The organism is Hydrogenophaga palleronii NBRC 102513, assembly GCF_001571225.1.
Lineage (GTDB): Bacteria > Pseudomonadota > Gammaproteobacteria > Burkholderiales > Burkholderiaceae_C > Hydrogenophaga > Hydrogenophaga palleronii.
The window spans coordinates 1-57,671 of record NZ_BCTJ01000004.1 but is presented as its reverse complement, the minus strand read 5'-3'; the positions used below and the strand labels follow the sequence as shown (position 1 = coordinate 57,671).

Sequence of the window (57,671 nt, the reverse complement as noted above, 5' to 3'; positions counted from 1 at the left end):
TATCGCGAGGACCGCGAGTACCGTCTGCACAGTGCCGCGACAGGCTTGCTCTACCGCCAAGTGCTTGCCCCCCATGTCCTGGACTGGCTCAGTGGCTATCCGGCGCTCTGGGCACCGCTGCTCTACGTCCTGGCTGGCCAGTACGAGCACGCCGGAGTGTTGGGCGAACTGGTCGTGCAGGCTGACCGCGCTTCGGTCGCGCAGGAACTGGGCGGTGATCCGGCCCGCGCCATGGCCGCGCCCAAGCATGCGCTGCAACGCAAGCTGCTCGATGGGTTGCGCTATCTGCTCAAGGAAGAACTGAAGTTGAACCAGCCCGAGGCCTCCGATGGCTGGCTCACCGAGGATGCGCTGTGGCTGGTGAGCAAGACCGTCTCCGACAAGCTGCGCGCCCATCTGCTGTCCCAGGGCATCGACGGCATCCCGGCGAACAACACCGCCGTGTTCAACGTGCTGCAGGATCACGGCATGCTGCAGCCCACGTCAGAGGGCAAAGCAGTCTGGCGCGCGACCGTAACCAGCGCTACCGGCTGGTCGCACCCGTTCACCCTTTTACGTCTCGCTCCCGCGCTAATCTGGGAATCAGGCGAACGGCCAACCCCTTTCGCTGGGATGGTGGCGATCGACGCCGCACTGACCGATGCGTTGGTCTCCCAGCCGGCAGTCATCGCGGAGCCGACCCCGGAAGGCCATGAGGCACTGCCATGGGAAAGCAGGAGCGCCCTGGTCCCGTCGCCCACGACTCAGGTGGTGCCCGATGTCCTGGAGGACATGCTGGCGATGGTCGGTATGAGCGATTCGTCCGGCATGCAGCAGGATGCGGAGGCCGTTTCGCATGAGGCCGACGCCGCACCATCCGAAGCGCCGACCCCAGCGACGGCCACATCATCGCCATCGGCTGCGCCAACTCCCACTACGGAGCAGCCATCCGGCGAGCACTTCATGGCGTGGGTAAAGCACGCAATCCGGACGCGCAAGCTCGTCATCAACGACGCTCGTGCACTAGTGCATACGGTGGGTGATACGGCTTACCTCGTCAGCCCTGGGGTATTCCAGCGCTACGCGCAGGAACACCCACAAGTCGGTGCGCTGGCCAAGACAGACCAGCAACAGGACTGGCAATGGGTTCAAAAGCGGTTTGAGAGGCTTCAGCGACACCGGAAACAGCCCAACGGCCTCAACATCTGGAACTGTGAGGTGACGGGGCCGCGCAAATCAAGGCGGCTGCACGGCTATTTACTATTGCATCCTGAGCAGGTGTTCGACGAGATCCCGCCCAACAATCCTTATCTTGCCATCTGCCCACCTTGATGATCCGACTCCGTTGCTCCATTCGATCACGGGATCTCTAGGGCCGCCCAAGGATCCGTGGTCCTGATTCCTCTTGCCCCAGCATGGGCTGCGGATTGTGCAGCAGGCACTCTGGCCTAAGCGCCCCTGCCGTTCTGGGCAGCCAAGGGCTTGCCCACGCATCCGCTGTCGAGCTCTTTGGCTTACAAATTATCGTCAGCTCCGGAGCGCTCCGGGTCGATTCAGGAACGATGGAAACGCTAGCAGGGCGTTGAATCAGGCAATAAAGGAGGCAGATCAAGCAACCGAAAGGTCGGTGGGCCTCACATACTTTGAGATTGGACAGATCTGCCGATTCAAAAATCGGCATTCGGTGCCTTTACTGAAGAGGACGAGACAGAATCATGAAAGCCTACCGCCTGGATGACTTCACAAGCGTCGACGATCTGCACCTGCACGACGAGCTTCCGCCCGAGCCACAGCGTGGCGAGGTGCTGGTACGCATTCATGCCGTGTCCCTCAATTTCCGGGACATCGCCATGGTTCGCAATCAGTATCCCGTGCCACATGCCAAGGGACTGATCCCCACCAGCGATGGCGCCGGCGAGGTGCTGGCGATCGGTGAGGGGGTAGACAGTTTCAAAGTAGGCGATCGGGTCATGAGCACGTTCCATCCACGTTGGTACGCCGGGCGCAGGCCGATCAATCTGTTCCAGTACGGCTATGGTGCCGCCATCGATGGCTGGCTGGTCGAACAGAAGGTCGTCAGCCAAGAGGCACTCGTGCGAGTGCCAGACTCCCTGTCCTACGAAGAGGCCGCCACGCTGCCTTGCGCGGCAGTGACCGCCTGGAGTGCCTTGAACGAAGGCGCACCGGTGCGCGCCGGCGGCACCGTGCTCGTCCAGGGCAGCGGTGGCGTCTCCATCTTCGCTCTGCAGTTGGCCAAGGCCGTGGGCGCGACCGTGATCGCCACCACCTCCAGCGCACAGAAGGCCGAACGGCTGCGGGAGCTCGGCGCCGACGCGGTGGTGAACTACCGGGAGGAGCCGCAGTGGGGCGATCGCGTGCGCGCTTTGGCCCAGGACCTGGGTGTGGAGCGGATCGTGGAGGTCGGCGGGCCTGGAACACTGGCGCAGAGCCTGCGCGCCGTGCGACCGGGCGGCGAGATCGCACTCATCGGGTTTGTGAGTCCGGAGGGCGGCCACATCAACTACCTCGATCTGTTCATGAGCGGCGCGACCTTCCGGCACATCACGGTCGGCAGCCGCGAGTCGCTCATGGACGTCGCCCAGGCGATCGACGTCGCCGGCATCAAACCCGTGATCGACCGCGTCTTCGACTTCGCTGACGCGCGAGCGGCGTTCGCCCATCTCGACAGCGGCGCGCACTTCGGCAAGGTGGTCATCCGCTGTGCTTAAGGCCGGGAGCCACGATGGCGGCCGCAGCAACAGCTTGGTCGGAACAGATCATCGGCTGAGTTCACTGCTTACTAGGTGGGCATGGTGACCTGGAAAAGGCGCCTGCTCTTTGGTGCCGCTGCGGCAGTCGCCGTCGGGATCGCAGCCTTCACGCTCATGGTCGTGAAGGACCGGACCTATGTGACTAGCCCCGCCTACACGCTGACGGCCGAGCCTAACGGGGCTGTGGCCGTCGTCTACTATTCCCGCTCGGGGCATTCCGAGGCCGTCGCGCGCGAGGCGGCCCGACTGTTCAATGCTCCCATCGCCAGGATCGAGGCGGACTATCCGCGTGACATGACCGGACAACGCCGGGCGGCCTCCGATGCGAAGGCGGAGAAGCTACCCCACATCACGGTCGAACCAGTCGATCTCAGCCCCGTCCGCCGCCTCTACCTGGTCTCCCCCACCTGGATGTTCCGCCCCGCTACGCCGCTGTGGGCCTATGTGGCGCAAACCGATCTGACGGGCAAGGAAGTCGTGCTCGTCACCACGGGCAACAGTCGATTCGAGCAATCGGAGACGGACGCGTTCGCCAGAGCGGTCGAGGCCCGCGGTGGTCACCTTGTCCAGCACGTGTTCCTGCGTCGTGGCCGCATTTTTTGGCAGAAAAGCCGCGAAGCACTCCTGCAGGAAGCCAGGATACACCTGAGCGAGCGCGCACCAGCCCTCAAACCATAAGGCACTGAACGCCGTCGCAGCCGCTGTGGCCCGCCGACGCCGGTCGGCGGTCTCATCTGCTCCCTGTTCAGCGATTTGCGGATACAAGAAAAACGACGATCCGTCATTTCAGGCAAGAAATGCGCCAGTCCGTGCAGCCTGTTTTTTGGTTGGGCGCGCACAATTTGCAGACATTGAAGAAGGAACATCATCATGTCTGACAAACAAGTTTGGCTCATCACCGGCGCAGGTCGCGGACTCGGCGTGGACATTGCCAAGGCTGCCTTGGCCGCCGGCCACGCGGTCGTTGCCACAGGCCGCGACGCAGCGAAGGTGGCGGCCGCGCTCGGAGTGCACGACGATCTTCTGGCGATCAACCTCGATGTGACCCGCCCCGATGAAGCGAAAGCTGCGGTCGAGGTTGCTGTTACCCGGTTTGGGCGTATCGACGTGCTGGTCAACAACGCCGGCAACTTCTACGCCGGCTTCTTCGAGGAGCTGAGCGCCGAGCAGGTCCGCAGCCAGATCGAAACGTTGCTGTTCGGCCCGATGAATGTCGCCCGTGCCGTGCTGCCCGTGATGCGCAGGCAGCGCTCGGGCCTGCTGCTCACCATCTCCTCAACCGCGGGTATCGCAGGTGGCATGTTCTGCACCGCCTATGCCGCCGCCAAGTTCGGCGTAGAAGGTTGGATCGAATCGCTAGCGCCGGAGATCGAGCCTTTCGGCATCCGCACGATGCTGGTCGAGCCCGGCTTCTTCCGCACCGAGTTGCTCACCGCCGAGTCGACCACCTACGCGAAGCCAGCGATCGACGACTATGCCGAGCGCACCCGCCAAACCGTCGAGGCCTGGAGCGGCATGGACGGCAAACAGGGTGGCGACCCGGGCAAGCTCGCCGACGCCATCGTGCAGCTCGCCGGTCTTGATGCGCCGCCCGCACGTTTCGCCGCCGGCGCCGATGCCGTGCAGACCTTCGAGACGAAAGCCAACACCCTGCTCGCACAGGCCGATGCCCATCGTGAACTGTCGTCCTCGCTTGCCCGAGACGATGCGTGACCCTGCCAGACCCCAATACCAACAGGACACTGCCATGACACTCCCTCTCAGCGGCACCGTTGCGCTGGTAACTGGCACCAGCAGCGGCATCGGCCACGCCACCGCGCGTGCGCTGGCGGCACGGGGCGCTTCCGTCGCCCTGGTCGCCCGCCGCCAGGACCGCCTGGACGCACTCGCCGCGCAGATCCATGAGGCCGACGGCACCGCCTTTGCCATACCCGCAGACATTACCGATCGCACCCAGGCCGAAGCCGCCGTCCAGGCCACCGTCGAGCGCTTCGGGAGGCTGGACATTCTGGTCAACAACGCCGGCCTGATGCTGCTCGGCCCCATCGTGGGCGGTGACCCCGACGAATGGAATCGGATGATCGCCATCAACCAGCAAGGCCTGCTCTACATGACGCACGCCGCGCTGCCCCATCTGCTCGCCGCTGCGGAGGACGATCCGCGCCGGGTGGCCGACATCGTCAACATTTCGTCGATCGCCGGCCGTGTGGCCTGGGCGAACTATGGCGCCTACAACATGACGAAGTTCGGGGTGAATGGGTTCACCGAATCGCTGCGGCAGGAAATCACCAAGAAGCACGTGCGCGTCGGTGTGCTCGAGCCCGGTGGTGTCGCGACGGAGCTGGGCTCGCACAACGCCGGTGTGATGCGCGAAGGCATCGATGCTTTCTACGACACGACCGAGGTACTGCAGGCCGAAGACATCGCCGATGGCGTGGCCTACATGGTCACCCGCCCGCGCCACGCCTCCATCAGCGAGCTGTGGATCATGCCCACCGACCAGGCCTAGTCGTCTTTGGACCAGCCGATTTCTCAAGGAGTTTCCGCATGAACATGCCCCCCATCCACGACATCGACACCGACGACTCCGCCGCCGCGCGCGAGCGCAGGGATTTCATCAAGGCCGGGCTGGTCGTCACGGCGGCCGCCATGATGCCGGGCATCGCCTCTGCGGCATCCGCTGCCGCGGGTACTCGCAATGCGGGCGTCGAGAAAAAGGTGCTGATCATCAACGCGCACCAGAACTATCCGGGCATCAGCGAAGGCCGGCTCAACCGCACCCTGGTCGCGTTGATGAAGGATGAACTGGAAAAGAAGGGCCATCAGGTTCGGCTGACTGCCATCGAGCAGGGATACACCGTCGACGAGGAAGTCCAGAAGCATCTCTGGGCCGACATCATCATCACCCAGTCGCCGGTGTTCTGGTTCGGCGCGCCCTGGATCTACAAGAAGTACATCGATGAGGTCTTCACGGCCGGCATGGTCCAGCAGAGCTTCATCTCAGGCGACGGCCGAACGGCGGATGACCCGGCGCGGCAGTACGGTACCGGCGGCAAGCTGCAGGGCAAGCAGTTTCTGCTCTCGCTGACCATGAATGCCCCCCAAGGAGTGTTCGACGACCGCAGCCAGAAGCTGCACGAGGGCCGGTCATTGGACGACCTGTTCTGGGCCACGACCTCGGTCTACAAATTCTGCGGCATCGCGATCTTGCCGACCTTCGGCGCCTTCGACGTCATGCGCGCGCCTCAGATCCAACGCGACACCGACCGCCTCAAGCAACGTTTGGCGAGTCTTTGAAGGTTGGCGTTCACGGCCTGTCTCTGCGGGCTTCTCTTCAAATCATGCACAAGGAATGAACAGTATGAAAAAGCAAATGATGGGCGTGCTCGCCGCGATCGCGTTGACCCTCTCGTCAGGCGTGTACGCCCAGGAGACGAAAGCGCCTGGCTACATGATCGCCAACTACACGATCACCGATCAGGCCGGCTTCCAGCGCTACATGGACGCGGCAGGCTCGCTCGCAGCCCAGTACGGCGGCAAGATCATCGTCTTCAACTTGAATGCGACCGCCGTGGAGGGCAAACCGGAGTCCGTCATGGCCATCGCCGAGTTCCCCAGCCTGGCCGATGCCCAGCGCTTCTATGGCTCCCCGGAATACACCGCTGCTCGCAAATTCCGAGTGGCGTCGACCAAGGGATCGGTCGTGATCACCGAAGGGTTCGTGCCGCCCAAGCAATGACATCCGGCCGGCTGACGGCGATTCACCACGTCATCAAGGGGAGCGCACCATGACGAAGATTCTTCACATCGATGCCAGCGCCCGGCCCGGCCTGGGCGGCATTGATGCGCACGGATCGTACAGCCGCCGGTTGAGCGGCACCTTCGTCAGCGCCATTGGCTGTCCCAACAACCCGACGCCCAAGTCCGCTACCGCGACGTGGGTAGGCAGCCTCCCGCCCATATCGACCATCGCTGGATCGAGGCGGCATTCGGTACTGAACGCGATGCGCCGTGGGCAGCGGAAGTTCTGGCACATAGCAACGAACTGTCGGACGAACTGCTCTGGGCAGACGTCCTGGTGCTGGGTGTGTCCATGTACAACTTCGGCATGCCGTCGAGCCTCAAGGCATGGATCGATCATATCGTTCGATTGGGACGCACGCTGCACTACACGCCTGAGGTCAAGGATCACCCCTTCACCGGTGCCTTCGCCGATCGGAATGTCCCGGTCGTGGTGCTCTCCTCACGCGGCGACCACGGCATGGACCCTGGCGGCATATATGCGCACATGAACCATCTCGATCCCGCCATCGCGACAGCGCTGGGTTTCATCGGCTTGCACGACATCCGCAGCATCGCTGTCGAGCACCAGTCCCAAGGCGGCGAGCCCCTGGCCCAGTCCGTGCGCAGCTCACTGTCCGCCACGACCAGGCTGGTCGACGATCTCCTTCGTACACACGCTTCAACCGACTCCAGGAGTTTCGCATGAGCAATGACATCGACGGCCTCGCCTCAGGCGACGGCGCAAGTTCACACAGCCGCCGCCAAGTGCTGAAGGCAAGTGCATCACTGGCTGCACTGCCCCTGATGGCGATGGCCGCATCCGGCGCCAGAGCCGCTGGCATCGGACAGACCGCTGCAGTCAACGCCCCCGTGGCAGCGGATGCGAAGTCGGAGGCCTTCATCAACGGCATGGCTGACCTCATGGCCCATTCGACGCGCACGCCCATCCTGCGCTGGCCACATGAGTACGGCCTTGAGTTTGAGGAGATCTTTTTCCCGGCCATGGATGGCGTGCCGATCGAGGGCTGGTTCATTCCCGCCAATTCGGACAAGCTGCTGATCTTCAACCATCCAATGCCGTGCAACCGCTACGGCTATCCGGGGCATCTGGCTCCGTGGCAGGACTTCGGTGGCTTTGAAGTGAACTTTCTGCCGGAGTACAAGATCCTGCACGACGCCGGCTACAACATCCTCACCTACGACATGCGTAATCACGGACGCAGCGGCACGGGCAGCGGCGGTATCAACGGCCATGGCGTGCTGGAGTACCGGGATGTGATCGGTTCCATGCGCTATGCAAAGTCGCGAACCGACACCCGCAACATGCGCACCGCGCTCTACAGCCGCTGCCTGGGGGCCAACGCTAGCATTGTGGGCATGCACAAGCACCCGGAGGAGTTCGCACACATCAAGGCCATGATCGCGCTGCAGCCGGTATCGCCGGCCGTATTCGTGGCAACGGCCGTCGAGAACCAGAAGATCGCCAATGGTGTGGCGCTGTTCGACGCGGCGCTTCACCGACGCACGGGCTACCACCTGGCCGACGTGTGGCCCATGGAGTACGCGAAAGCCGTAAAGCTACCGACCCTGGTTGCCCAGGTGCGCGAGGACTTCCTGACCAAACCTTCGAACGTGCAGGAGATCTATGACACGATCTCGGCCAAGGACAAGACGCTGTTCTGGATCGAAGGAACGGACAAGCGCTTCGAGGGGTACAACTACTTTGGAAAGAATCCGAAGCTCGTGCTGGACTGGCTCGCGGCGCGCGTCTGATGCGGCCGGCTCTGCCGTCGCGGATGGCAGAGCTTCTTTATCGCGTGGACGCCGGACCACCAACTCTCTTGGCCCAGGTCACGCAGTGGCACTATCTAAACGCCCTTGCTGTCGCATTGGGTGAAGCGACGTCCCACCCTCAAGGTCTCGAAAGAGGTCAGGCGCTTCGCCCGTGCGATCACTTCGCGCCGTCGAGCAACCACTGTGCGATCGTCTTCAGGTCCGCTTCGGACACCTGCAGCTGAGGCGGCATAGGCATCGCTCCCCACTTGCCAGAACTACCTCCCTTGATGTTCGCGGCAAGTTGCTCGGCGGTGATTTTGCCGTCGCTGTACTTTTCAGTGATCTCTTTCCAAGAGGGGCCAACGACCCGCGTCGCGGGCTGGTGACAGGCAATGCAGGCGTTCTTCTGCACCAGGGCCTGGTTCGCTATGGCATGACCCGGCCACAGGGCACCCGCCGTCAAGACCATGGCGAATGAGGCGATTGCTGCGCGGCACGTGAATGGCGTAAGCCATGTGGCTTTGCACGAGCTTGTGGGGATCTTCATTGTTTTTCTCTTTAAGACAGGTTGAGATAGAGAATCGGAGGCATCACTGGTGTGGTTTCGCTGATAGCAGCTCTTGGTGGACGAGCCACACTCTGCGCTTTGTCCTTCGCCGTTTGCACGGATTCACCGAGCTCCACGCCATTCTTGGCGGCCACGATCTCGGCCATGATGGACAGCGCGATTTCGGCTGGGGTTTTGCTTCCGATGTAGAGGCCGGCCGGGCCGCGTAGCTTGCTGAGTGCCGCGTCCGAAAACCCAAAGTGTTCCTTGAGCCGGGATCGACGGCTCTGCGTGTTGCGGCGCGAGCCGATCGCTCCGATATAGAACGCGCTCGAATCGAGGGCTTCGAGCAGGGCGAGATCATCCATCTTTGGGTCATGGGTCAAGGTGACCACCGCCGTGCGCGAATCAGGCTGCAGGCGACGCACCAGGTCATCCGGCATCTCCCGGCTCATGGTCACACCGTCCAGGTCCCAGGTCTCGTGCTGCTCGCGTGGATCGCAGACGATCACCTCGAACCCCAGGCTCAAGGCGATCTGGCAGACATATCTGGGAAGATCGCCAGCACCAATGATGATCAGTCGGATCTGCGGCCCGAGAAAGGTCGTCAAAGAATGCGCGTCGAGGCTGGGCACGCCATCGCGATCTCCATCGTCGAGCGTGACCTCGCCCGTCTGCAGGTCGAGCACGCGTCGCGTCGAGCGTCTACGCCGGCAGGCAACCAGAAGATCGTCGATGCGACTGAGCGTAGAGACCGCCTCCAGCACCAGCTCGATGGTTCCGCCACAGGGCAGACCAAAGCGGTGGGCCTCGTCAGCCGAAATGCCATAGCGCAGGACGGATGGTCGAGAGGCTGCGCACAGGGCCTGGATGCCGTCCTGCCTCACCTTGTCGATCAGATCGTCCTCGATGCAACCGCCTGACACCGATCCGACGGTCACTCCCTGATCGTTGATCGCCATGAGCGATCCCGGCGGTCGTGGGGAAGAGCCCCAGGTGCGTGCCACGGTCACGAGCACCACGGGAATACCGCCAAGTTGCCAGTCCTGCACCATGCGTAGCACCAGGGTGTCGAGGTCCTCCATCGCCTCACCCATCAGGTCAACTTGAAGGGCAGCGTGCGCAGTGGCTTGCCTGTCAGTTGGGCGATGGCGTTCGCGAAGGCTGGCGCCAACGGCGGCAGACCCGGCTCACCCATCCCGGTTGGTGGCTCGGCGCTCGGCACGATATGCACGGCGAATTCCGGCATGTCGGTGATGCGCGGAACGCTGAAGTCGCCGAAGTTGCTTTGCTGCACCTCGCCGTCCTTCAGGGTGATGGCGCCTCCCGGCAAGCACATCGACAGCCCCATTACGGCGGCGCCTTGGACCTGGGCTTCCACACTGCGTGGATTCACCGCCAGATTGCAGTGCACGCCGGCCGTGACGCGGTTCAGCACGGGCTGGCCGTCCCGGACCGAAGCTTCGACTACGTAGGCCACCACCGAACTGAAAGACTCGTGCACTGCCACGCCCCAGGCACGGCCCTCAGGCAGTTTGGTTTTGCCATAGCCGCTTTGGTCGACGGCCAATTGCAGCGCAGCGCGGTGACGCGGGTTCTGATCACCGAACAGCGCCATGCGGTAGGCGACCGGATCTTGTTTGGTCGTCCGCGCGATGTCGTCGAGCAGCGTTTCCATGACAAAAGCCGTGTGCGTGGAGCCCACGCTGCGCCACCACAGCACCGGTACGTTAACTTTGGGGTGGTGCACCGTCAGGCGCATCGGCAGCGGATAGGGACTGCGCATGCCTTCCACCGCCGTGCGGTCGATGCCGTTCTTCACGCCAGACGCGAACATGGTGCCTGTGATGATGGACTGCCCGACAAGCACGTGATCCCACGCCAGCACCTTGCCTTTGTCGTCAAAGCCGATGCGTGCGCGGTGCAGGTGCATGGGTCGGTAGTAGCCGCCCTTGATGTCATCCTCGCGGCTCCACAGGGTGCGCACCGGAACGTTGAGCCCGGCCGACCGTGCGGCCTTGGCGACTTCGCACGCGAGAACCACGATGTCGCTGCTGCCTTGGCCCCGCCGGCCGAAACCGCCACCCGCCGTCTGCACCTTGACCTGCACCTGTTCCGGTTTGAGTCCGAGGACGCGCGCCGCAGCAGCAGCGTCAACGCCTGCGAATTGTGTGCCTACCCAGAGATCGGCGCGTCCTTCCGACAGCTGGACCGTGCAGTTCAGCGGTTCCATGGGAGCATGCGCAAGGTACGGGAACACGAACTCGGCTTCGATTTGATGCGGAGCTGTCGCCAATGGCGCCATGTCGGCGTCGAAGTGCCGAGGACCCGGACGTTCTGCCAGCTCGCGGTACTGCACCAGCTGCTTGTCGCTGTCCACCTTCTCAACGCTGTCGGTGTCCCACTCCAGCTTGAGCGCGTCGCGCCCCTGTTTGGCCGGCCAGTAACCGTCGGCTATGACGGCAACGCCCTCTGTGCCACCATCGAAGGGCACGCGCAGCACTGCCTTGACGCCTTTGAGAGCGCGGGCCGCGCTGTCGTCGATCGACACCAGCTTCGCACCGAACACCGGCGGTCGGGCCACCACGGCTGTGACTTGGCCTGGCAAGCGCATGTCGATGCCGAAATCTTGCTGCCCGCTGCTCTTGGCCTTGGCATCGATGCGGGTAGTGGCCTTGCCGATGATGCGAAACGCCTTGGGGTCCTTGAGCGTCACCTTCTCGGGAACTGGCAGCGCCATCGCAGCCTCGGCCAGGTCGCCATAGCTCGCTTGGCGGCCATCCGGGCCCATCACCATGCCGGCCTGCGTGCGAAGGCTAGACACGTCCACGTTCCAGCGAGTGGCGGCAGCCGCTAGCAGCATGGCACGTGCGCGAGCGCCGAGCTCGCGGTACTGCGTGTAGCTGTTCTTGATCGAGTTGGAGCCGCCCGTGAGATGCATGCCGGCACGCGGGTCGTGGTAGGCGGCCGACTCAGTGCCGTTGCGGCTGCGCACGAGGCTCCAGTCGGCATCAAGCTCTTCGGCCAGAATCATTGGCAGGCCGGTTTGGACGCCCTGGCCGAACTCCAGCCGGTTGATGGTCACCGTGACCTCGCCGTTGGGCGCGATCTGTACGAACGCGCTGGGCTGCTCTTGCGGCTTGAGCGCCGTGGCGACGACATCGCCGGTCGCTTGCGCCATGGCCAGGTGGGGAAATGCACCTAGTGCCAACCCACCGACGCCGAGCATCTTCAGAAAGCTGCGGCGTGGGTAAGTGGCAGACCCCGCAGGCTCGTCACGCTCCAGCAGGTGCTGCAATGCGCGCGGGAGTTCGCTTGGAAAGCATTCGTTCAACATGATGGCGCTCCGATCAGACCAGGGTTTGGGCTGCATCGGCCACTGCGGTGCGGATGCGGGCGTAGGTGCCGCAGCGACAGATGTTGCCCGCCATGGCCGAATCGATTTCGGAGGCCGTGGGAGCTTTACCTTTGGGTTGCGCCTTGAGAAAGGCCGTCGCACTCATGATCTGGCCGCTCTGGCAGTAACCGCACTGCGCCACGTCGTGCTTGACCCACGCCGCATGCACGGCGGCGCCGACCGGATCGCTGCCATCAGTCGCTGCCTCGATCGTCGTGATGGCCTTGCCCTCTGCCGCCGACAGGGGCGTGATGCAGGAGCGGATAGCCTGCCCATCCAGGTGCACGGTACAGGCGCCGCAAAGCGCTGCGCCACAGCCGAACTTGGTGCCGGTTAGCCCCAGCGTGTCGCGCAGCGCCCAAAGGATCGGCGTGCTGGGATCGACGTCGACCGTTTGTGAACGGCCATTGATGTTCAGAGTGCTCATGGTGGGTTAGTTCTCCGCAATAAGGTTGCGCCTGCATTTCGCGACGATGTCCGTCGAAGCCCAATGAAAAGCCACGAGAAATCCCGTGGCACCTTCCAATGACCAGCGATTTCTGCTGTATTCAGCGATTGACCAGCCGCTGACGATCCTCAGAGTAGCGGGCTCCCTGAATCGTGAGCGTGGCCAAGGCCTGCTCGATCTGGCCCAGGTCCTCCGGTGTCAGCACGACCTCCACGGCGCCGACGTTTTCCTGCAGGCGGTGCAGCTTGGTCGTGCCGGGGATCGGCACGATCCAGGGCTTCTGCGCCAGCAGCCATGCCAGGGCGATCTGTGCCGCTGTGGCCTGCTTCTGCGCAGCAATGCGTCCGATCAGTTCGACCAGTACCTGGTTCGCCTTGCGGGCATCGGGATTGAAACGTGGCACGGTGTTGCGGTAGTCGTCGCTGGCAAAGATGGTCTGCTCGGTGATCGCGCCAGTGAGGAAGCCCTTGCCGAGCGGGCTGAACGGCACGAAGCCGATTCCCAGCTCTTCCAGCGTCGGCAGGATCTCGGCCTCGGGCTCCCGCCACCACAACGAGTACTCACTCTGCAGGGCGGTGACAGGCTGGACGGCATGTGCGCGGCGAATGACATCTGCTCCGGCCTCGGACAGCCCGAAGTGCTTGACCTTGCCCTGCTGGATCAACTCTTTGACGGTACCGGCAACGTCCTCGATCGGAACGGCCGGATCGACACGGTGCTGATAGAACAGGTCGATGCGATCGGTCTTCAAGCGTTTCAACGCAGCATCGGCGACCGCCTTGATGCTGTCAGGGTGGCTGTCCAGCCCCTTGGCAGAATCGCCCGCCCGGAAGCCGAACTTGGTGGCGATCACCACCTTGTCCCGGATCGGCGCCAAAGCCTCACCGACGACTTCCTCGTTGGTGAAGGGGCCATAGGCTTCAGCGGTATCAAAGAGGGTCACGCCCAGATCGACGGCCGACCGTATTAAGGCGATGGCTTCAGCCTTGTCCGTTGCCGGCCCATAGGCGAAGCTCAGCCCCATGCAACCCAAGCCAATCGCCGAAACTTCCAGGCCGCTAGTTCCAAGTGCGCGCGTTTTCATGGGAATCCTTAACTAAATTGCAGAGGTGTTCAAATTTAAACCTCCTTCGTCCTGATGAATAGACTGCTAAATCGGGATAAACTCATAATCCAATCTAATCAATCAGGACGACGAATCCATGGCGAGATTTGATGAACTGGCGGCCTTCGCGACAGTTGTACGCGAGCGCAGCTTCACCCGCGCTGCGGCGCAGATGGGCGTATCGCAATCCGCGCTCAGCCAGACCATCCGCGCCCTGGAAACCCGCCTGGAGCTCAAACTGCTGAATCGCACGACGCGTAGCGTCTCACCAACCGAAGCGGGTGAACGGCTGTATCAGACAGTCGCTCCCCGCTTCGCGGACATCGAGGCTGAGCTGGCCGTGCTCGGGGACCTGCGCGGCAAGCCCGCCGGCACAGTGCGTATCAGCGCCACCGAAAGTGCCGTGCAGACATTGGTCTGGCCACGTCTTCAGCCCTGGCTGCCAAGCCATCCCGACATCAAGGTCGAAATCAGCAGCGACAACCGCTTTATCGATATCGTGGCGGAACGCTTCGACATCGGGGTCCGTCTCGGAAACGACGTCGCCAAGGACATGATCGCGGTGCGCATGGCACCCGAACTTCGCATGGCTGTTGTTGCAAGCCCTGAGTATCTGACGTCCCGGAGCACGCCTCGGACACCAGAAGACCTCACAAAACATGACTGCATCGCATTGCGCCTTCCCACACATGGAGGCGTGTTAGCCTGGGAATTCCAGCGTCGCGGCAAGACCATCAATGTTCACCCCAGTGGTCAACTCGTGTTCAACACGACGGCGCTTGCCGTCATGGCCGCCGTGGGCGGCCAAGGACTGGCTTGGGCCTCTGTCAACTTTGTCAAAGATCACCTTGCCAGGGGCGAGTTGGTCACCGTTCTCGACACCTGGGCCATGGTCTATCCCGGCCACCATCTCTACTACGCAAGCCGTAGCGCCTCGCCAGCACTGATGCTTGTCGTCCAGGCGCTGAAGGAACAGTGATCGATGGTCACTTTCGATCCTTAAGATCAAAGGTAGTTTGCGAGAGGCTCATGCGCCAGGCGGCAAACTCAGCAGCTTGCGCAGGGCTGCGGCATCGGTATTGGCCCTGAATCCGGCACCACCTCGCTGGAAGGTACGCGCAGTGGGCAGGTCGCCGGTAATCACGGGTTCGCTGCCAGCATCGCGTACCAGCTGCGCAGCAACTTTAAGGGCCTGTGCATCGTTACTGGCAATGGGCACGCCCAGCTTCTCGCCCTCGCGACGTGAAGACGCACTGATTGACGTCGCATCGGTTGCGCTGAAGGCACGCACCAAGCGTGTACCCGGCAAGTACTTGGCGGACGTCTCGCCAACACCGTTGGCGTAGGCTTCGCGGGACAACGGATTGCCCTCGTCCGGTGGCGGATTGGTCGCATCCAGTACGATTTTTCCACGCAGGGCGGGCGCCAAATCACGCCCTAACTCGGGCAATGCGTTGTAAGGCGTAGCGAATAGCACGACGGTGCCGAACTCCGCAGCCTGCTTTGAAGTGCCTACGGAAGCACGTGGACCCAGTTCAGTCGCCATCGCTTGCAGTTCGGAGGGATTACGCGTGGAGAACATGACCTCGTGGCCCGCTTGCACCCACAAACGCCCAATGGTTCCTCCATGGGATCCCGCCCCAATGATGCCAATGCGCATTTTTTCTGCTGCACTACCGATGCTGGGCATGAGCGCGAAAGCGGACAGTGCTCCTAGGGCGAGCAAGACAGAACGACGAGTTGTTGACATGACTGCAGTCCTTTCGTAATGGTCAATCGTTTGAGATTTAACACGAACTGCGATTGGAAAATAACGACCAAATCCCGCATGCCTTCATTAGCGAATCTAATGAGTTATCGTCCGCAATTACCTGTACATTCTTAATGATATACGGAGAGGATCGACGTCCCCGAGGTGCACATCAAAGGCATCGCGGTGGTCACGTTGCTGACGTTTCGTGCTCCTCTCCTTGAACCATTTCTGCGTTGCGGGCGCCATTTCGACCGGCTTGTTTCGGTTTAGCGAGCCCCGCCGACTGCAGCGTCTGCTCGGATCTTCGTTCGTGGTACGTGCCGCTCGGAACGTCACCCTGCAAGCAAAACCGTAAAAGACACTGCAGGTGTGGCGCATATCCTAGGCACCTGAGTACCATGACCCAGTTCGATCCCCGCCCGCTTTTCCTTCGTGGCTTACAACGCATGGGCGATGTCCGCGCATCGGAGGCGAAGGCCCTCGCATGGGCGTGCTTGTACGTCTTTGTTCTCTTCCTCGCCTACTATGTGCTGCGCCCCATTCGCGATGAACTCGGGGTCGCTGGCGGCGTGCGCAACTTGCCTTGGTTGTTCACCGGCACGCTTGTGGCGATGCTCGCCATCAATCCGCTCTTTGCCTACGTCGTACGGAACTGGCCGCGGGAGCGCTTCATCGCCATCACGTACCGCTTTTTCATGGCGAATCTGGTGGTCTTCCTCCTTCTTCTGAAGCTTGCGGAGCCGTCCCACCAGGTCTGGGTAGGTCGCGCGTTTTTCATCTGGGTATCCGTCTTCAACCTCTTCGTCGTCTCTGTCTTCTGGTCGTTGATGGTGGATGTCTTCAATGCTGAACAAGGCAAGCGGTTGTTTGGTTTTCTGGCCGCAGGCGCGACCATTGGCGGAATCGCCGGCTCCAGCCTGACTTCCGGCCTGGTGGCGACGTTGGGACAGGCGTGGCTAATGGTGGTGGCCATCCTGCTGCTCGAGGTGGCGGTCTTCGCATCTCGTCGTCTGGTGCGCATGGGCCAGGACTTCGAGCGTACCGAGGAAGACAGGGAAACCCAAAACGCGATGGGGGGCGGCGTATTCGCTGGAATGAGCCACACGCTGCGCTCCCCGTACCTGCTCGGCATCGCATCGTTCATCCTGCTGTACTCGATCACTTCAACAGTGCTGTACTTTCAGCAAGCGGCCATCGCAGAAGCCAATTTCTCCGACCGCGCTGCCCGAACGGCCTTCTTCGCAGACATCGACTTCTGGGTGAACGTCCTGACGCTGGTCTTTCAGTTGTTCCTCACCGGCAGACTGCTAAAACGGCTGGGAGTCACCGTCATACTCTGCGCGCTGCCTCTGTGCAGCGTGATCGGGTTTTCATCCTTGTCCCTGTCTTCGACGGTGGCCGTTTTCGTCGCTGTGCAAGTCGCTCGGCGCGTCAGTAACTTTGCACTGGCCCGGCCTACCCGAGAAGTACTCTTCACGTCGGTGACGAGGGAAGATCGGTACAAGGCCAAAAACTTCATCGACACCGTGGTTTACCGCGCAGGCGACCAGGTAGGAAGTTGGTCGTATGCCGCCATGCTGGGCCTTGGACTAAGCTTAAGCGGCATCGCCATCGTGGCCATACCGTTGTCGGTGGGATGGCTGCTGCTAAGCGTCTGGCTGGGGCTGCGACACGAGAAGCAGATGGCCACAAGCAGTGACGGCACGCCTCCAAGTCGCTTGGCACCTGCTATGCACAACCAATAGCCACGCGAAGAGGCCGTCTGCGATCCGCGCGAGACTGGCGATTGACCTAAAACAATCGTGTCCCTGCAAACTATTGAAGTGGGCCTCCGGTACGCCGCCTAACGTTCGAAAAGCTGATGAAGCTGTGTCAGCAGTGCCTGTTCTGGATACAGAAGCGTGTACGCCGACCCAACAGCAAACGCTCAATAACGCCTATCGAGCACGGGCGAGGACCGCAAAGCTGCCAGATAGCTTGTCGCAGCAAGTCGCAATTGCTGGCGCACGTCGCCCTTATCGAAGCTCTCTTCACCAGACAGTGCGGTATGCGCAAGCGCTCCATACACCATCATGGAAAGCGTCAGGGCGGGTCCATGGGCGTCTTGGCCGACCGGCCAATCTGAGGAAGCCTCCAGTAACAGCTTCCACCGAAGAGTAAACCGTGCATAGTCAGCGCGGTACTGCGGCAATGGGCTGTGGAGGCGTTCAAGCAGAAAGTGCTGCCCCCAACGCGCATGGTCATCCATGACCATGTCCAGCAGTGTCAGTACCGTTCTCTCAGCACTCTGCGCCATCGGCTGTCCGACCGCCTCAGCTCGACACTTCTCCAACGTTTTCAGTATTCGTTTCGAGCGAAAGTGAACGCAGGTTCGCGCAAGCTCCTCCTTGCTTGTGAAGTACTCATAAAAGCTTCCAAGCGCGACGCCGGCCACCATCACGATGTCACGAATTGTGATCTGATCGTATTCACCCTCCACCAAAAGCTGAACAAAGGCGTCTTGAATCGCTAACGATGTCTGCCATGAGCGCGACTGAACAGGCTTTCGACGAGGCCTGGCAACGGTTGTCTTTCGCTCGATCATGCTTTCTGAAATCCGGACATGACAGTTGAACCAACTTTCTAGAATTATCTGGAGCGAGGTCGCTTATTTCGGCTCTCGCGATCATGACTCATCCAGTCGTCACTAGGAGCAAAAACATGTCTGTCGTCGAGAAAGCAGAACTCTTCCAGAACACTACCGCAAGGCCCGATGCCTTCGGCGCGGTGACCCACATTGTCGAGAACCAGCCAACGGATTTAGTCGACTACAACCTCTTTGATGCTGATCTTGCGCTGCGAGAGAACGTAGCGCTGGCGGGTGCAGAGTGGGCGATCTCCGATCTTGAACGCTTTGGCGCACTCGTAGGCTCCGCCGAGTACCTTGAACAAGGCCATCTTGCCAACAAGTTCCAGCCCGAGTTCGATACGCATGATAGACACGGGCGTCGCATTGACCAAGTGCGCTTTCACCCCTCTTACCACGCGTTGTTGAAGGTGGCGTTCGAAGAAGGCATGCATTCTTCTCCCTGGACAGATCCCAAAGCCGGAGCACATGTGGCGCGGGCCGCGAAGTTCTACCTCCAATGCCAGGTCGAAGCCGGACATGGCTGCCCCATCGCGATGACCTTTGCGGCGACGCGTGCGATCCAGATGCAACCTGATCTTGCAGCACAGTGGTTGCCGAAAATCACGGCCTGGAACTACGACCCTCGAAACATTCCTGCCGAACAGAAGCAAGCCCTGACCATTGGCATGGCCATGACCGAGAAGCAAGGCGGTTCGGACGTGCGGGCGAACGCAACGCGCGCCATTCCAGTCGGAATCGAAGGTCCGGGGCAAGCCTATGAGCTGGTCGGTCACAAGTTTTTCGTGTCCGCCCCGATGTGCGACGCCTTCTTGGTGCTCGCGCAAGCGCCTGGTGGCCTGTCCTGCTTTCTCATGCCTCGCTGGAAGCCGGACGGTAGCAAGAATCCGATGCAAGTGCAGCGTCTGAAGAAGAAGCTGGGGAACATCTCCAACGCTGCCGGCGAAACAGAATTGCGCGGCGCACTTGCCTGGATGGTTGGACCGGAAGGAAGGGGCGTTTCGACCATCATCGAAATGGTTGCGATGACCCGTTTCGACTGCATGATCCTCTCATCGGGTGGCATGCGGATGGCCCTTGTCCAGGCCCTCTACCACTGCCGAAGCCGCCTTGCGTTCGGCAAACGCCTCAGTGATCAACCGCTGATGCAGAACGTGCTGGCTGACCTTGCTTTAGAAAGCGAAGCCTCGCTGTCGATGACTTTGCGCATCGCACGCGCATTGGATCAATCTGGGAATGCGCATGAAGATCACATGGCCCGTCTGGGCACAGCGCTGGGAAAATACTGGATCTGCAAACGCACGGCGCAACATGCTGTTGAGGCCATGGAATGCATTGGTGGAAGCGGCTTCATGGAAGACGGCCCGATGCCCAGGCTCTACCGCGAGGCGCCCCTGAATGCCATCTGGGAGGGGTGTGGGAACGTGCAGTGCCTTGATGTGATCCGTGTCTTCAAGAAGGAGCCCGAGACGGTGGCCGCATTCTTCGACGAGGTCAACTCAGCCAAGGGCCTGAACGTGCTGCTTGATCGCTATGTTGATGCGCTGAAAAACGACCTGATCGACTTGAGCGACATCGAATACAGGGCCCGCGATATCGTGGATCGCATGGCAATCGCATTCCAGGCAGCCCAACTTCTCAAGACATCGCCGAGTTTCGTAGCGGAGGCGTTCTGCAGATCTCGCCTCGACAGCCGCGGTCATCACCAGTACGGCGCACTGCCTCGCGGGATCGATGTCGTGGGAATCATGGAACGAGCGCTTCCGTCTCACCTTGCTTCGACAAGTGGCAATTGAAGCAAGCGCGTTGCTCAAACGAGATCAGTCGTGCACGCTCCGAGATGGCTGCTGCACGCAGCAGCCATTCCACAGCGATATGCCTGTCTGTGGCGGGTGACTCTGCACTTTGGCTGAGAGCGAGAGGCTACGCACTTGCTGCATGACCCAACTCGCCGCCCACCAGTTGGGCGGCGTTGACCACTGTCACACACGACCGCAGCTAGTGCTCGTTCGTGTCGTTTGCATTTGGTGGCAATGTCACCTCGATCGGATGCATGCGGGCCCTAAGAGCAACGAAGTCTTCGGGCGTGTCCAGATCCGTCACAAAGCCTGTGCGATCACTCTCAATGAATGCTACCGATTCGGAATGCGCTTGCATCCACTCGCGAACCCCCACGTGGGCCGGTGCACGCTGGATTTGCCGTATGACATCCCAGGCAAGGATGACCGGATGGCCCCGGACGCCATTGACCACGGGGACTTGAGCCATCGTCGCATATTTTCGCGCCCGCCAAGCCTCCAACAATGCCACGATATCCTGCTCCGTAAGCAACGGTAGGTCAGCGACCAAGAGCAACATATCCTGCCCAGGACAAATGCCAGCATGTCTCTCGATCGCCAGACGCTGAGAGTCGATGAGTTCAGGATTCTCGAGCGAATGCCGCAGGACCTCTGCGCCGCAGCGCATCGCAAGAGGGGCTAGGACAGAGGCATGAGTGCCAACCACTACGTTGACCTTATCGCAGCCAGCTTCACGTAGCGCGCGGGTTAGACGCTCAAGCAGGCTGCTGCCCCCAATCCGCAATGCTGCTTTGGGGCGATTGCCAAGACGCCGACCCAGGCCGGCAGCGAGGATGGTTGCAGAGCAGGCAACGCTGCTGTTCTGGACTGCATGGGGCGAGCTCATCATTTTGGGGGCCGCCTTTATCGAAGGACATCGCACGCCGCTCTTGCGTGGCTTAGGAAAAGACCACGCCTTCGTTCGGCAGAAGCTGATGCCCCATAGTTGAGATCAGGCAGTAGCGCCGAATCAATTCATAAGCATAGCTTCTTTAGCTATGCCGATTTTACCAGCTTATCAATAAAGCTTAACCCACGTAGAGTTCGATGAAGCTCAGAAGTCGCCTTGTTTGGAAGTACGCCCGGACAAGATGATGAAGAGCATCCAAGGCGTCTGGATGGCCGAGCCCGCTGCGGTCACAGACCTGCATAGAAGAGGCTCACAGGCGTCCTACGCAACGTCTTCATTCATCGCTCGTCGTTCTGCGATTGCGCTGAACCGCGACACCCCCTTGGCCAACCCACCGGAGTTTCGCCGTGTTCATGCAAGTGGTCCAGGTCGCCCTGCGACGCCCCTACACCTTCGTCGTCATGGCGCTGCTGCTGCTGATTGGCGGCGTGCTGACGGCTCTGCGCACGCCGACCGACATCTTTCCAGAAATCCGCATACCGGTTGTCGCCACCGCTTGGCAATACACCGGTCTGCCGCCCGACGAAATGGCAGGTCGAATCACCTCGACCTTCCAACGGATCCTCAGCGCCTCGGTCAACGACATCGAACGGATCGAAGCCAACACATACACCGGCGTGGGTATCGTCAAGATCTTCTTCCAGCCGGGCGTGGACATCGCCACCGCCAATGCCCAGATCACCGCTGCCGCGCAAGTCGCCTTGCGGCTGATGCCGGCCGGCACACAGCCCCCCGTCATCCTCAACTACAACGCCGCTACAGTCCCCATTGTTCAACTCGCGCTCTCCGGCGAGGGCATGTCCGAACAGGAATTGTTCGACCTGGGCATGAACACCGTGCGAACGCCATTGATTACCGTACCCGGCGCCGTCATTCCGCTGCCCTACGGGGGCGTGCAGCGGCAGGTCCAGATCGATCTCAAGCCCCAGGCGCTACAAGCGCGCGGCTTGTCGGCGCAGGATGTGTCGTCAGCGTTGGCCGCGCACAATGTGCTGACCCCGATCGGCACGCAGAAGATCGACGACCGCGAGTACCCGCTGCAGCTCAACAGCGCCTTGGCCGCCATCGAGGACATGGGCAGCATTCCTGTGAAAGTGGTCGGTGATACGACCATCTACCTGCGGGATGTTGCCGACGTGCGCGACGGCAATGCACCACAGTCGAACATCGTGCATGTCGATGGCAACCGATCGGTGCTGATGACCGTGCTCAAGAGCGGCTCTGCATCCACGCTCGCCATCGTCGATGGCATTCGAGGAATGCTGGACAACATGCGCGCGGCCCTGCCCGAAGCATTGCGGGTGGTACCGATCAACGACCAATCGGTGTTCGTCCGGGCGGCAGTGAAGGGAGTGGCACTTGAGGGTGTGATCGCCGCTGCCATGACCAGCCTGATGATCCTGCTGTTCCTGGGCAGTTGGCGGTCAACGGTCATCATCGCGGTTTCGATTCCGCTCTCCGTCCTGGGCTCCATCATGGCACTCGCGGCGATGGGGCAGACGATGAATCTGATGACTTTGGGTGGCTTGGCGCTGGCCATCGGGATTCTGGTGGACGACGCCACCGTGACCATCGAAAACGTCAATTGGCACCTCGAACAAGGCAAGGACGTGGAGGCTGCGATCCTCGATGGAGCGCGACAGATCGTCACCCCGGCCTTCGTCTCGCTCCTGTGCATCTGCATCGCCTTCGTGCCGATGTTCTTCCTCGATGGTGTGTCGCGCTTCTTGTTCGTCCCGATGGCCTTGTCGGTGATCTTTGCCATGGTGTGCTCATTCATTCTCTCCCGCACCCTGGTGCCGACGATGGCCAAGTACCTGCTCAGGCCACATGCGCCGCACACGGACATGCATGGCAACGACCAGGCACTGCCCCGCTCGCGCAACCCCCTCGTGCGGATTCAACGGGGTTTCGAAGCGCGTTTCGAGCGCTTTCGGAACCGCTACCGCGATTCGTTGCAGGCCGCCCTGGCGAATCGCAAGCGATTCCTCATCGGCTTCGTCGCTGTGATCGTGGCATCGTCCGCACTCGTTCCGCATCTCGGCTCCAACTTCTTTCCCTCGGTCGACTCCGGCCAGGTGCTCATGCACGTGCGCCTGCCCGTGGGAACGCGCGTCGAGGAAACCGCCTCGCGTTTCGCGCAGATCGAGCGAGCGGTTCGTCAGGTCATTCCGGCCGACGAGATCGAAACGCTGGTGGACAACATTGGCCTTCCACCCAGCAATATCAACCTGACCTACAACAACACCGGCGTCATGGGCTCCCAGGATGGTGATTTCCAGATCGCCCTTCGCGATGGCCATGCTCCGACGGCGACCTACGTCAAACAGCTCCGAGAGGTGCTGCCCTCCCAGTTCCCGGATGCGACCTTCTCCTTTCCACCCGCGGATATCGTCAGCCAGATCCTCAACTTCGGGGCACCTGCGCCCATTGACATCCAGATTCGCGGCGCGAATCTGGACAGCAACTTCGCGTACGCACAGCAACTGCTCAAACGCCTGCGTGCGATCCCGGGTGTTGTGGACGCACGCATCCAACAGTCCAATCAGGCTCACAAGTTCGACGTCACCCTTGACCGCACCCAGGCCCAGCAGCTTGGCCTGACCACGCGCGACGTGACCAACAGCCTGGTGACCAACTTGGCAGGCAGCAGTCAAGTCGCGCCCAACTACTGGCTGAATCCGGCAAATGGCATTAGCTATCCGATCGTGATCCAGACCCCACAACGTGACATCGACTCGCTGTCGGCCTTGTCCAACCTGCCAGTGGGCAATGGCACGTCGCCAGCAGACACCACATTGGGCGGTGTCGCGACGCTGACCCGAAGCAATTCCAATGCGCTGGTCAGCCAGTACAACATCCAGCCGATGGTGCAGATCCATGCAGCGACCCAAGATCGGGATCTCGCCGCCGTAGCCAAGGACATCCGGAGGGTCTTGGAAGAAACTGCTGGCGATGTGCCGCGTGGCACCCAGGTGCAGCTGCTGGGCCAGGTTGACACGATGGAGCGCGCGTTCTCAGGCCTGTTCGTTGGCCTCCTCGGCGCCATCGTACTGATCTACCTTTTGATCGTCGTGAACTTCCAGTCTTGGCTGGATCCGGCTGTGATCGTCTCGGCACTCTCAGCGGCTCTGGCCGGCATCGTGTGGATGCTCTTTGCCACCGACACAACGCTCTCAGTACCGGCGCTTACCGGCGCAATCATGTGCATGGGAGTAGCGACTGCAAACAGCGTGTTGGTTGTCAGCTTTGCGCGTGAACGGCTTGTTGAACTGGGAGATGCCACGGCTGCGGCACTCGATGCAGGCTTCGTGCGCTTTCGTCCGGTGTTGATGACGGCCCTGGCAATGATGATCGGCATGTTGCCGATGGCTCTGGGCGTTGGCGAAGGCGGTGAGCAGAACGCGCCGCTGGGCCGCGCGGTCATTGGCGGATTGCTGTTCTCAACCGTCGCCACCCTGATCTTTGTGCCCGTGCTGTTCAGCCTGGTACACGGCCGCTCGTCCGGCCAAGCCAAGCACGTGCCACAACCCGCCATTGGAGCTTCTTGACATGACCGATCAGCCATCCGGCAAGCGTCGCCGAGTGGGACCCGCTTTGGTCCTGGTGACCATCGCGGCCGCCATCGTAATCACCGGCACGGTGACCCGTTGGTCGCGCGCAGAACAACTGCGCGACAACGCAGAATCGCAAGCCATACGTTCGGTAGGAGTGATCTCGCCAGCGCCACTGGACAGTGCCACTCTGGAACTTCCCGCACGCATCGAAGCATGGTCGCGTGCCCCCATCCACGCGCGGGTCAACGGTTACCTGAAGCGCTGGATACATGACATTGGCACGCCGGTCAAAGCCGGCGAGATCCTGGCCGAGATCGACACTCCGGATTCAGATCAGGCGTTGCTGCAAGCCCGCGCCGAACTGGCACGCGCTCGCGGCGAAGCTGCGCTGGCAGATACGACGGCGAAGCGCTGGCAATCGTTGTTGGCCAGCGACGCAGTTTCGCGACAGGATGTCGAAGAGCGAGTGGCCGACAGCGCGGCCAGACGTGCCGTCGTCGATGCACTGCAAGCCAATGTCCAACGGATGCAGACACTGCAGCAATTCAAGCAGCTCACTGCGCCTTTCGACGGCGTCATCACCGCACGCAACACGGACGTCGGTTCACTGATCAGCGGGGGCGCTGCGGAGGCCCCGGGAACCGCCTTGTTCGTCGTCTCCGACATAAGGCGCCTGCGCATCTATGTGAATGTCCCCCAGCGCCAGGTCGCTTCGCTCCGGCTGGGCAGTAAAGCTCAGCTGACCGTACCCGAGCGGCCGGGCGAAACCTTTGAGGCGACGGTGCAGTCGCTGTCCCAAGCCATCGATGTGAACACAGGATCCATGCGTGTGCAGCTCATGGCTGACAATGTGGACGGAAAGCTCTTGCCGGGCGGCTTTGCCAGGGTACGTTTTGTGGCCTCGGAAAGTGCCAGGGCACTGGGGTTGCCGCCCAGCGCCTTGATCCTTGGCCGTGCCGGGGTTCAGGTCGCACTCGTCGACGATCAAGGGCGTGTGCGATTGCGCACCGTCACGATCGGCCGAGACCTAGGGCGAATCGTCGAGTTGAACGATGGCGTGGACCAGGACGACCGTGTGATCAACAGTCCGCCCGATGGCATTGCCGACGGCGATCCGGTCCGTGTTGCCGGCGCGCCTGGGGCGGCTGCGAAGTGAAGGGGCCTCGCATCGCAATGCTGGCGGCCGCTTGCGCTTTGGCAGGCTGCGCCCATGTCGAACCGGTCTCCTTGCCGGCCACGCCCGTTGCAGCCACTTACAAAGGTGTAGCGCCGGATGAAGCAACCGAGCCACTTTCGCGGCCGGACTGGTGGTCGTTGTACGAGGACACAGAGCTAGACCTTCTCCAGCGCCGGTTGGTGGAGAACAGCCCCGATCTTGCCAGCGCGCTGGCACGCTACCAGCAGGCCAGCGCGGCAACGGATACCGTGCGAGCCGCTCGCATGCCATCGGTCGGTGCCACGTTCGACGCCGCACGAAATCGCCAGTCCGAACGCAGACCGCTTCGCGGCGCGACATCGCCGGACCTTTATGACAGTTCCACGTTGGCTCTGAATCTTGAGTACGAACTCGACCTATGGGGACGTATAAGCCAGCAGGTTGCTGCTGGCGAGGCTCAAGAACGGGCAGCAGAAGCTGATTTGGCGGCAGCGCAGCTTGCGCTTCAGGTCCGACTGGCGGACACGATGATTGCGTTGCGCGGAGCCGATCAGGACGTATCGCTACTGTTGCGGGCGCAAGCGGGCTATACGCGCGCGCTCGATATGGTGGCGCAACGGCATCAAGCCGGTGTCGCATCCGGGCTCGATGTGGCCCAAGCACAGGGGCAGCTGGAAGCTGCCAGTTCACAACTGCATCAGGTACAGGCGCAGCGCGCCGTGCTAGAACATGCCATCGCCGCTTTGGTTGGCGAGCATCCGTCCACCTTTTCCATCACCCCGACCACGGTCGCCCAGACCCTGCCGACGATTCCCGCCGGTCTACCTTCCGACCTGCTGCTGCGCCGCCCGGACATTGCCGCGGCCAGGCAACGTGTGTCTTCGGCCGCCGCCGGTGTCGGAGTTGCACGCACCGCATTTTTTCCGTCAGTCAGGCTGGGCGCCTCGGGAGGCTATCAAAGTGACGACATCAGTGACTTGATCGCCGCACCCAATCTAATGTGGGCCATCGGACCGAGCTTGTTGACCACTGTATTCGATGGCGGGCGCCGAAGGGCCGAAATCAGGCGCGCTGAAGCAGTGCTTGACGAAGCAGGCCAATCCTATCGGCAAGTGGTGCTGGCGGCCTTCCAGCAAGTGGAAGACCAGCTCTCCCTGATCAATCAATACGGCCAGGCCGGATCGGCCGAGCAACGCGCCACGCAAGCGGCGCAGCGTGCTCTGGATCTGGCGAGCAGTCGCTATCGCGACGGCGCAGCAAGCTATCTGGATGTCGTCATAGCACAGGCCAATGCCTTGCAGGCGCAACGACGCATGCTGGATCTCAACAATCGTCAGCGTCGCGCTTCGGTGCAGCTCATTCTGGCGCTGGGAGGCGGCTGGCTGCAGCGGGACGACGCCTTACTCGCATCGTCCGCACATGAATGAGCGTTCGACATCAACCGTGGGCAGCTCGGATCTCAGGGGCAACGCCGCCCATGCTTCCGATTGGCCTTTGGGTGAGCGACTTTTCCAAAAAAGGTGGTGCCCTGTCGTTTTGTGCTATCGAACCTGGCATTTTCTCATCGCATCGGGCAACCAATCCGGCAGATCGTGCAATCGCGGGAGAAGACTCCGCCGTAAGCTGTCAAGTAGTCGTGCGCGCCTTCTTTTACGGCGGCCTCCGCGGGAGAGGATTGAAGCTCGGTCTTCATGTTCATCCCAGATGTCGACGTCCGTACGCGCATGCCTGCGCAACTGGGTTGACTGGCACTTCGTAATCCCGGATCCCTTCCAATGGATTCGAGCTGCACAAGCGCCTCACGGTCAAGGTGCGCAACGCTCCTATGAGCCACATTCTTTCTCTATCCTTGATTAAGGGGCCAGCAATGGACAATATCGAAATCAATGCGCACCGCCGCAAGTTCCTGGGCACAACAGCAATCGCCATGGGCGGTGTCGTGGTGGCAGGATCAGGCTTGCTGGCCTCGGTTCCTGCCGCAGCGCAAGCCACTGCGCCGTCGGGACTGGCTGTGATTGGCCACCCTGACATCAAAGGCGTTGTGGTCGAGCGGGTCAGCTATCCGAACAGGAATACGCAGACCCAGATCGCGGCTAACCTGTTTAAGCCCGCCAACTTCGACCCCGCCAAGAAGTATCCGGCGATCGTCGTGACGCATCCGATTGGCGGGGTCAAGGAACAGACATCGGGTCTGTATGCCTTGCGTCTGGCTGAACAGGGCTTCATCACTCTGGCCTATGACGCTTCGTATCAAGGCGACAGTGGTGGCCTGCCCCGCCTGATGGAACTCCCCACCGCGCGCGTAGACGACATCAGCAGCTCGATCGACTTTCTGAGCACCCACCCGCAGGTGGATGCCAACCGCATTGGGTCCCTGGGCATTTGCGGTGGCGGCGGTTATGTCGTGAATGCGGCCCAGACGGAACTGCGTATCCGGGCGGTGGCCACCGTCAGTGCCGCCGACATCGGCGATCTCCGTCGCAGCGGTCTGGCCAACAACCGCAGCTACGAGGAACGCATGAAGCTGCTGCAGGACGCGGTGGCGCAGCGTAGCCGCGAGGCTCGCGGCGAGCCCATCCGCCTCGTGCCTACGGTGCCGGAATCCACCAAGGACTTCACGGCAAGCACGCCCGTCATGTACCGCGAAGGTTACGAGTACTACAAGACGGCTCGGGGCCAGCACCCCAATGCACCCACGCGCGCGGTGTTCTCCTCGCTTCCTGCGCAGATGGCGTTCTTCGCCTTCGATCAGATTGAGACGATCGCGCCACGGCCCATTCTGATGATTGCTGGCGCCAATGCGGACAGCCTGTACACCAGCGAGAACGCGATCAAGAAGGCGAATGAGCCTAAAGAGCTCTTCCTGGTTCCAGGAGCCACGCACATCGACATGTACGACAAGCCGCAGTACGTGACGCCCGCTGTCGAAAAACTCGATGCGTTCTTCCGCCGCACCCTGGCTTAAAGCCTGACCCCGCGCCGCTTTGGCAGCGGTCGTTGTACGGATTTCCGCATGCAGTACAAGGAGGATTGATCGATGAATGAAAACAGCAAGCCATCTTCACCGCAAGGTCTGGGGATGAGTCGCCGTGACCTTCTGGCGGTCGCGGGTACCGCGCTCGCCGCCAGTGTGCCGTTGGGTGCCGTCGCGCAAAGCCTGCCCACGGGTCGATCCGTGGGCGCAGCAAGCGTCTCGACATCGCCGACGGATATCAGCCGGACGCGCAGACTCGGTGCGCTGGAAGTGTCATCGATCGGTCTGGGCTGCATGTCCGCCAGCGCGTACTTTTTGCCATTCCCTGGCCGGCAGCGGATGATTTCGGTGATTCGCGCAGCAGTCGAGCGCGGGGTCACCTTCTTCGACACTGCCGAAGGCTACGGCCCATTCGTCAACGAAGAGATCGTCGGCGAGGCGCTCGCGCCCTTTCGGAACAAGGTGGCGATCGCCACCAAGTTCGGCTTCGCCTTCCAGGACGGCAAGATGACGGGCAGGAACAGCCGGCCCGAACATATCCGGCAGGCCGTGGAGGGATCCCTGCGGCGGCTGAAGGTAGACGTCATCGATCTGCTCTATCAGCACCGCGTCGATCCGGACGTCCCGATCGAAGACGTCGCAGGAACGGTCAAGGATCTGGTGCAGGCCGGGAAGGTCAAGCACTTTGGGCTTTCCGAGCCCGGTCCGAACACGCTGCGACGGGCGCATGCGGAGTATCGGGTTTCCGCCGTTCAAAACGAGTACTCGCTGATGGAGCGCAGTCCCGAGGGGGAGATCCTGTCCATCTGCGAGGAGCTCGGGATCGGCTTCGTTCCCTGGGGGCCGGTGGGCAGGGGCTTCCTCACAGGCAGGTTCGGCGAAGGCACCCGGTTTGGCGCGGACGATCACCGCTCGACGATTCCGCGTTTCTTCCCCGACAACATGAAGGCGAACATGGCCTTCTTCGGCGTCGTCAGCCGATGGGCCGAGCGCAAGGGCGTCACGCCCGGGCAGTTTTCGCTCGCCTGGCTGATGGCGCAAAAGCCGTGGATCGTCCCGATCCCGGGCACTACCGATCCCTGGCATCTGGCCGAGAACCTGGGTGCTGCAGCGGTCAGGCTCACGGCTGAGGAGCTGCGACAGATCGCGGTGGACCTGGCTCAGGCGCCGGTGGTCGGACCCCGCGTGTCGAACCCGGCCACGACCCAGAACGGCGTGGAAGCCCGTCGGCGCTAAGCTGCTCAATCAGGTCGCCACGACACGTGCCTGACCCCCACTCGAAAAAACACAGGGAAACTGTTGGATGAAGCTTTATCAGAGGCAGATCTCTGCCGTCGCCGCGACCCTGTCGCTCTTCCTGTGCGGCGTCATCTACGCCCAGCAGAGTCCCGCTCCACAAGAGAAGGCCGCGCTTGTCTACACCGCGGCGAACCGGGCGCCTGTCCCGATACCGCCTTCCGAAGCCGCTCTACAGACGGTGACGGCCGAGCCGTGGCTGGCATTGGCCGATCAACGCCTTTTTCTGGAGGGCGCGGTCTTCGACAGGGCCGGCAACCTGCTGTTCGTGGACATGTTCAGCGGCCGGGTGCTCAAGGTCGCTCCGGACAAGTCGATCACGACCGCAGTGGACAAGAACAAGAACGCCATCACTCCGACGGGCCTCGCCATTCACAAGGACGGACGCCTGTTCGTCGCCGAGGTCGGAGACATGGCGACGGGCGGCAGCATCGTGGCGTTCAGCGCCGATGGCAGCGGTCGCAAGGAGATTGTGGCGCCCAGTGCAGGCTACTTCCCGGACGATCTCGTCTTCGACAGCGCGGGCGGTTTCTACTTTTCGGATCTCAAGGGCAGTTCCACCGAACCCACCGGGGGCGTCTACTACGCGGCTCCCGATGGGCGCATCACGCCCATCCTGCGAAACCTCGCGGCTGCGAATGGCGTTGCACTCTCGCCGGATGGAAAAACGTTGTGGGTCACCGAGTACTCGCGAAATATCCTGCACCGCGTCACCCTGGCCAGCGCCACGACGGTCGCGCCTGTGGGCACGGCGATCGCGTACCACTTCACGGGACCCGCGCCGGATGGCCTGCGTGTGGATGCCGATGGCAACGTCTATGCAGCCATCTTCCAGCAAGGCCGCATCCTCGTCTTCAATCGCAATGGTTTGCCCATTGGTCAGATCCTGGTCCCCGGGCGGGACGATGGGCGCTTCCTCCTCACGACCAGCATGGCGTTCAAGCCAGGCACGAACGAAATCTATCTCGTTGCCAGCGATGGCGATGAGACGCGTGGCGCAACCGTATTCCGCACCGCGGGGTTCGCCAAAGCGCCGTCGCTTTTCTCACACCAGTAAGCATCGGCCAATGCCCCGCCGGGATAGCCGGGACAGCCAGGAGAGACATGAATCATGACCAATGACACGCACGACAAACCCGTTTGGTTCGTCACCGGCTGCTCGACCGGGTTGGGACGCGCGCTTGCCCGACGCATCGTCGACCAAGGCTGGCGGTTGGTCGCGACAGCACGGGACAGGAAGCGGCTCGCGGACCTCGCCGCAGGCGCCGAGGATCGCGTTCTCCTTCTCGATCTTGACGTCACCCGCAACGATCAGATTGACGCTGCCGTCGCCGCAGCCCAGGCGCGATTCGGCCGGATCGACGTGCTCGTCAACAACGCAGGCTATGGCTACCAAAGCTCCGTAGAGGAAGGCGTCGAGGCGGAGATCCGCGCCCAGTTCGACGCCAATGTTTTCGGCCTGTTCGCCGTCACCCGCGCGGTGCTGCCCGTCATGCGCGCGCAACGCAGTGGGCGCGTCCTCAACATCACGTCGGTGGCGGGACTGATCGGGTATCCCGGTTCGGGCTACTACGCGGCCTCCAAACATGCCGTGGAAGGCTTTTCGGATGCACTGCGGGCCGAAGTTGAGCCGCTGGGCATTGGCGTCACCTGCATCGAACCCGGTCCGTTCCGCACCGATTGGGCGGGCCGCTCGCTTCGCCAGACCCCAACGCGCATTGCCGACTACGCAGAAATCGCTGGCAAGCGGCTGAATTCCACCAAGGCAGCGAGCGGCACCCAGGCTGGCGACCCGGCACGCGCGGCCCAAGTGATGATCGAACTCGCCCAGATGGCAACGCCGCCGCGGCACCTGCCACTGGGTGCATGGGGGTACGACGCGGTGCTGGCCGATCGCCGCGGCCGGCTGGCTCAGCTCGAACAGGTGCGCACGATGAGTGTCGCCGCGGACTACCCGCATCAATGATCGCCTCGGGGACCACCATCCCCGACCGGTTCGTCTTCGACGCGATCGGCACGCGCTGGGCGATCGAGGCGCCGCGGTCGATCGCCCCGCCCTTGCGTCAATCCATTCTGGCCCGTGCCGAGGCATTCGATGCGACCTGGTCCCGGTTCCGGGAGGACTCGCTGGTCAGCGAGATCGCGCGCGCGGAACGTGGTGGGCGCTTCCTCTTTCCGGAAGAGGCCAGCCGTCTGTTCGACCTTTACGACGGTCTTCATGCAGCGACGGCGGGCGCGGTCGATCCGCTCGTTGGCCGCGACCTGGAGATGCTCGGCTATGACCGCCACTACAGTCTCGTTCCGGTCCCGATGACCGAACGCGCAGCCTATCGGCGACCCCGCTGGACGCACGACGTGTCGCGCCAGGGCTGCGTGCTGACCTGCCATGGGCCGCTCGTGATCGATGTCGGCGCCGCCGGCAAGGGACTGCTGATCGATCTGATCGGCGATCTGCTCCGTGGTGCGGGTCTTTCGGATCACCTTATCGATGCGAGCGGCGACCTCCTGCAGGCCGGCGACAGCGCACTCGCGGTCGGCCTGGAGGATCCTCGCCAGCCCGGTCACGTCATCGGGCTCGCCAATCTCGAGGGGCGTGCGCTCTGCGCGTCCGCTACGAACCGGCGGCGATGGGGCGAAGGCGTGCACCACATCCTCGACGCGCGCACCGGTGTGCCAGCCCAGCACGTCATGGCCACATGGGTCGTGGCGGACAACGCAATGACCGCGGACGGTCTAGCCACGGCGCTTTTCTTTGTCGAACCCTCACGCCTGGCGGCCACAGGCCCGTTCGAGTTCGTCAGGCTGTTCTCCGACGGGCGTGCCGAATGGTCAGCGGGGTTCGAAGGTGAGGTTTTTATCTGATGCCAGGAGGATGTCCATGATCCACAGATCCATCGCGCGAGCGCTTGCCATCGCAGCAACCCTGCTTGCGGCGTGTGGCGAGGCGTTGGCAGGGGCCGAAGGCGCGGCACCTGTGTCGGGCCGGAAAGAAGAAGCCAGCTATCGGAACGGCACCTACACCGCTGAAGGCCTGTACGGCGGCCTGCCATCAAGGCTCACGGTAACGCTAACGCTCGCAGCGGACCGTATCCAGGCCGTCTCGGTTCGCACCCATGCCACAGACCCGACGTCGCTCGACTACCAGCGCCGCTTTGCAGAAGCCGTGCCGGCGCTGGTGAAGGGCAGGCCCATCGCCGACGTGCAAATCAGCAAGCTCGCCGGCTCCAGCGTCACCCCGGATGGCTTCAATGAGGCGTTGGCGCGGATTCGTGAGCAAGCCCGCAGACGGTGAACCGGCCTAAATGTCGTTATTGAGCATGGCGTAACGCCCGCCGGCACGCATGCCCGCTAGAGCGAGTAGATTCCTGTTGCTCAGTTAAATCTTGTTCTCCGTGCTCAGTCCATTTCGCAGCACGCAAGCATGAGCGATGGTCATTACGCCACCGACGCGACGGGACCGCCGACCCCACTCAATTCATTCTCATGCGTTTGACATCGCGCTGAGGTGGAGCACCGAACAGGCGGCTGTACTCGCGGTTGAACTGTGAGGCACTTTCATATCCGACGAGTCCACCGGCATGACTGGCGTCGAGGTTCTGGTTGAGCATCAGTTGCCGCGCTTCCTGAAGACGCAACTGCTTCTGGAACTGCAATGGGCTCATACCGGTGATGGAGCGGAAATGCTGTCGAAAAGTTGACGGGCTCATGCGTGAGCGCTCCGCCAGTTCGTCGACGTGCAACGGTTCGGTAAAGTGCTGCTTGAGCCAACTGACCGCCTTGGCAATTTTCTGACCAGGCGCACCTGCAGTGACCAAATGCCGCAACTGCGGTCCGTGGGAGCCTGTCAGCAGTCGGATCGTGATTTCCTGCTGAATCAGCGGTGCCAGCTTGGACACCAGGGCGGGCTCGTCCAACAGGTTCACCAACCGGATCAGAGCATCGGCCAACGCGGTGTCGAGCTTCTCGATAGTGACGGGTTGGCAAGAACACGTCTTCTCAGGCAGTGGCAATTCCATTTCGGACGCGATCTGCATGAGGGATCGAACATCCAAAGTCAACATGAGACCGAGAAAAGGATCCCGCATGCTGGCCTGGGTGACGCGCGCCAGAACAGGAAGATCAATGGTAGTAAGCATCGACTGGCCCTGCTGGTAACCGACCACCTGTTCGCGAAGCGTCACCTGCTTGGCACCCTGAAGAACAACGCCAAGACCCAAACCATAGATGCAGTGCAGCGGCTGCGTGATTGCGTTGCGGCGATGCAATGTCAGCCCAGGTATTGAAGTCGCGTGGTCACCATCGGTTCGAGCAAACCCAGCGACTGCGCGAGCCAAAGCATTTTCGGTAGGTAATTCGCTAGCCTGCGGACCTCCATTCTTCTGCATGACTGGGTCTCCTCACTTTGATCAAACAGGTTTCAGCATATCACTACAGGCCATTACACATTTCATTTTCATCCTCACATTAATCATTTTAGGCAATCATCCCTCCATATCCAGCAAGTGCTAACCGGACAATTCAGCGAAACTGTTGCAGTGGTCACAACTCTCCGCTGGAGCGCCTGATGTCATCGCTTTTTTCTTCCTACCAGCTCAAAGGCATCACGTTGCGCAATCGCATCGTCGCCTCGCCGATGTGCCAGTACCAAGCTGTCGACGGCTTTGTGAATGACTGGCACCACGTTCACTACCCGATGCTTGCACGGGGCGGCGTGGGCCTTCTGGTGGTCGAGGCCACCGCTGTTTCGGCAGAAGGCCGCATCACGCCAGGCGACGCCGGTCTGTGGGCCGATGCGCATGTCGATGGCTTCAAGCGCATCGTGCAGGGGATCAAGGAAGGTGGCGCTGTGCCAGGAATTCAGCTTGGGCACGCTGGCCGCAAGGCTGGTTGCACGCCACCGTGGGAGAACGGCAAGCCACTGCCCAAGAACGATCCCCGCGCCTGGGAGCCGATAGCCCCCAGCGCGCTGCCCTACATGCCGAGCGAGCCGAACATCCCGCGCGCGATGACGTTGCAAGACATCCACCGGGTTCAGCAGGATTTTGCCGATGCCGCCCGCCGCGCTGCTGAAGCAGGCTTCGAGTGGCTGGAGCTTCATTTCGCGCATGGCTTCCTGGCGCAGAGCTTCCTGTCCCTCCATGCGAACGCTCGAACCGACGAGTACGGAGGCTCATTGGTGAATCGCGCTCGTTTCCTGATCGAAACGGTCGCTACCGTTCGCCAAGTCTGGCCGGAACATCTGCCGCTGACGGTACGCCTGGGTGTGGTCGAGTTCGACGACGGTGCGGCGCAATCGGCTGACGAAGCCATCCAGGTCGTGCACTGGCTCAAGGAGGCCGGCGTCGATCTGGTTGACGTCGGCCTCGCGTTGTCCACACCTGCGGAACAGGTCCCCTGGGCGCCCAACTTCATGGTGCCCTACGCGGAGCGGATTCGCGTCGAAACCCATCTGCCCGTGAGCACCAGTTGGCTGATTACCAGCGCCAGCGAGGCCGATGCGTTCGTCCGCGAAGCAAAGCTCGATCTCGTGTGCATCGCACGCAGCCTGCTGGCTAATCCTCACTGGACATTCCAAGCGGCAAGAGAATTGAAGATCAGCCAGCCAGCCCTCGTGCTGCCAGTGCCATATGCCTACTGGCTGCAAAAGTGGTGATTAATAACCCTAAGTGATCTCATTCTCACTGCATAGTGAACCCCATTCTCGACGCTGGTGCTTACGCGGGGGTAAATCTGCTTTCCGAGAGGACGTTAATGAATGGAATTACGACACTTGCGTTGCTTCGTGGTTCTTGCTGAAGAATTGCATTTCACGAGAGCTGCCGAACGCCTTCACATCGAGCAATCACCCCTGTCACGGACGATTAAGGAACTCGAAGAGGAACTTGGCACATTACTGTTTCATCGCGACCGGCGTGGAACCAAACTGACGGAAGCTGGAAACGTATTTCTGCAAGATGTACGGCGGATTTTTACGACGCTCGATCAAGCACGAGAAAATGTTAGATCCGTTGTTGAAGGGCGCCGAGGTAGTCTACGAATTGCAATTTCAGATGGGGCAATTGACCCACGCTTTTCGGATTTCCTAACGCGCTGCCGTCAAGAAGAGCCGGAGATAGACATACGGGTCACTGAAGTGCCGCTATTGGAGCAACTGCGAGGCTTACGATCAGAAGACTTCAGCCTTGGCTTTGCACACACCGATGACGTAGGTGAAGACATCATTGCCGAGCCCGTGTGGCGAGCGGCCGTGCTAGCGGCAGTGCCTTCACGCCATCCACTCCTTGTTCATAAGGAAATCCCCCTGGATGAATTGGTTAGGTTTCCACTGATCATGATCGACCCACAACTATGCAGTGGTTACTGCCGCGAGCTCGCTCGTATTCTCGGCTTGGCAGATCGCAGTCCGGCCGTAGTCGAACACGTAGCCTCCCCTGAGATGATGCTAACCCTCGTCGCAGCTGGCTACGGGGTCGGATTTACCTCTTCGGTCAGGACTTCAGTTTGCCGCCATCCAGACATCGTAGCCCGCCCACTTGCATCAAAAGATGCGGTGCTCACAACATACCTGCTCCGTTTGGCACAACCTAGAGCGGATTTTCCATTCGAGCGTTTTGCAGAACGCTTGCGCGCCCAGCCAGAAGAAGATTTAGCCAGCTAGTCAGAAACGATCTGCGCACCGGCACGCAAATTCAGTTCGGTCATCGCCATCAAATCGGCAGCGCTCAAGCCCAAAGCCGCCGCGATTCTGAGTATAAGAGCGAGGGTCGGCATGTGCTCTCCGCGCTCGATTTTTCCCATATGAGAACGCTCAATGGCCGCTTGGGAAGCCAGTTGCTCCTGCGCCACACCCCGCTCCATACGGGCATCACGAACCGCCCGGCCGAAGGCCAGGGCAGGTTCAGGCTCAAAGGTTCGCGAGCCTTTAGGGCGACCGCGTTGAATGACTCGCTTCTGCATCGACAGAAGCGTCCTATTTCATGCTGCTTTAAACCACGTTATATTTAACTCTTTGCTGCATTTTTTGGTCTTTTCAGTCCGCCTCTCACGTTCAGCAGAACCTAGATGATCAAGATCGCTCAAGCATCAGCCATACGGCTCGGCATAACAACCGACACACCAGCTGCGCCGTTGGCTCATCTTTTAGCTTTACAACGCGCAGAAGAACCACTTACCCCCGTGCTCGTGCAAGAGATGTCACCAGAGGCACTAGCTCAGGGTGTCTCGTTGGGGCTGGTACATCTGGGCGTTGTTGGAGACCGCATGCTTCCAATGGGCATGCGCTCATTGCCGCTATGGCGAGACGAATTGGCTGTTGCACTACCACTTGGATCAGTTCTGGCGACTCATGAGTCCCTTACAGTCGCTGCACTGCAGGACTTCCCCCTGATTCAATGGTGTCCGGATACACACGGATTGCTGAACCAGCAGGTCAAATCACTGGTGGGTGATCACTGGGATACCTCACGCACGGTGAGATCATTTCCGCTAATGGCTTGCTTGGTAGCTGCAGGCTATGGAGTCGGATTTGCCTTCCGCTCACATATGACGGTAGCTTCTGAGTGGAAGATTATGATGCACCCCCTTGCCGAAGGGCCGCGCTGGATACAGACAGTGCTGTTCTGGCATCCAGGCACATATTCATGCGCCATCGAGCGCTTCATCCAGCGCGTAGCTGGTGCATATTCCCAATCACTCATGTCGCAAGCGATCCATGCTGAGTTGCCCCTGAAACATCCCCTTTGCTATCTTCAGAATGGCGAAAGTGATGATTAATGACCTTGCCCGCGACCCGACAGAATCGCTTCCAAAGTACCGCCTCAACCATAGTGGCGGTCGTTGAGAGAACTGACACCTTCAACAGGATGCGGCGTGCTGTAATAGCGCACAGCGGATATTTCATGAATGACAATCGAGTCCCGCATCAACGACAGCGCCGGATGCACCGCACGGTACCCATGCCACGCTGCGTCCCGATCCACGAAGTGGATCGACGGGCGGAACCAGCGGCCCGGCCCTTCTTCCTCGTATTCCCACAGAGCGATCTCGGCAGTGATGTCGCTTCCGTCAGCGCTGGTCACTTCGCAGGCCTTGCGAAACAACACGACGTTGTCACCAACCGGGGGCTCGTCAGGGCGACGGCTTTGTGCCGAGGGATAGATGATGCCGTCGACATTCAACGTAGCATGAGCCGCCAGATAGTCAGCAACGGCTTGAGTGACAAGGTAGTCGCGATCCTGCAGTTCGGGGACCACTGGCGCCGAGAGGCGCTCACCCAACGTCCTCAGGAAGTCGCGTCGCTGCGCCGCGGAGCGTGTAGCCGGATCAAACAGGCTGGCATCAGGACGCAACTCAACGGTAGCCAGTCGTCGAAGATCCAAAAGGCGCAGTGGGCGAATCACCTCAAACGCGGCCAGTGCGATCCGGCTACCCACCGGTGGGCGCACCTCGGCAATGCAGATTTCAGGAGCCGTGGCGCCGTAGAAGGCCGGTTGGTCCTGCCCATTCATTCGTCCAGCAGCACCGATACCTACCGCCGGCGAACCCAGAAAGCGTTCAGGCCAGCGTAGCGCGGCGGCCAGCGCATCGTCCGTTTGGAACACCCTACCCCGGTAGAGCATCTTCAGCGATGTGCCGGGACCCGCCTCAAAGACGACCGGACGCCCCTCCTTGTCTCGATCATTGGTGAGCTCGCCAAAAATCGTGTCGAGCAACGCCAGCGCCTTGGGATTGAAGTAACGCACGTCGGAGCGCAGGCTGTCTTCCATATCACGCCAGGCGTGACCGAGTGGTTCCGCCATCGACGACTTTAGGACGAACCAGGGGTCATCATCGCCGTAGCGAGACTCTCCAGAACCGGCCTCGTACCAAAGATTGCCCAAATGCTCAACGACAACCTCGGCGGCCTCCTGCGGCATGCCTGTCAACTCTGAAATCGTTGTCTGCAAATCATTTCCGGCCGGAGTTCGACCGAAGTGGATCACCGCCATCGTGTTGCTGGATTCCTCGAAAAATGTATCGATGACTTCCTCGCATAGCCGTGCCACCTCCCAGAGATCTGCGGCCGATGCATCGCCATCGCAATACTCGCAAGGGTTCTCGGAAGTGGCGGCGTCCTGCACAAGGCGCTGCAGGTATGGCTCCCCAACACAATCAGCACATATAAAACTCATGTGGAATCCTCAAAGCAGTTCGCAACTTCCATCAATTGATAGAACTATGACATGCGTTCTTCAGCCTCGGCGAACTACAGCCGCTGGCATCGGTTTGGCGGGCTACCATCGGAAATGAATCCACGCACACAAGGGAGCAATATGCCAATCAAACGTGCAACAACCAAAGAGACAGAAGCCGATCTGGAGGCGCGTGCCCGAGCAGCGATCAAACTGGCATTTCCTTGGGTGCCCGACGGCGCCATCAAGCACCAGATCAAATTCACCTTCAAGTTCGGAAGGCAGATCTTGGAGGTCGATGCCGGGAAATCACGTATCGAGGCGCGACTGGACATCCTATTGGAGAAGGACGACAAGCCCCTGGCCATCATGGAACTGAAGAGACCCGGCCTCACGCTGACCGGTGACGATGGCGCTCAAGGCCTTTCGTATGCAAGGCTGGTGCAGCCCCCGGCGCCGCTCGTGGTGGTCACGAACGGCACCGACGTCAGGATCCTGGAAACCTCTACGGGAAATCCTTGGCAACCAACGACGGCGACAGAAGAGGCATTCAAGGAACTCATCACCCAGGCAAACCGCGTCGCCGGGGCAGACATTCGGCATGCTATCGATACCCTGATGGGCACAACACCGAATGTGTGGATGCAAGCCGTTCGCCGCGTATCAACCGAGACGATCGAAGAGCTCACAGCATCCTCGGATGAACCAGCACTGCCATTCGCCGCTGATTTTCTCGCTCCGCGCGCTGCCACCCATCTGTTATGGCGAAACCTGGTTGTAGGGGAGAAGCTACTGGTGCTGCAAGGTCCTCCTCTCGCCGGCAAGAGCAATGTGCTTCGCGAACTTTGTGCGCGCACGGAGCAGAGCGATGCCCTCGCCACCCTGTACGTCGAGGCGGGTGTTGGCGGTGGCGTGCTCCAAACTTTGGCCGACGCCATCTCGCGTTCGCTGAGCTGGCCCGTATCGCCGCAAGAGGCACGGGACTGGCTGAACCGGATCTCAAACCACGATGGCGTGCGGCTCGTCCTGGCATTTGACGGCCTGCGTGCAGCAGACACTGCATCCGTGCGGGAGATCGAGGATCTCTCTTCCAATGCGTTCGGCCCCTCCCTGGCGGTGGTGGTCGCAATGGATGACGCTGTGGCGCAGAGCGTGCTCAAGACGCCAAACCAGCTTTCGCTTTCACCGTTGGGACGCCGATCCAAGGTCGTAAGCGTTGGACACCTGCGCGACGGCGAATTCAAGCTTGCTCGAGCCCTTTTGGGACAGCGCCGCCTGTACTTGATGAATGGCGCCGAGATGGCGCCCGAGTATCGAGAGCCGTGGGTGCTGCGAGCGATCAGCGGCTCTGGCCAGGCTGCGCTCAAGGGCAAGCCCGAGACGCGGGCGCTTTCGCTGCCTTCGCTGCTCGGGCCGCGGTTGCTGGAGGTCGTTCGCAAGCGTTTCGCGCAAGACCATGAACTGCGACGAAGGTTCAGGGGCCTGGCGCGCTCGATGATTGCGGATGCGCAGGACCAATCCCGGCCGCCCGAAATCGTGCTCCAGCAACTGGAGATGGGCATCATCCGCCGCACCGCGGTCAAAGCGGAGCTTGAGCCCGATGATCTGCAATGGCTGATCGATCATGGATTCGTTCGCCCTGGCATGCACGACGTGGCGGGCGCGACAATCCTGGTTCGGCTACCAGAGCTGCTAGCCAGCGAGATGGCGCACGCACTGGCCGATGAACTTGTGAAGCGCTCGAAGGAGGATCTGCACGAAACCGCTGCGTGGATTGCCGGCGCTGCAAGCAATCTTCCGCTTGGCGAGGTGGTGGCAGCGCAGGCCATTGTCGATGCCGCCAAGCGTCCGAATGGCCTACCCGTCGGCCTCATCAGCGCCCTGGTGGCAATGCCCCCCGAACGCGAGGTGTTGGATACAGGCGGTCACTACGCGATGGTGTTACCCAACGGCGCCATGATGGACATCAAATTCCAGCCCGATGGCAAAGGCGTTGTCGTCATTGATGGGGAGCAGCACGAGATTGACCTCGGCGATGAGGAACAGGTCACCTACAAGAATATCCACCCCTGGCTGATCTTGTCTCACGTGGCATCCACGCCTTTCGAGGTGATGGGGGACCATGGGGCCGTAAGAGAAGACCCGAACCTGCTGCTGCAGATTGGGACGTGCCGTGTGCCTCTGCGTGGAAATCGGGGGCCGCAATCGCTTCGGATGCTGCCGACGCTGGACATGCACGATGGCGTATCCATCGTGCATTCGGACGCCGGGGTCATAGAACCCGTCACGCTCGGCATCCTCGACTATCTTTCCGCCGCCGAGGATCAGGCGGACAACTGGGTCGCGACTGCGGCCAGTTCGGGCTCAGTTGCCTTGCTCTCCCGGGTACATATCGCGCTTGGGGTACTGGCCGGCTTCGAGACTCACGCAAGAAGCGGTTGGGCGAAGGCTCAACTCAAGGCCGTGATTCTTCCGAAGCTGCGGGAGGCCATGGGTGATACAGAGGAACCTTCACCACGGATCTGATGAGAGCCAAGCGGCCAAAGCCTCCATGGCCCGTCAAAAGGATGTGGGTCGGGATGACGCCCTTTGGAGAAGAGCGACGGTGTGTCGTCGCCCTTCGATGCAGCACAAAGTTACACAGCCTCCAGTGCGGCAGCACTGTCCACCAGGCGCCTCACGCTTTCGCGAACGGGCGCGGAGAACTCGGGTGATTCGGTAACGACCTCCGATGCCGGCTGTTGGCGACCGAGCAACGCCTGCACAACCTTATCCAGGTTGGTCGGCGTCACAATGTCCACGGCTGCGCGATCGTCCAGCCCGGGCTGGGGCTTCGTCAGCAGGTGGTACAGCTCCCACGCTTCAACGTGCGCGGCTTGGTTCAACATCACCTGCGCAAGCTTGAGCTTGAGCGGCACCAACTGCCAGTCAGGCACTCGCTGTCCACGGTTGCCAATGCTGATGGACAACAGCTTGCCCGCCTTCAATTCGCGGTTGACCTGGTCCTTGGACTTGCCCGCCAGCTTGGCGAACAGCGGCACAGGCAGGCTGCTCGGCGCCTCGTAGATCGTCAGCATCTCCTCGCGCTCGCGCTGGATGCCAGACACCTCAGGTTCCTGCAGCGCAGGCACCTGCACGATCGGGACAGGGGACAGGCGCTGGAATCCAGCGCCTTGGCCGCCTGGACTTACAACGATGGGCACGCCACCCGCAGTTGGCGCACCACCCATTGCCGCCGCAATTGCAGCCTCGGCCAGTTTCTCGTCGTCAGCCATCGCCGGCACGCCTTCGATGTGGATCGTGAGATGCGCGCTTGCAGCTTCCACCTGCCCCTGCTCCAAGAGATCCAGGCGGTCGGCCCAATCCTGCATCATGCGGCGCCGCGGCTCGACGTACTTGGCATGGTTGTACGCAGAGCTGACCTTGTTCGGATCGGAATGGGACAGCTGGGCATCCACCCAGATTTTGGGATAGCCAACCTCGTTGAGCGCAGTCGACAACGTGCCACGGATGCCATGGCCGGTCAGTTGATCTTCGTAGCCCATCCGGCGCAAAGCGCTGTTGAGCGTGTTTTCGCTGATGCGCTTCTTGAGCTCGCTGCGGTGCGCCAGAAGATAGCGCTGGGCCGGCTTCATTTCACCAAGGAGGTACCGCACGACCTCAATGGCCTGCAGGGAGAGCGGAACAACGTAGGGCGGGACATCCTGTGGCCGCTTGCCAGCCTTGCGCATCTCGTCCTGCAATTGCTTGACGAACTCGGGTGGGATGATCCAGAGGCCACGATCCAGGTCAAACTGGTCGGGGGTCGCCAGGCGCAGCTCGCCGGTGCGCACACCCGTCAGGAACAAGAGACGGATGCCCAACTGCGTCTGCAGACCACGCCGACGGTAGTCGCGCAGCTTCAGGAGCATCGCGGGCAGCTCATGCAGCCGCAGATAGGGGTTGTGCGCCGTCGGCGGCTTTGGGGCCGCAACCACGTCAAGATCCGAGGCCGGATTGACCTCCATTCCTTCGGCGATCACCAGGGCATAGCGGAACATCTGTCGGAACCAGGTCCGAACCTTTTCAGCGGTGGTGAAGGCCTTGCGTTCCTCGATCTTCACCAGCACGCCCAAGAGCTGGGGCCGGCGGATGTCGAAAATCGACATCTTGCCCAGGCTGGGCAGCACATCACGGTCAAAGATCCGCAGGATCTGCGAGAGCGTGCTCTGGCGACCCTCCTTGAGCTCCTTGCGGCGATGCTCCACCCACGCGTCGAAGACTGCCTTGAAGGTGTGCTCGGCCGCAAGCTGGATGGCGTGCCGCTTCTGCTTGCGATCGGTGTGGGGGTTGATGCCCTTGGCCAGCAGGGCCCTGGCTTCGTCGCGCAAGATGCGGGCATCGCGCAAGCCGATCTCGGGATAGTTACCCAGAGAGATGCGCTTTTGCTTGCCGAGCCAGTAGTAGCGGAAGTGCCACGACTTGCCACCGACCGGTGAGACCACCAGGCCGAGGCCATCAAGATCGGGGAGGTTGTGAAGTTTGCCAGTCGTCTTGGCCTGGCGGACGATCAGATCAGAGAGTGCCATCATCGAGCTCCTAAGTTGAGACTTAGGCTCAATGCTCATCACGGTTCCACTCCTGGCCCAGCAACAATCCGGCCCTGGATCCACCCGCATTCTTTGGCCTCAATTCTGGCCTCAAAAACGCTGGCTGTCGGTGGATTTCGGTGGACGGCCCTGGAATGAAAAAAGGGGCCGAAGCCCCTGTTTTCAACGACTTACAGACGTCCGTGGATGTCTGTAGATCGTAAATTGGAGCGGGAAACGAGACTCGAACTCGCGACCTCAACCTTGGCAAGGTTGCGCTCTACCAACTGAGCTATTCCCGCATTTTTTACCGTATGCCCCTGCATCGCGGTAAGCCATGATTCTAACCTGAAAATTGGGCTTCTTTCAAGCCCATCGCAATTTTTTAATCAGTGTTTCACTGCATCGGGTGCGCTCGCGGGTTTGCTCACGCTCGCCGCTGCGATCTGGGCTGCGATTTCTTCTTCCGTGAGCGGCACCGGCAGGCGCTCCAGCGCAATGGACAACACCTTGTCGATCCATTTGACCGGCACGATCTCCAGGCCCTGCTTCACGTTGTCGGGAATGTCCGCGAGGTCCTTCACGTTCTCTTCCGGAATGATCACGGTCTTGATGCCACCGCGCAGTGCGGCCAGCAGCTTTTCTTTCAGTCCACCGATGGCTGTCACTTCGCCGCGCAACGTGATTTCACCCGTCATCGCCACATCGGCGCGCACCGGGATGCCGGTGAGCGACGACACCAGCGCGGTGGTCATTGCCGCACCTGCGCTCGGGCCGTCTTTCGGCGTTGCGCCATCGGGCACGTGGATGTGGATGTCGCGCTTGTCGAACTGCTCGTCCTTGATACCCAGCAGACGGGAGCGGCTGCGCACCACGGTGCGGGCGGCTTCGACCGATTCCTTCATCACATCGCCCAGCGAACCGGTGCGCGTGATGACACCCTTGCCCGGCATGGTGGCAACTTCGATGGTCAGCAAATCACCGCCCACCTCGGTCCAGGCCAGACCGACCACCTGGCCGACCTGGTTCTGTGCTTCGGCGCGGCCGTAGGTGTACTTGCGCACACCCAGGAACTCGCTCAGGTTGTCTTCGTTGACCACGACGGTCGGCGTGTACTTCTTGAGCAGCAGGCCCTTGACCACCTTGCGGCAGATCTTGGACAGCTCGCGCTCGAGCGAACGCACACCGGCTTCGCGGGTGTAGTAACGCACGATGTCGCGCACCGCCTCGTCCTTCACCTCGAGTTCACCTTCGCGGATGCCGTTGTTCTTGAGCTGCTTGGGCAGCAGGTAACGGATGGCGATGTTGGTCTTTTCCTCTTCGGTGTAACCCGAGAGGCGGATCACTTCCATGCGGTCCAACAGGGCCGGTGGAATGTTCATCGAGTTCGAGGTGGCCACGAACATGACGTCGGACAGATCAAAGTCGACTTCAATGTAGTGGTCGCCGAAGGTGTGGTTCTGTTCCGGGTCCAGCACTTCCAGCAGCGCGCTAGACGGGTCACCACGGAAGTCGGTGCCCAGCTTGTCGATTTCGTCCAGCAGGAACAGCGGGTTGCGAGTGCCGACCTTGTTCAGGCTCTGCAGCACCTTGCCCGGCATCGCGCCGATGTAGGTGCGGCGGTGGCCGCGGATCTCGGCCTCGTCGCGCATGCCACCCAGGGCCATGCGCACGTACTTGCGGCCGGTGGCCTTGGCCACCGACTGGCCGAGCGAGGTCTTGCCCACGCCGGGTGGGCCGACCAGGCACAGGATGGGCGCCTTGACCTTGTCGACGCGCTGTTGCACCGCGAGGTATTCAAGGATGCGGTCCTTGACCTTTTCCAGACCGTAGTGGTCTTCGTTGAGCACGGCTTCGGCATGCGCCAGGTCGTGTTTGATCTTGGTCTTCTTGGCCCAGGGCAGACCGACCAGTGCGTCGATGTAGTTGCGCACCACGGTGGCTTCGGCCGACATGGGCGACATCAGCTTGAGTTTCTTGAACTCGGCATCGGCCTTCTTGCGCGCCTCGGCGGGCATCTTGGCGGCCTTGATCTTTTTCTCGATCTCTTCGATGTCGGCGCCCTCTTCGCCTTCACCGAGTTCCTTCTGGATCGCCTTGACCTGCTCGTTCAGATAGAAGTCGCGCTGGTTCTTCTCCATCTGGCGCTTCACGCGGCCACGGATCTTCTTGTCGACGTTGAGGATGTCGACCTCGCGCTCGAGCTGCTCGAACAGGTTTTCCAGCCGCTTGTTGACCGGGTCGAGATCCAGCACCACCTGCTTGGATTCGAGCTTGAGCGGCAAGTGGGCCGCAATGGTATCGGCCAGGCGGCCGGCGTCGTCGATGCTGGAGATCGAGGTCAGGATTTCCGACGGAATCTTCTTGTTGAGTTTGACGTACTGGTCAAACTGCTGCATCACCGCGCGGCGCAGGGCTTCGAGCTCGTTGGACTGGGTGTCGACACGTTCGGCCGCCGGGTCCACCGGATTCACGCTGGCAACGAAGTGGCTCTCGCCGTCACGGATGGCAAGCACCTTGGCGCGCTGCAGGCCTTCAACCAGCACCTTCACGGTGCCGTCGGGCAGCTTGAGCATCTGCAGGATGGTGGCGACACAGCCCATTTCGAACATGTCATCGGTCGACGGTTCGTCCTTGGCAGCTGCTTTCTGGGCGACCAGCATGATGCGGCGCTCGGCCTCCATCGCGGACTCCAGTGCCTTGATGCTCTTGGGCCGGCCCACGAACAGCGGGATGACCATGTGCGGGAACACCACCACATCGCGCAAAGGCAGCAGTGGCAGTTCGACCGGCGTACTGGGAAGGGGGGTCTGTCCGGACATTTCAACCTCGACAAAAACGGGTAAATGGGGTCGATGCGGGCGATCTCAACCGGGCGCATCCAGGACGGGGCGGCGGGCTGGCCCGGCCCGCCGTCTCGTTCAAGCCTGCTTGGCCGCTTCGCGGTACACCAGCAGGGGAGGCTTGTTTTCTTCGATGGTCGACTCGTCAACCACCACTTTCTCGACATTGCTCATGCCCGGCAGATCGAACATGGTGTCGATCAGCGCGTTTTCCAGTATCGAGCGCAGACCACGGGCACCGGTCTTGCGGACCAGCGCCTTGCGGGCAATCGCCTTCAGCGCAGCCGGACGCACTTCCAGCTCGGCGCCTTCCATCGCCAGCAGGCGGGAGAACTGCTTGACGACTGCGTTCTTGGGCTCGGTGAGGATCTCCACCAGCGCGTCTTCGCTCAGCTCGGACAGGGCGGCGATCACCGGCACACGGCCGACCAGCTCGGGGATGAGGCCGAACTTGATCAGGTCTTCTGGTTCGATTTCCTTGAAGGCTTCGGTCAGGCTGCGTTGCTTCTTGCTCTTGACCGAGGCGCCGAAACCGATGCCCGAGGCCTCGGTGCGGTTCTCGATGATCTTTTCCAGGCCGGCAAAGGCGCCACCACAGATGAACAGGATGTTGGTGGTGTCGACCTGCAGGAAATCCTGGTTCGGGTGCTTGCGGCCCCCTTGCGGCGGCACCGAGGCCATGGTGCCCTCGATCAGCTTGAGCAGCGCCTGCTGCACGCCCTCGCCCGAGACGTCGCGCGTGATGGACGGGTTGTCGGACTTGCGGGTGATCTTGTCGATCTCGTCGATGTAGACGATGCCCTGCTGAGCGCGCTCGACGTCGTAGTTGCAGCTCTGCAGCAGCTTGGCGACGATGTTCTCCACGTCTTCACCCACGTAGCCGGCCTCGGTCAGCGTGGTGGCATCGGCCATCACGAAGGGCACGTTGAGCATGCGCGCCATGGTTTGCGCGAGCAGGGTCTTGCCGGAACCGGTCGGGCCGATCAGCAGGATGTTGCTCTTGGCCAGCTCCACGTCGTCCTTGCGGGCGTTGACCTTGTGGCGCAGGCGCTTGTAGTGGTTGTAGACCGCCACGGCGAGCGCGCGTTTGGCGGGCTGCTGGCCGATGACGTAGTTGTCCAGGTTGGATTTGAGCTGTGCCGGCGTCGGCACGTCGTCGCCGGAGGCCTTCACCGCTTCAAGACCGGGCAACTCGTCGCGGATGATGTCGTTGCAGAGGTCGATGCATTCGTCGCAGATGAACACCGAGGGACCGGCGATCAGCTTCTTGACCTCGTGCTGGCTCTTGCCGCAAAACGAGCAGTAGAGCGCTTTTTCACTGGAGGCGGCTTTTTTGTCGGCCATAGGTGTGGAAGGTCAGGTGACGCAGTAACAACAATGATAGTTCAAGCCCCGCGAGGGCCAAACGGCGGAAAAGGCCCCATTTTGGCGCCGTCTCCGGGTTTCGCAGCCTGCACGGGGCTCAGCGGACAGGGTCGGATGCTCAGACCGTGCCGGGGCGCTTTTCGATGACCTTGTCGATCAGCCCGTACTCGGCCGATTCGGCCGCCGACAGGTAGTAATCGCGTTCGGTGTCGCGCTCGATCTTCTCGAGCGGCTGGCCGGTGCGTTCGGCCAGGATCTTGTTCAGCTGCTCGCGGGTCTTGAGGATCTCGCGGGCGTGGATCTCGATCTCCGTCGCCTGACCCTGCGTGCCGCCCAGCGGCTGGTGGATCATGACCTTGGAGTTCGGCAGCGCGAACCGCTTGCCCTTGGCGCCCGCGGCCAGCAGGAAAGCGCCCATGCTGGCGGCCATGCCGATGCACAGCGTGGACACATCGGACTTGATGAAGTTCATGGTGTCGAAGATCGCCATGCCCGCGCTCACCGAACCGCCCGGCGAGTTGATGTAGAAGGAAATGTCCTTGTCCGGGTTTTCGCTTTCCAGGAACAGCAGCTGTGCCACCACCAGGTTGGCGGACTGGTCATTGACCGGGCCCACGAGGAAGATCACACGTTCCTTGAGCAGGCGCGAATAGATGTCGTACGCGCGCTCGCCACGGCCCGATTGCTCGATCACCATGGGCACCATGCCCAAACCTTGAATGTCCATTGCGCTCATGCGTTTCTCCATGTGTTGATGCTTGCCATGCCACTACTGTAACCAACCGGCCGTCGCCCCCGTGCCGAGCGGCACAAGACCGGAACGGCCGCAGGGCGGCTGACGGGACACAGATGGGGGGCACTGCGGAAAAAGAAAGGGCGGATCGCTCCGCCCTTCGTCATTCAGCGCACGCAGCGCCTCAGGCCTGCTGTGCCATCAGCTCGTCGAAGCTGACCGCCTTTTCGGTGACCTGTGCCTTGGACAGCACGAATTCCGTGACGTTGTTTTCGATCACGATGGCTTCCACCTCGGCCATGCGGCGGTTGTCGCCCTGGTACCAACGCACCACGTCGGCCGGCTTTTCGTAGGAAGCAGCCAGCTCTTCGATGTGGGCCTTGATCTGCTCGGGCTTGGCGTGCAGCTCGCTGGCGCGCACCAGTTCGGCCACCACCAGGCCCAGGCGCACGCGGCGCTCGGCTTGCGGGCGGAACAGCTCTTCGGGGATCGGCGCCTTGTCGGCATCCTTCACACCGCGTTGCTTGAGGTCGGCGCGCGCGCCTTCCACCAGGCGCTCCAGCTCGGCCTGCACCACGGCGTTGGGCAGGTCCAACTCGGCCTTGGACACCAGGGCGTCCATCACGGCCTGCTTGTTGCGGGCCTGCAGGCGGAACTTGACTTCACGCTCCAGGTTCTTGCGGATGTCGGCGCGCAGGCCTTCCACCGTGCCGTCGGCAATGCCCAGGGACTTGGCGAAGGCTTCGTCCACGGTCGGCAGGTTGGCGGCTTCGAGCTTGTTGACCGTGACCAGGAAGTCGGCGGTCTTGCCGGCCACGTCCTGGCCGTGGTAGTCGGCCGGGAAAGCCAGCGGGAAGGTCTTGGACTCGCCGGTCTTCATGCCGCGCACGGCGTCTTCGAATTCCTTGAGCATCTGGCCATCGCCCACGATGAACTGGAAGGCTTCGGCCTTGCCGCCTTCGAAGGGTTCGCCGTCGATCTTGCCGGCGAAGTCGATGGTGGCGCGGTCGCCGTCCTGGGCGGCCTGGTCCTGCGCGCGTTGCGCGAAGGTGCGGCGTTGCTTGCGCAGGATGTCGAGCGTGCGGTCGATGGCGGCGTCGGTCACTTCGGCCGAGACCTTTTCCACCGTGGCGGTGGACAGGTCTTCCAGCTTGACTTCGGGGTACACCTCGAAGACCGCGTCAAAAGACAGCTGGCCTTCGGGCGCGCCTTCCTTTTCGGTGATCTTGGGCTGGCCGGCGACACGCAGTTGCGCTTCGTTGGCGGCGCTGCTGAAAGCCTCGCCCACCTTGTCGTTCATCACTTCGTAGTGCACCGAGTAGCCATAGCGCTGGGCCACGACGTTCATCGGCACCTTGCCGGGACGGAAACCGTCCATCTTCACGTCGCGCGCGATGCGCTTGAGGCGGTTCGACACCTCGTTCTGGATCACGGCGGCCGGCAGCGTCAGCGTGATCTTGCGCTCCAGCTTCTCCAGGGTTTCAACGGTCACGGTCATGTTTCTCTCCAAAAGGGTGTCGGTCAACCAGCCTGTCTGGCCGACCCATGGGGTCTGTCTGTTTGTCGGTTGTGTGGTGCGCGGGGGGGGACTCGAACCCCCACACCATTGCTGGCGTCAGGACCTAAACCTGGTGCGTCTACCAATTTCGCCACCCGCGCGCCTCATCGGGCGTGACCGGCGCAGCACCTGGCGGCGCTGTGCGGCCGGTCGTCCACTTCACGGCAACCCGCGATTCTATCCGCTGTCTCTGACCCGGCCGGCCGAATTCAGCCCCCGAGGCGACGCTGCAATGCGCGAACGGCACTGCCCGGGGTGGTGAGCACCGGCACGCCCAGGGCGCGGTGCACGGCGGCTTGCGCACGTGCCATGCTGAACTGGGCCAGGGCGATCACGCCGCAGCCCTGCCCCACCAGCCGGCGCGCCGCCTCCACGACCAGATCGTCGTGGCCGACACCATCGCCCCGGTTGAGGGCTTCCATGGCGCCCTCGGCGAGCCCGCTGGCCAGGTCGGTGTCGGCCGGAAACTCCGCCGGCATGGAGGCCAGGGTGGGTGCAAAAGACGCCACCAGGCCGATGCGCCCCCCGCCCGCCGCAGCCACCGCCTCGGCCACCATGGCCTCGTTCGGCTTGAGCACCGGCATGTGCGGCCGGCGTTGGGCCACGGCCTCGATGCAGGGGCCGAACGCCGAGCAGGTGAACAGGATGGCCCGGGCGCCCGTGCCCTCGGCGTAGGCCGCAAGCGCCTCGAAGCGCTCATGCATGGTGGCGTCAAGGCCGCACCCGTTGCGAGCGAGGTCGGCAGACAGGCTGTCGTCGAGCAGGTTCATGCGCTCGGCCTGCGGCCAGGCACGCGCCAGCTCCTCGTTGATGGGGGCCACCGAATGCGCCAGTGCATGGATGAGTGCGATGCGCATCTCAAGCCGCTTTCAAGGCTCGCGGGGCGGGCACGCGCCGGCCCTGGTTCCACCACACGAACGCCACCAGCAGCAGCGCCGGCAGGTAGAACCAGTGCGGCGAGGCACGGCCCGAAGGCACCTTGACCGAGACCACGTCCCAACCCTGCTCGAAGCCCGACTTGGCCGCGCGCGAACCGAACCGCACCTGCGCCACCTGCATCTGCTCGCCCAGGCCCACCAGCCGCAGGCCGGCCTCGTCCAGGCGCTTGCGCCCGTCCTCGCCCTTGGCGCCGAGTTGCACGGCCACGGTCTTGGTCAGGTCCTTGCCTTCCAGTGTCGTGCCCTGCAGCACGAAGATCACGCGGCCGTCGTCGGGCTTGTCGCGTGCGATGTCGAACACCTCGGCCGCCGGTGCATCCCGGTACTCGGGCGCCAGCTGGTCCATGAACACATCGGGGCGGAACAGCAGGATCACGGCCATGCCGAGCAGCACGCCCTCCCACCAGCGGCTCTTCACGCGGAACCAGTTCATGGTGATGGCCGCAAACAGCAGCATCGCGAGAATGCTGGCCGCGATCACGCGCAGGGTCTCGCCCAGGTCGTCCACGTTGATCAGCAGGATCTGCGGGTTGAAGATCCAGATGAAGGGCAGGATCAGCGTGCGCGAGGCGTAGATGAACCCCTGGATGCCGGTTTGCAGCGAGTCCTCGCCCGAGATGGCCGAGGCCGCGAAGGTGGCCAGCCCCACCGGCGGTGTGATGTCCGCCATGATCCCGTAATAGAAGACGAACATGTGCACTGCGATCAGCGGAATGATCAGCCCCGACTGCGCGCCCAGCTCCACCACCACCGGCGCCATCAGCGTGGCCACCAGCACGTAGTTGGCGGTGGTCGGCACACCCAATCCGATGACCAGGCAGGAGATGGCCACGAACAGCAGCATGAGGATCACACTGCCCTGCGACACGAGTTCAACGAACTCCGTCATGCGCAGGCCCAGGCCGGTGAGCGTGATGCCGCCCACCACGATGCCGGCGGTGGCCGTGGCCACGCCGATGCCGATCATGTTGCGCGCGCCGTTGTGGAAACCTTCCACCACCGAATCGAAGCTCTCGCGCCATGCGTTGCCCATGGGCACGCGGCGGAACAGCGCGATCAGCGGATGCTGCGTGGCCATGAGCACTGCCAGCGAAGTGACGGCCCAGAACGCCGCCAGCGCGGGCGACATCTCTTCCACCATCAGGCACCAGATGAGGATGCCGATGGGCATGATGAAGTGCAGGCCGGCGCGCACCGTGGGCCAGGTCTGCAGCGGGCGCGGGTTGTCGATGTCGATGTCGGTCTGAAGATCCGGACAGCTCGCGGCCTGCCACACGGCCACCAGGTACAGCGTCACCACCAGCGCGCCCACGGCATACGGTGCCACCGGGCCGAGCACGGCTTTGAAGCCGAGGATCAGGTAGTACACCGCGCACACCAGCACGATGGTGCCAGTGACGCCCAGCGCGTTGCGCATGACGCGGTCGCGCAGCGGTGTCTGGGTGCGCTTCACGATCGGCTGCATGCCGAGCTTCACCGCCTCCAGGTGCACGATGTAGAACAGGCCGATGTACGAGAGGATGGCCGGCAGGAAGGCGTGCTTGACGATGTCCGAGTACGGAATGCCCACGTACTCCACCATCAGGAAAGCCGCCGCGCCCATCACCGGCGGCATGATCTGCCCGTCCACCGAAGACATGGTCTCGATCGCGCCAGCCTTCACACCGCCGTAGCCCGCCTTCTTCATGAGCGGGATCGTGAAGATGCCGCCCGAGACCACGTTGGCCACCGACGAGCCCGAGATGGTGCCGTTGAGCGCCGACGACACCACCGCCACCTTGGCCGGCCCGCCACGCAGATGGCCCAGCGCCGCAAAGCTCACCTGCATCATGTAGTTGCCACCGCCGCCCCGGTCGAGCAGCGCGCCGAACAGCACGTAGACAAAGATGGTGCCGGCGGACACGCCCAGCGCAATGCCGTACACGCCCTCGGTGGTCAGCCACATGTGCGAGATCAGGCGATTGAGCGAGGCACCCCGGTGCGCCACCACCTCGGGCAGCCAGGGGCCGAGCATGCAGTAGGCGAGGAACAGCAGCGCCAGTACGGCCATGGGCCAGCCCACCGCGCGGCGCGTGGCCTCCAGCAGCAACACCAGCCCCACCACCGACACCACCACGTCCACCGTGTTCGGACTGCCGGGGCGCATGGCGAGCTCGGCGTAATAGATCATCACGTAGGCGCCGGCGAACGCGGCCACGAAGGCCAGCAACCAGTCGAACAGCGGCACGCGGTTGCGCGGCGAACGCTTGAACGCCGGCCAGGCCAGGAAGGCCAGGAACAGCGCGAACGCGAGGTGGATGGCGCGCGCCTCGGTGTCGTTGAGGATGCCGAAGCCCAGCTCGAACGGCAGCGGCGAGGCATACCAGTACTGGAACAGGGTCCACAGCAGGGCCACGCCGAAGATGACGCGGGCCGTGAGGCCCACCGGCTTGCGGCCACCAGTGTCGCTGTCGGCCACCAGTTGCTGCAGGGCCTCGGGGGCTTTTTCGATGTCGGTACTCATGCGGCGCTCCACACCCTCGGGCTGAGGATAAAAAAATGGCGAAGCAAGATCTCCGCCATTGCGTGACGACAGGGCCGCCGCTCAGGCGGCCCGGTGCATCACTTGACCCAGCCCTTTTCCTTGTAGAACTTGAGCGCGCCTTCGTGCAGCGGTGCGCTCAGGCCATCCTTCACCATGCCTTCGGGCGTGAGGTTGGCCAGCGCCGGGTGCAGCTTCTTGAACTCGTCGAAGTTGTCGAACACCGCCTTGACCACCTGGTACACGGTGTCGGGCGAGGTCTTGCTCGATGCCACCACGGTGGCCGACACGCCGTAGGTCTGCGTCGGTTGCGGGTTGTTCGGGTACAAGCCGCCAGGCAGCGTGACCTTGGCGTAGTACGGCTTCTCCGCCACCAGCTTGTCCACCGCCGGGCCGGTGAGCGACACCAGCTTGGCGCCGCACGAGGTGGTCGGGTCCTGGATGTTCGCGCTCGGGTGGCCCACGGCGTAGTAGAAGCCGTCGATCTTGCCGTCGCACAGTGCCGGGCCGTGTTCGTCGGCCTTCAGTTCAGAGGCCAGCGAGAAATCGCCCAGCTTCCAGCCCATGCCGGCCAGCAGTTCTTCCATGGACGAGCGCGTGCCCGAACCCGGGTTGCCGACGTTGAAGCGTTTGCCCTTGAAGTCTTCGAACTTGGTGATGTTGGCTTCCTTGCGCGCCACCACGGTGAAGGGCTCGGGGTGCACGGCGAACACCGCGCGCAGGTCGCCGTAAGCGCCCGCGTCCTTGAACTGGCCCACGCCCTTGAAGGCGTTGAACTGCACGTCTGATTGCGTGAAGCCCAGGTCCAGTTCACCGGCCTTGATGGTGTTGACGTTGAACACCGAACCACCGGTGGATTCCACCGAGCAGCGGATACCGTGCTTGGCGCGGTCCTTGTTCACCAGGCGGCAGATGGCGCCTCCGGCCGCGTAGTACACGCCCGTCACGCCCCCCGTCCCGATGGTCATGAACTTCTGCTGCGCCTGGGCCGGCGCCATGGGCGCCATCAGGGCGGCGGCGGCCGCCAGGGTGCTCAGGCTGAGGGGGATTCTTTTCATGCTGGGTGCTCCTGCAGGTTTCGAGGGGTTGAACAAACTTGGTGCATCGATGAGGCTTCTGTTGGCCTTTAGCAAGCTTCGTGCAGACCGGCCGCGAGGGCGACGGGGTTTACCCCGAAAACACGCGCCCATGAAGCCGCTGTGAGGCGATGCATCAGGCCGCCACGGCGCGGTCGATGGCATCGGCGAGCCGCGACACGATCTGCTCGAGCTCAGCGGGCGTGCTGATGAAGGGTGGCGCGAGCAGCACGTGGTCGCCGTTACGGCCGTCCACCGTGCCACCCGACGGGTAGACCATCAGGCCACCGGCCATGGCTTCGCTCTTGATGCGGGCATGCAGCTTGCGCGCGGGGTCGAACCACTGTTTGCTGGCGCGGTCGGCCACCAGTTCAACACCCCAGAACAAACCACGTCCCCGGATGTCACCCACATGCGGGTGCTCGTCAAAAGCCTGATGCAGCAAGGCCTGCAACTGCTGCCCGCGCTCACGCACCTGCGCCAGCAGGCCATCGCGATGGATCACGCGCTGCACCGCCAACGCAGCCGCGCACGCGATGGCGTGGCCCAGGTAGGTATGGCCGTGCTGGAAGAGCCCGCTGCCCTGGCGAAACGCGTCCACCACCCTGCCCTGCGCCAGCACCGCGCCAATCGGCTGGTAGCCGCCGCCGAGGCCCTTGGCGATGGTCATGAGATCGGGCACCACACCTTCCTGCTCGCAGGCGTGCAGCGTGCCGGTGCGGCCCATGCCGCACATCACCTCGTCCAGGATCAGCAGGATGCCGTGCCGGTCGCACAGCTCGCGCACCGCCTTGAAGTAACCCGGCACCGCGGTGAGCACGCCCGCCGTGGCACCACCCACCGTCTCGGCCACGAAGGCCATCACGTTCTCGCCGCCCAGTTGATCTATCGCGTCCGACAGTTCGGCCACCAGACGCTGGCCGTATTGCTCGGCGCTCTCATCCGCGCGGCGGTGGCGGTATTCGTAGCACGGCGCCACGTGCGTCACGTCGATCAGCAGCGGCTTGAACTGCTCGCGCCGCCACGCATTGCCACCCACCGCGAGCGCGCCCAGCGTGTTGCCGTGGTAACTCTGCCGCCGTGCGATGAAGTGCCGGCGCTGCGGCTGGCCGATCTCCACGAAGTACTGCCGCGCCATCTTCAGCGCCGCCTCAACCGCTTCGGAACCACCGCTCACGAAGTACACATGGCTCATGCCCGCGGGTGCGGTGTCGATCAGCACGTTGGCCAGTTCTTCCGCCACCTCGGTGGTGAAGAAACTGGTGTGTGCATAGGCCAGCTGGTCGATCTGCGCGTGCATCGCGGCCACCACGTCCGGATGGCCGTGGCCCAGGCAGGACACGGCAGCGCCGCCCGAAGCATCGAGGTAGGTCTTGCCCGCCTGGTCGGTGAGGGTGATGCCCTGCCCGCTCACGGCGAAGGGCATGGGTTGGTGCAGTTGGCGGTGGAAGACGCGGGTGGAGCTCATGCGCAAAGAGAGAGGGCCTTGGGGATGGGTCTGGCGCAGTGTAGGCAGCGCCCGCGCCACGGGGACAATGCCTTTTTCACCCCGATCCATGCCCTGGTGTTATGGGCCACCCATGAGTTCGCGGCATGGGCCTTGGCGCGATTGGCATTTTTCTGCCGCGCTCCGCCTGCCTACAGTGAGCGCATGAACCCTTCCTCATCACAGGCGGCACACGTGTGCGTGCTCGGCGCGGGCATCGTCGGCCTCGCCGCAGCCTGGCAGTTGCGCCGCGAGGGCTTCGAAGTCACCGTGGTCGACCGTGCGCAGGCCGGCACCGGTGCCAGCGCGGCCAACGGCGCGCAGCTGAGCTACGCCTACGTGCAGCCCCTGGCCGACCCGGGCATCTGGCAGCAACTGCCCAAGCTGCTGCTCGCGGCCGACTCGCCGCTGAAGCTGCGCCTGCAGCCCGACCCGCATCAATGGGCCTGGGGCCTGCAGTTCCTCGCCGCCTGCCGCGCCAGCGTGTCGCGCCGCACCACCGCCAGCCTGCTCGCGCTGGCGGCCGAGAGCCGCCTGGGCTTCGAGCGCCTGCGGGCCGAGAACCCCATCGACTGCGACTTCTCCGCCATCGGCAAACTGGTGCTGTACCAGGACGCAGCCAGCTTCGCCAGCGCGCGCCAGCAGATGGCGCTGCAGCAGCAACTGGGCAGCGTGCAGCACGCACTGTCACCCGCCGAAAGCGTCGCCATCGAACCCGCGCTGGCCGGTTACGCACCACGCTTCGCCGGCGCCATCCACACACCGAGCGAATGCGCGGCGGATTGCCACAAGGTCTGCCTCGAACTGCTGCGCCTGCTGCGTGCACAGGGCGTGCGCTTCGCCTTCGACACGCCCGTCACGCAGCTCAAGCGTGCGGGTGATCGCATCGTGGCGGCCGAAACGCCGCACGGCCCGATCGAGGCCGACGCCTTCGTGGTCGCGCTCGGCACCGCCTCGCATCCACTGGCGCGCAGCCTCGGCCTGCGTGTGCCGGTGTACCCGCTCAAGGGGTACAGCCTCACGGTGGACGTGAGCGATGCCGAAGGCGCCGCACCACACGTGAGCGTGACCGACGCGGCCCGCAAGGTGGTGTTTGCGCGCCTGGGCCAGCGGCTGCGTGTGGCCGGCATGGCCGAGCTGGTGGGCGAGAACACGCAGATTCCCGGCGACCGCATCGACTCGCTGCTGGCCAGCGCCCGCGCGTTGTTCCCCGATGCCAGCCGCTACGAAGACTTGCGCCCCTGGGCCGGCCTGCGCCCCGCCACCCCCACCGGCCTGCCCGTGCTCGGCCGCTTGCGTGGCGGCCCCGGCAACCTCTGGTTCAACACCGGACACGGCGCACTGGGCTTCACGCTGGCGTTCGGCAGCGCGCAGCGCCTGGTGGCGCAACTGCGCGCGCATCGGCCCTGATCCACACACGATTTTTCACGCTGCCGGAGCACGACCAGCGGCGCATGAGGTAGCCCAGACCAGGGGCAGCAAGGGTCCGGCTCTGCC

The 57,671-nt window shown here is 62.3% G+C and carries 46 protein-coding genes and 2 tRNA genes (1 of these 48 running past the window's edge); 26 read left to right on the top strand and 22 right to left on the bottom strand.

The window, feature by feature from the left end:
* The 9 genes from mobH to HPA01S_RS04805 all read left to right on the top strand — a co-directional run.
* A protein-coding gene (gene mobH, locus HPA01S_RS04845; RefSeq protein ID WP_066267394.1) for a MobH family relaxase crosses the window boundary here: on the top strand, nucleotides 1–1,311 show its 3' portion. It extends 519 nt beyond the left edge of the window; only the last 1,311 of its 1,830 coding nucleotides appear in the window; its start codon lies off the left edge, out of view; it ends in the stop codon at nucleotides 1,309–1,311.
* Nucleotides 1,312–1,694: 383 nt separating this feature from the next.
* A complete protein-coding gene (locus HPA01S_RS04840) occupies nucleotides 1,695–2,708 on the top strand; it encodes a zinc-dependent alcohol dehydrogenase family protein (RefSeq protein ID WP_066267393.1) in 1,014 nt (337 codons plus the stop codon).
* 81 nt (nucleotides 2,709–2,789) lie between these two features.
* Nucleotides 2,790–3,428, top strand: a complete 639-nt coding sequence (locus HPA01S_RS04835; protein WP_218005326.1) for a flavodoxin family protein — start codon at nucleotides 2,790–2,792, stop codon at nucleotides 3,426–3,428.
* 192 nt (nucleotides 3,429–3,620) lie between these two features.
* Complete coding sequence (locus HPA01S_RS04830; RefSeq protein ID WP_066267392.1) at nucleotides 3,621–4,463, top strand: SDR family oxidoreductase; 843 nt, start codon at nucleotides 3,621–3,623, stop codon at nucleotides 4,461–4,463.
* Between the two features lie 34 nt (nucleotides 4,464–4,497).
* Nucleotides 4,498–5,259 carry an SDR family NAD(P)-dependent oxidoreductase gene (locus tag HPA01S_RS04825; protein WP_066267388.1) on the top strand — a complete coding sequence of 254 codons (762 nt, stop codon included), beginning with the start codon at nucleotides 4,498–4,500 and terminating at the stop codon, nucleotides 5,257–5,259.
* Nucleotides 5,260–5,297: 38 nt separating this feature from the next.
* Nucleotides 5,298–6,047 carry an NAD(P)H-dependent oxidoreductase gene (locus HPA01S_RS04820; RefSeq protein ID WP_084360473.1) on the top strand — a complete coding sequence of 250 codons (750 nt, stop codon included), beginning with the start codon at nucleotides 5,298–5,300 and terminating at the stop codon, nucleotides 6,045–6,047.
* Nucleotides 6,048–6,111: 64 nt separating this feature from the next.
* Nucleotides 6,112–6,489, top strand: a complete 378-nt coding sequence (locus HPA01S_RS04815) for a DUF1330 domain-containing protein (protein WP_066267386.1) — start codon at nucleotides 6,112–6,114, stop codon at nucleotides 6,487–6,489.
* Nucleotides 6,490–6,603: 114 nt separating this feature from the next.
* Nucleotides 6,604–7,239 carry an FMN-dependent NADH-azoreductase gene (locus HPA01S_RS04810; protein WP_306307109.1) on the top strand — a complete coding sequence of 212 codons (636 nt, stop codon included), beginning with the start codon at nucleotides 6,604–6,606 and terminating at the stop codon, nucleotides 7,237–7,239.
* Complete coding sequence (locus HPA01S_RS04805) at nucleotides 7,236–8,306, top strand: alpha/beta hydrolase family protein (protein WP_066267384.1); 1,071 nt, start codon at nucleotides 7,236–7,238, stop codon at nucleotides 8,304–8,306. Before HPA01S_RS04810 ends, HPA01S_RS04805 begins: the two co-directional genes overlap by 4 nt.
* 178 nt (nucleotides 8,307–8,484) lie before the next feature.
* Here HPA01S_RS04805 and HPA01S_RS04800 read toward each other — a convergent pair whose 3' ends face one another.
* From HPA01S_RS04800 to HPA01S_RS04780, 5 genes are all read right to left on the bottom strand, one after another.
* Nucleotides 8,485–8,856 (bottom strand): c-type cytochrome, encoded by a 372-nt coding sequence (locus HPA01S_RS04800; RefSeq protein ID WP_084360472.1) that lies wholly within the window; start codon nucleotides 8,854–8,856, stop codon nucleotides 8,485–8,487.
* Nucleotides 8,857–8,867: 11 nt separating this feature from the next.
* Nucleotides 8,868–9,941: an XdhC family protein gene (locus HPA01S_RS04795; protein WP_066267653.1), complete on the bottom strand. Its 1,074-nt coding sequence runs from the start codon at nucleotides 9,939–9,941 to the stop codon at nucleotides 8,868–8,870.
* An 11-nt stretch (nucleotides 9,942–9,952) separates the two neighbouring features.
* Complete coding sequence (locus HPA01S_RS04790; RefSeq protein ID WP_066267380.1) at nucleotides 9,953–12,193, bottom strand: xanthine dehydrogenase family protein molybdopterin-binding subunit; 2,241 nt, start codon at nucleotides 12,191–12,193, stop codon at nucleotides 9,953–9,955.
* Nucleotides 12,194–12,206: 13 nt separating this feature from the next.
* A complete protein-coding gene (locus HPA01S_RS04785) occupies nucleotides 12,207–12,680 on the bottom strand; it encodes a (2Fe-2S)-binding protein (protein WP_066267377.1) in 474 nt (157 codons plus the stop codon).
* A gap of 121 nt (nucleotides 12,681–12,801) precedes the next feature.
* Complete coding sequence (locus HPA01S_RS04780) at nucleotides 12,802–13,785, bottom strand: aldo/keto reductase (protein WP_066267376.1); 984 nt, start codon at nucleotides 13,783–13,785, stop codon at nucleotides 12,802–12,804.
* A gap of 118 nt (nucleotides 13,786–13,903) precedes the next feature.
* Between HPA01S_RS04780 and HPA01S_RS04775 the strand changes: the two genes are divergently transcribed.
* The gene (locus HPA01S_RS04775) at nucleotides 13,904–14,785 is read left to right on the top strand and encodes a LysR family transcriptional regulator (protein ID WP_066267375.1); all 882 of its coding nucleotides are present in this window, start codon (nucleotides 13,904–13,906) and stop codon (nucleotides 14,783–14,785) included.
* Nucleotides 14,786–14,833: 48 nt separating this feature from the next.
* Here HPA01S_RS04775 and HPA01S_RS22585 read toward each other — a convergent pair whose 3' ends face one another.
* Complete coding sequence (locus HPA01S_RS22585) at nucleotides 14,834–15,556, bottom strand: NADPH-dependent F420 reductase (protein WP_164706293.1); 723 nt, start codon at nucleotides 15,554–15,556, stop codon at nucleotides 14,834–14,836.
* Nucleotides 15,557–15,957: 401 nt separating this feature from the next.
* On the opposite strand from HPA01S_RS22585, the gene HPA01S_RS04770 reads away from it, so the two are divergent.
* Nucleotides 15,958–17,304 (top strand): NTP/NDP exchange transporter, encoded by a 1,347-nt coding sequence (locus HPA01S_RS04770; protein ID WP_066267373.1) that lies wholly within the window; start codon nucleotides 15,958–15,960, stop codon nucleotides 17,302–17,304.
* A 182-nt stretch (nucleotides 17,305–17,486) separates the two neighbouring features.
* Here HPA01S_RS04770 and HPA01S_RS04765 read toward each other — a convergent pair whose 3' ends face one another.
* Complete coding sequence (locus HPA01S_RS04765; protein WP_066267370.1) at nucleotides 17,487–18,143, bottom strand: TetR/AcrR family transcriptional regulator; 657 nt, start codon at nucleotides 18,141–18,143, stop codon at nucleotides 17,487–17,489.
* A 116-nt stretch (nucleotides 18,144–18,259) separates the two neighbouring features.
* On the opposite strand from HPA01S_RS04765, the gene HPA01S_RS04760 reads away from it, so the two are divergent.
* Entirely contained in the window at nucleotides 18,260–19,981 is a 1,722-nt protein-coding gene (locus HPA01S_RS04760) for an acyl-CoA dehydrogenase family protein (protein WP_066267369.1), read from the top strand.
* A 202-nt stretch (nucleotides 19,982–20,183) separates the two neighbouring features.
* On the opposite strand, the gene HPA01S_RS04755 is transcribed toward HPA01S_RS04760, so the two are convergent.
* Nucleotides 20,184–20,870, bottom strand: coding sequence for a nucleotidyltransferase family protein (locus tag HPA01S_RS04755; RefSeq protein ID WP_169801505.1), 687 nt, complete (start codon nucleotides 20,868–20,870; stop codon nucleotides 20,184–20,186).
* Between the two features lie 416 nt (nucleotides 20,871–21,286).
* Here HPA01S_RS04755 and HPA01S_RS04750 point away from each other — a divergent pair, with 416 nt between their 5' ends.
* The 9 genes from HPA01S_RS04750 to HPA01S_RS04710 all read left to right on the top strand — a co-directional run bounded on the left by HPA01S_RS04750 (nucleotide 21,287) and on the right by HPA01S_RS04710 (nucleotide 33,208).
* Nucleotides 21,287–24,484, top strand: a complete 3,198-nt coding sequence (locus HPA01S_RS04750) for an efflux RND transporter permease subunit (protein ID WP_066267651.1) — start codon at nucleotides 21,287–21,289, stop codon at nucleotides 24,482–24,484.
* 1 nt (nucleotide 24,485) lies between these two features.
* Nucleotides 24,486–25,646 carry an efflux RND transporter periplasmic adaptor subunit gene (locus HPA01S_RS04745; RefSeq protein ID WP_066267360.1) on the top strand — a complete coding sequence of 387 codons (1,161 nt, stop codon included), beginning with the start codon at nucleotides 24,486–24,488 and terminating at the stop codon, nucleotides 25,644–25,646.
* Between the two features lie 17 nt (nucleotides 25,647–25,663).
* Complete coding sequence (locus HPA01S_RS04740) at nucleotides 25,664–27,073, top strand: efflux transporter outer membrane subunit (RefSeq protein ID WP_066267357.1); 1,410 nt, start codon at nucleotides 25,664–25,666, stop codon at nucleotides 27,071–27,073.
* A gap of 440 nt (nucleotides 27,074–27,513) precedes the next feature.
* Complete coding sequence (locus HPA01S_RS04735; protein ID WP_066267355.1) at nucleotides 27,514–28,611, top strand: alpha/beta hydrolase; 1,098 nt, start codon at nucleotides 27,514–27,516, stop codon at nucleotides 28,609–28,611.
* Nucleotides 28,612–28,683: 72 nt separating this feature from the next.
* The gene (locus HPA01S_RS04730; protein ID WP_066267353.1) at nucleotides 28,684–29,856 is read left to right on the top strand and encodes an aldo/keto reductase; all 1,173 of its coding nucleotides are present in this window, start codon (nucleotides 28,684–28,686) and stop codon (nucleotides 29,854–29,856) included.
* A 67-nt stretch (nucleotides 29,857–29,923) separates the two neighbouring features.
* Nucleotides 29,924–30,973 carry an SMP-30/gluconolactonase/LRE family protein gene (locus HPA01S_RS04725; protein WP_084360468.1) on the top strand — a complete coding sequence of 350 codons (1,050 nt, stop codon included), beginning with the start codon at nucleotides 29,924–29,926 and terminating at the stop codon, nucleotides 30,971–30,973.
* A 54-nt stretch (nucleotides 30,974–31,027) separates the two neighbouring features.
* Nucleotides 31,028–31,882, top strand: coding sequence for an oxidoreductase (locus tag HPA01S_RS04720; RefSeq protein ID WP_066267351.1), 855 nt, complete (start codon nucleotides 31,028–31,030; stop codon nucleotides 31,880–31,882).
* The gene (locus tag HPA01S_RS04715) at nucleotides 31,879–32,778 is read left to right on the top strand and encodes an FAD:protein FMN transferase (RefSeq protein WP_066267345.1); all 900 of its coding nucleotides are present in this window, start codon (nucleotides 31,879–31,881) and stop codon (nucleotides 32,776–32,778) included. The genes HPA01S_RS04720 and HPA01S_RS04715 overlap by 4 nt, the downstream gene beginning before the upstream one ends.
* 16 nt (nucleotides 32,779–32,794) lie before the next feature.
* Complete coding sequence (locus HPA01S_RS04710) at nucleotides 32,795–33,208, top strand: hypothetical protein (RefSeq protein ID WP_218005324.1); 414 nt, start codon at nucleotides 32,795–32,797, stop codon at nucleotides 33,206–33,208.
* A 178-nt stretch (nucleotides 33,209–33,386) separates the two neighbouring features.
* On the opposite strand, the gene HPA01S_RS04705 is transcribed toward HPA01S_RS04710, so the two are convergent.
* A complete protein-coding gene (locus HPA01S_RS04705) occupies nucleotides 33,387–34,301 on the bottom strand; it encodes an AraC family transcriptional regulator (protein ID WP_066267342.1) in 915 nt (304 codons plus the stop codon).
* A 179-nt stretch (nucleotides 34,302–34,480) separates the two neighbouring features.
* Between HPA01S_RS04705 and HPA01S_RS04700 the strand changes: the two genes are divergently transcribed.
* Together HPA01S_RS04700 and HPA01S_RS22580 are read left to right on the top strand one after the other, a co-directional pair.
* A complete protein-coding gene (locus HPA01S_RS04700; RefSeq protein ID WP_066267340.1) occupies nucleotides 34,481–35,569 on the top strand; it encodes an NADH:flavin oxidoreductase/NADH oxidase in 1,089 nt (362 codons plus the stop codon).
* Nucleotides 35,570–35,671: 102 nt separating this feature from the next.
* Nucleotides 35,672–36,574 carry a LysR family transcriptional regulator gene (locus HPA01S_RS22580; protein WP_084360467.1) on the top strand — a complete coding sequence of 301 codons (903 nt, stop codon included), beginning with the start codon at nucleotides 35,672–35,674 and terminating at the stop codon, nucleotides 36,572–36,574.
* Here the strand turns inward: HPA01S_RS22580 and HPA01S_RS04695 are convergent.
* The gene (locus HPA01S_RS04695; protein WP_066267338.1) at nucleotides 36,571–36,873 is read right to left on the bottom strand and encodes a helix-turn-helix domain-containing protein; all 303 of its coding nucleotides are present in this window, start codon (nucleotides 36,871–36,873) and stop codon (nucleotides 36,571–36,573) included. The genes HPA01S_RS22580 and HPA01S_RS04695 overlap by 4 nt on opposite strands.
* A 105-nt stretch (nucleotides 36,874–36,978) precedes the next feature.
* On the opposite strand from HPA01S_RS04695, the gene HPA01S_RS22575 reads away from it, so the two are divergent.
* On the top strand, nucleotides 36,979–37,689 hold the full coding sequence (locus tag HPA01S_RS22575) for a LysR substrate-binding domain-containing protein (RefSeq protein WP_084360466.1): 711 nt from the start codon (nucleotides 36,979–36,981) through the stop codon (nucleotides 37,687–37,689).
* 44 nt (nucleotides 37,690–37,733) lie between these two features.
* On the opposite strand, the gene HPA01S_RS04690 is transcribed toward HPA01S_RS22575, so the two are convergent.
* Nucleotides 37,734–39,035 (bottom strand): RES family NAD+ phosphorylase, encoded by a 1,302-nt coding sequence (locus HPA01S_RS04690; protein ID WP_169801504.1) that lies wholly within the window; start codon nucleotides 39,033–39,035, stop codon nucleotides 37,734–37,736.
* A gap of 102 nt (nucleotides 39,036–39,137) precedes the next feature.
* Between HPA01S_RS04690 and HPA01S_RS04685 the strand changes: the two genes are divergently transcribed.
* Complete coding sequence (locus tag HPA01S_RS04685) at nucleotides 39,138–41,612, top strand: type I restriction enzyme HsdR N-terminal domain-containing protein (RefSeq protein ID WP_157084903.1); 2,475 nt, start codon at nucleotides 39,138–39,140, stop codon at nucleotides 41,610–41,612.
* A gap of 110 nt (nucleotides 41,613–41,722) precedes the next feature.
* Here the strand turns inward: HPA01S_RS04685 and HPA01S_RS04680 are convergent, their stop codons facing one another.
* The 11 genes from HPA01S_RS04680 to HPA01S_RS04630 form a co-directional block, all read right to left on the bottom strand.
* Nucleotides 41,723–43,654 (bottom strand): tyrosine-type recombinase/integrase, encoded by a 1,932-nt coding sequence (locus HPA01S_RS04680; RefSeq protein ID WP_174525279.1) that lies wholly within the window; start codon nucleotides 43,652–43,654, stop codon nucleotides 41,723–41,725.
* Between the two features lie 226 nt (nucleotides 43,655–43,880).
* Nucleotides 43,881–43,956: transfer RNA gene (locus tag HPA01S_RS04675), tRNA-Gly, on the bottom strand.
* Between the two features lie 87 nt (nucleotides 43,957–44,043).
* The gene (lon, locus tag HPA01S_RS04670) at nucleotides 44,044–46,476 is read right to left on the bottom strand and encodes an endopeptidase La (protein WP_066267332.1); all 2,433 of its coding nucleotides are present in this window, start codon (nucleotides 46,474–46,476) and stop codon (nucleotides 44,044–44,046) included.
* A gap of 99 nt (nucleotides 46,477–46,575) precedes the next feature.
* On the bottom strand, nucleotides 46,576–47,841 hold the full coding sequence (clpX, locus tag HPA01S_RS04665; RefSeq protein ID WP_066267330.1) for an ATP-dependent Clp protease ATP-binding subunit ClpX: 1,266 nt from the start codon (nucleotides 47,839–47,841) through the stop codon (nucleotides 46,576–46,578).
* A 139-nt stretch (nucleotides 47,842–47,980) separates the two neighbouring features.
* On the bottom strand, nucleotides 47,981–48,598 hold the full coding sequence (gene clpP / locus HPA01S_RS04660; protein ID WP_066267646.1) for an ATP-dependent Clp endopeptidase proteolytic subunit ClpP: 618 nt from the start codon (nucleotides 48,596–48,598) through the stop codon (nucleotides 47,981–47,983).
* A 181-nt stretch (nucleotides 48,599–48,779) separates the two neighbouring features.
* Nucleotides 48,780–50,093 (bottom strand): trigger factor, encoded by a 1,314-nt coding sequence (tig, locus tag HPA01S_RS04655; RefSeq protein WP_066267329.1) that lies wholly within the window; start codon nucleotides 50,091–50,093, stop codon nucleotides 48,780–48,782.
* A 74-nt stretch (nucleotides 50,094–50,167) separates the two neighbouring features.
* Nucleotides 50,168–50,254, bottom strand: a tRNA-Leu gene (locus HPA01S_RS04650).
* A gap of 108 nt (nucleotides 50,255–50,362) precedes the next feature.
* Nucleotides 50,363–51,010 carry an aspartate/glutamate racemase family protein gene (locus tag HPA01S_RS04645; protein ID WP_066267327.1) on the bottom strand — a complete coding sequence of 216 codons (648 nt, stop codon included), beginning with the start codon at nucleotides 51,008–51,010 and terminating at the stop codon, nucleotides 50,363–50,365.
* A gap of 1 nt (nucleotide 51,011) precedes the next feature.
* Nucleotides 51,012–53,594, bottom strand: a complete 2,583-nt coding sequence (locus HPA01S_RS04640; RefSeq protein ID WP_066267325.1) for a TRAP transporter permease — start codon at nucleotides 53,592–53,594, stop codon at nucleotides 51,012–51,014.
* Between the two features lie 98 nt (nucleotides 53,595–53,692).
* The gene (locus tag HPA01S_RS04635) at nucleotides 53,693–54,670 is read right to left on the bottom strand and encodes a TAXI family TRAP transporter solute-binding subunit (protein WP_066267323.1); all 978 of its coding nucleotides are present in this window, start codon (nucleotides 54,668–54,670) and stop codon (nucleotides 53,693–53,695) included.
* Between the two features lie 154 nt (nucleotides 54,671–54,824).
* Nucleotides 54,825–56,156 (bottom strand): aspartate aminotransferase family protein, encoded by a 1,332-nt coding sequence (locus HPA01S_RS04630; RefSeq protein WP_066267321.1) that lies wholly within the window; start codon nucleotides 56,154–56,156, stop codon nucleotides 54,825–54,827.
* 183 nt (nucleotides 56,157–56,339) lie between these two features.
* Between HPA01S_RS04630 and HPA01S_RS04625 the strand changes: the two genes are divergently transcribed.
* Nucleotides 56,340–57,584, top strand: coding sequence for a D-amino acid dehydrogenase (locus tag HPA01S_RS04625; protein ID WP_066267320.1), 1,245 nt, complete (start codon nucleotides 56,340–56,342; stop codon nucleotides 57,582–57,584).
* Nucleotides 57,585–57,671 lie beyond the last annotated feature (87 nt).

Coding starts and splice junctions, on each gene's coding strand:
- HPA01S_RS04840 (WP_066267393.1), top strand. CDS start 1,695: ATGAAAGCCTACCGCCTGGATGACTTCACAAGCGTCGACGATCTGCAC.
- HPA01S_RS04835 (WP_218005326.1), top strand. CDS start 2,790: ATGGTGACCTGGAAAAGGCGCCTGCTCTTTGGTGCCGCTGCGGCAGTC.
- HPA01S_RS04830 (WP_066267392.1), top strand. CDS start 3,621: ATGTCTGACAAACAAGTTTGGCTCATCACCGGCGCAGGTCGCGGACTC.
- HPA01S_RS04825 (WP_066267388.1), top strand. CDS start 4,498: ATGACACTCCCTCTCAGCGGCACCGTTGCGCTGGTAACTGGCACCAGC.
- HPA01S_RS04820 (WP_084360473.1), top strand. CDS start 5,298: ATGAACATGCCCCCCATCCACGACATCGACACCGACGACTCCGCCGCC.
- HPA01S_RS04815 (WP_066267386.1), top strand. CDS start 6,112: ATGAAAAAGCAAATGATGGGCGTGCTCGCCGCGATCGCGTTGACCCTC.
- HPA01S_RS04805 (WP_066267384.1), top strand. CDS start 7,236: ATGAGCAATGACATCGACGGCCTCGCCTCAGGCGACGGCGCAAGTTCA.
- HPA01S_RS04800 (WP_084360472.1), bottom strand. CDS start 8,856: ATGAAGATCCCCACAAGCTCGTGCAAAGCCACATGGCTTACGCCATTC.
- HPA01S_RS04795 (WP_066267653.1), bottom strand. CDS start 9,941: ATGGAGGACCTCGACACCCTGGTGCTACGCATGGTGCAGGACTGGCAA.
- HPA01S_RS04790 (WP_066267380.1), bottom strand. CDS start 12,193: ATGTTGAACGAATGCTTTCCAAGCGAACTCCCGCGCGCATTGCAGCAC.
- HPA01S_RS04785 (WP_066267377.1), bottom strand. CDS start 12,680: ATGAGCACTCTGAACATCAATGGCCGTTCACAAACGGTCGACGTCGAT.
- HPA01S_RS04780 (WP_066267376.1), bottom strand. CDS start 13,785: ATGAAAACGCGCGCACTTGGAACTAGCGGCCTGGAAGTTTCGGCGATT.
- HPA01S_RS04775 (WP_066267375.1), top strand. CDS start 13,904: ATGGCGAGATTTGATGAACTGGCGGCCTTCGCGACAGTTGTACGCGAG.
- HPA01S_RS22585 (WP_164706293.1), bottom strand. CDS start 15,556: ATGTCAACAACTCGTCGTTCTGTCTTGCTCGCCCTAGGAGCACTGTCC.
- HPA01S_RS04770 (WP_066267373.1), top strand. CDS start 15,958: ATGACCCAGTTCGATCCCCGCCCGCTTTTCCTTCGTGGCTTACAACGC.
- HPA01S_RS04765 (WP_066267370.1), bottom strand. CDS start 18,143: ATGATCGAGCGAAAGACAACCGTTGCCAGGCCTCGTCGAAAGCCTGTT.
- HPA01S_RS04760 (WP_066267369.1), top strand. CDS start 18,260: ATGTCTGTCGTCGAGAAAGCAGAACTCTTCCAGAACACTACCGCAAGG.
- HPA01S_RS04755 (WP_169801505.1), bottom strand. CDS start 20,870: ATGAGCTCGCCCCATGCAGTCCAGAACAGCAGCGTTGCCTGCTCTGCA.
- HPA01S_RS04750 (WP_066267651.1), top strand. CDS start 21,287: ATGCAAGTGGTCCAGGTCGCCCTGCGACGCCCCTACACCTTCGTCGTC.
- HPA01S_RS04745 (WP_066267360.1), top strand. CDS start 24,486: ATGACCGATCAGCCATCCGGCAAGCGTCGCCGAGTGGGACCCGCTTTG.
- HPA01S_RS04740 (WP_066267357.1), top strand. CDS start 25,664: ATGCTGGCGGCCGCTTGCGCTTTGGCAGGCTGCGCCCATGTCGAACCG.
- HPA01S_RS04735 (WP_066267355.1), top strand. CDS start 27,514: ATGGACAATATCGAAATCAATGCGCACCGCCGCAAGTTCCTGGGCACA.
- HPA01S_RS04730 (WP_066267353.1), top strand. CDS start 28,684: ATGAATGAAAACAGCAAGCCATCTTCACCGCAAGGTCTGGGGATGAGT.
- HPA01S_RS04725 (WP_084360468.1), top strand. CDS start 29,924: ATGAAGCTTTATCAGAGGCAGATCTCTGCCGTCGCCGCGACCCTGTCG.
- HPA01S_RS04720 (WP_066267351.1), top strand. CDS start 31,028: ATGACCAATGACACGCACGACAAACCCGTTTGGTTCGTCACCGGCTGC.
- HPA01S_RS04715 (WP_066267345.1), top strand. CDS start 31,879: ATGATCGCCTCGGGGACCACCATCCCCGACCGGTTCGTCTTCGACGCG.
- HPA01S_RS04710 (WP_218005324.1), top strand. CDS start 32,795: ATGATCCACAGATCCATCGCGCGAGCGCTTGCCATCGCAGCAACCCTG.
- HPA01S_RS04705 (WP_066267342.1), bottom strand. CDS start 34,301: ATGCAGAAGAATGGAGGTCCGCAGGCTAGCGAATTACCTACCGAAAAT.
- HPA01S_RS04700 (WP_066267340.1), top strand. CDS start 34,481: ATGTCATCGCTTTTTTCTTCCTACCAGCTCAAAGGCATCACGTTGCGC.
- HPA01S_RS22580 (WP_084360467.1), top strand. CDS start 35,672: ATGGAATTACGACACTTGCGTTGCTTCGTGGTTCTTGCTGAAGAATTG.
- HPA01S_RS04695 (WP_066267338.1), bottom strand. CDS start 36,873: ATGCAGAAGCGAGTCATTCAACGCGGTCGCCCTAAAGGCTCGCGAACC.
- HPA01S_RS22575 (WP_084360466.1), top strand. CDS start 36,979: ATGATCAAGATCGCTCAAGCATCAGCCATACGGCTCGGCATAACAACC.
- HPA01S_RS04685 (WP_157084903.1), top strand. CDS start 39,138: ATGCGTTCTTCAGCCTCGGCGAACTACAGCCGCTGGCATCGGTTTGGC.
- HPA01S_RS04680 (WP_174525279.1), bottom strand. CDS start 43,654: ATGGCACTCTCTGATCTGATCGTCCGCCAGGCCAAGACGACTGGCAAA.
- lon (WP_066267332.1), bottom strand. CDS start 46,476: ATGTCCGGACAGACCCCCCTTCCCAGTACGCCGGTCGAACTGCCACTG.
- clpX (WP_066267330.1), bottom strand. CDS start 47,841: ATGGCCGACAAAAAAGCCGCCTCCAGTGAAAAAGCGCTCTACTGCTCG.
- clpP (WP_066267646.1), bottom strand. CDS start 48,598: ATGAGCGCAATGGACATTCAAGGTTTGGGCATGGTGCCCATGGTGATC.
- tig (WP_066267329.1), bottom strand. CDS start 50,093: ATGACCGTGACCGTTGAAACCCTGGAGAAGCTGGAGCGCAAGATCACG.
- HPA01S_RS04645 (WP_066267327.1), bottom strand. CDS start 51,010: ATGCGCATCGCACTCATCCATGCACTGGCGCATTCGGTGGCCCCCATC.
- HPA01S_RS04640 (WP_066267325.1), bottom strand. CDS start 53,594: ATGAGTACCGACATCGAAAAAGCCCCCGAGGCCCTGCAGCAACTGGTG.
- HPA01S_RS04635 (WP_066267323.1), bottom strand. CDS start 54,670: ATGAAAAGAATCCCCCTCAGCCTGAGCACCCTGGCGGCCGCCGCCGCC.
- HPA01S_RS04630 (WP_066267321.1), bottom strand. CDS start 56,156: ATGAGCTCCACCCGCGTCTTCCACCGCCAACTGCACCAACCCATGCCC.
- HPA01S_RS04625 (WP_066267320.1), top strand. CDS start 56,340: ATGAACCCTTCCTCATCACAGGCGGCACACGTGTGCGTGCTCGGCGCG.